Genomic DNA, 54536 nt, shown 5'->3' with positions numbered 1-54536 from the left:
GGGTGAGACCCAATCCGGTTCCAGCGTATAACCAGATGCCGCCCATGCCCGTGGCCAGATCGACCGAGGCCAATGCAGTCAAGTCGCGTTCGGCATCTGCCAGCCAAGGCCGGTCCATCGCGAAGACCCAAGATCGGCCAGCATCTTCGCTTTTCCATAGACCGTCACCATGAACGGAAACATACAGGGTTTCGGGGTTTGAAGAAGCCGCTGCGACAGCAACTACTGGAGCCTCGGGTAAACCCTGGCTTCTCGCCTCCCAGCTCTGCCCGCCGTCTTCGGATAGCGCAACGCCCCCATTAGACAGCCCCGCTACAATCCGACCGGCACGGTCGTTGTGCGTCGCAAGCGAAAGAATGCTGCCGCTTTTCGGACCGGGCAACGGTGTGGACACTCCGCCGTCGTCGCGGCGGATGAACCCGGCACCTCCAACGATGAGCGCATTGCCATCGAAAGCGATTGCGGAAGGTGTTTTGCCCGGCGCGGCGCGAGCTGTCCGGTTTACCGAAACCGAGAGCACTGCACTGGCCCCGAAGGCCGCAGCGGACGTGAGAAAGGCTCGACGCGTCGGCGTCGGCAAAAGCAATGTCATGATGTTCCAACTATCCTGAGGGGGTGCTCGATCCAGCAGTGCGCGAACCCGCGATGCTGAGTAGGACCATGAACGATCAGATTGATCGCGCATGAAGTCAGCCGCAGCTAGCCGGAACGGATTCCGGGCAGCGTCAGCTCAGGGTGGAGGATCTCGGAGGGTAAGGGTTCGGCAGTCCGGTGCGTCCGGCCATGCTTAGATAAACCGCATCTTCGGTGGTCGTCACTGCCTCAGGCAGGCCGGGCTCGCCCGATGGCAGGATGGCCGACAGGGGAGAAACGCAGATATAATCGCACGGCTGCATGTCACCGCCGCCGACAGGGCAATCTTTGCAGCTGCCCATATCGCCGTTTTCGACGGCGGTAAGGGCCATCGTCGTATTCATGCTGGCGGCATTCGCGGTATGCACGACCGAACCCGCCGCGAACACGGCGAGCATGAGGATCGTTAGAATGCGAGCATACCTTTTCATCTCATATCGAATAGCTAAAACTTGGTGACCTGTCCATACACGTTTTGTCGCACCGCCTGTAAGGGTTCAGGAAGGCATCAATTGTGGAACTGGTGTCCGGTCTTATCCGATTTTCCAAGCCGATGGGTGTGTGATTTCGCACTGAGCTACCAAACAAAGCCATCACGATAGACTGTAGGCAAGACATCAAGTCGGCGTTCAAGTCTCTCGTTTCACATCCTTTGGCGGAGATACCACGACAAACGACGCGGTAGTCTCACCTCGGTTGATCGAAAGTTCAGCTATCCAATTGTTTCTAAATCGTGTGTTGCTAATGCAGCATTTGAATCGCATTTGAGAAAAATCCAAGTCTTTGATTTTTCCCAGTTTTTATCTGTTTCTCGTAGTGTCTTTCCATCAACTTTGGGGAAAGGTTCAACATGGGAAAGTCAATTATTGCGGCGCTTGCGCTCGCCTTGTCCTGCGGCGCCGCCGGCGCCAATGCACTCCATCTCAACCCGACNGTTCAGCTATCCAATTGTTTCTAAATCGTGTGTTGCTAATGCAGCATTTGAATCGCATTTGAGAAAAATCCAAGTCTTTGATTTTTCCCAGTTTTTATCTGTTTCTCGTAGTGTCTTTCCATCAACTTTGGGGAAAGGTTCAACATGGGAAAGTCAATTATTGCGGCGCTTGCGCTCGCCTTGTCCTGCGGCGCCGCCGGCGCCAATGCACTCCATCTCAACCCGACGCAGCCCGCCAGCGCCGCAAACATGGAGACATTCGGCAGAACGACAATACCTATCGGCTATTATGACTATTGCCAGCGCTACGCCGATCGCTGTGACCGCCCGGCAGATGGCCAGATCGTCGAATTGACACGCGAACTCTGGAAGGACATCATCCAGACCAACCACGATGTGAATACAGCTGTTGCTCCTCTGCCCGACAGCGAGATTTTCGGGGTTGAAGAGCGTTGGGAGTATCCCGACAATGTAGGCGATTGCGAGGACTACGCACTGGAAAAGCGCAAACGCCTAAATCAGCGTGGAGTTCCGCTGGGCGCGCTATCCATGACTGTTGCACGGGACGCAAACGGTGGCGGACATGCCGTCCTAACCGTTGTCACAGACCGTGGGGATTTCGTTCTGGACAACGTTGAACCTCGGGTTCTGCTCTGGAAAGAAGCAGAACTCTATTTCCTCAAGCGCCAATCGCAACATGACCCCAACACATGGGTCAGTCTCGTCTCTGGTTGAATCGTGCGCTGGAGGTCGATACCCAAACACCTCCAGCGCCTACAACAAGAGCTAGCAAAAAGCTCGCGAACCCTCCGTACAATGCTTCCATCATGTTATGGCCTCCGACAAGACAAAATAGACCAAACAGGATTGCAAAGCCCGAATAGGCCGCCAAGGTCGTCGCGCTGAAAAGGCCGATACGTGCCAGCAGCTGAGAAAGTCCGATGTGATCCATCCCCAAATTATGGATGCACCATCGGCACACAGCCAATCACTTGTCGGTGATTGGCTGTGAAGGCAACGGGTCCATCTGGGTTTCCGACTGCAGGTGAGTGATGCTCACGCCAAACACGGTTACTGCGAAGCAGCACAGTGCCAATAACAGATAAATGTTCCAGCGCTTGCGCTGTCGCGCTAACGTGTACGATTCTTCGATCGAAAGTCGCAGAGATGTGTCGGTCATTTTTGTCCATTGCCTGATCTTGCCAATTTGTCGAGATCGATACACGAAGCTGCTCGTCGCTGGAAGGCACGCTGACCCGAAAGACGGCGGCGCGCTTCCAAAAGAAACTGGTTCCCAGCTCGGATGTACGACTCGCTATCGCAATCGGGTGGAAGACCGTCTTTGCCTCTAGATCTTGTCCGAGCAGGATGCCGAGTGGATGGAACTCGGTGCGGAGAAAGACGTCGTGAGCGAGCCGGGGCCACGGATTGGCATGTTTCCACTCTTGGCTGATCGCACGACGGCCTGGCCAATATTCTAGGCCGAGCGCGAAATCCCAAATGGGAGCAGAGCACGGAAATGCCCGATTCTACCCCATACTTCCGACATCGCTTCGATATACACCGATACGGATCCTTCATAAGGGCCGAAGTGGCGTCCGGCGTTTCAGTGCAAGGCATCAGAGGCATTGAAGCGTCCTTCATCGAGCAGGCACTGGTTCAGGCGCTACGGGGCTTTCTTGTCATCTCCGGCTAGGACGCTCTCGATGAGCAAGAGCCCCGCCCCGCATACGATCGCCACGTCGGCAAGATTGAAGGCTGGCCAATGATAGCTGCCAATGTAGAAATCCAGAAAATCCGTCACGGCGCCCTGCCGCAGCCGGTCGAGCAGATTGCCCAGCGCGCCCCCGACGATAAGCCCGAGGGCGGCGGCCGTGAGACGGTTGTCGGTTCGCTTGATCCAGCCCAGGAGTCCCGCGACTATGGCAAGCGTGAACGCCATCAGGATCCAAGCCGGAGCCTCGCCGAACAATCCGAAGCTCACGCCGGTGTTAAAGCCGAGCACGAGATTGAAGAAGTCGGTGACAGGGATGACCTGAGGTGGGTTCATGACATGGTTCAGGACCAACCATTTCGTCGCCTGATCAAGGAGAAATCCGCCAAGGGCGATTGGAAGGCCGAGCCTGAGCATATCGCATAGTCCCTTAAAAATTACGGCTCAGCCGATTCGGCCGAGGGCCGGGAACGTCTGGAGGAGCCAAATTGCAAAGCTGGAGAGATGGCCGGTAATCATGGCGATACCCATGACCACCATCACCCCGCCAGCGACGATTTTGAGCACCCGGCCAGTTCGGCGCATTGACAACATCCGTGTCATGAATCCGCGCATGAACAGAGCGGCCAGGATAAAGGGCAGGCCAAGGCCCAGCGAGTATACGGCCAACAGTGCCGTTCCGCTTGCAACCGTGGCGTTGGCGGCGGATAGGGCCAGGATCGAGCCCAGCACAGGTCCGATGCATGGGGTCCAGCCGAACGCGAAAGCGAGACCGAGCAAGTAGGCAGACCAAGCGCCGCCGCTGTTCGGACTGGAATGGAACCGCACGTCACGATCGAGCCAAGGCATCGGTACAAGGCCGGTTGTGAACAAGCCGAAGATGACGACGATCACACCGCCGATCAGGTTTGCTTCGTAAAGATGCGTGCGCAGGAGTCCGCCCAACGCGGTCGCACTGGCCCCGAGCAAGACGAACACGGTCGAGAAGCCGAGAACGAAGCAGAGGCTGAGGCCGAGGGTTCGGCTCGCCGCCGTTATTCCGGAATGGGCCGGAACCCCGTCGGCGCTGATCGTGCGCCCCGCGACATAGGATATATAGCCCGGTACTAGCGGCAGAACGCAGGGCGACAAAAAGGATATCACGCCTGCGGCGAAGGCTGTCGCTATTCCGATACTGGAAATCTCCATCAGACCAGCTCCAGCACCCAGACAACAACGACGGCTACATAGGTAGCGTAGGCGCCAACCAGGGTAAGAACCTGCCAGCGGCGGAAGCCGGGTTCGGACCCGCCCCAGCGGACGAACGCCGCGTAGAGCGCAGGCATAAGCGCGACAAAGACGAAACTTACCCAGACCAGCCGGAAGTTGTCGATCTGCGTCCCGACAAGCGCCAAGGGCAGAAATCCGACCGTCATGGTCATGGCGTGATCGCCGATGATGTTGGTGAGTGCCGGCGTGATCTGGCCGCTCCGCGACACCTTCCAGGACGCGAAGATCTCTGGCAGGGCGGCAACCGGCGCAGTGATGAACAGGCCGCCGATGATCGGCGAGATGCCAAACGCCTGCACTAGATTTTGGGTCGAGATGACGGTGAAATAGGCGCCGAGTGCGAGAACCCCAACGCCGGCGACCGCCATCCATATCCCCTTGCGCGACCACTCGACCTGCTCGGGCTTCTCGCGGCCGCGAAAAAATGCCTGGGCGGCATAGGCGGCATAGGCGGCCAACAGGACCCCGCCATCAATTGGCTGTAGCCCCTGCCAGGGCGCAGGAAGGATCAGGAGAGCCGCGAGCGCCAATATGCCGAGATATGGAAGAGCCTGCACGGTTGCTGCTTTCGGATCAACACGCAATAGGTGCTCGCGCAGGTGCTGTTGATGTCCCGGATCATCGGGAATGTCGCGCTTGCGCGTTGCGATATAGCCGACGGAAACGAGCGCGGGGATGCCGATGGCGGTCGAGCCGAGCATTGCCCCCAAGCCGATATCGGTCACGCCCCGCACGGCGCTGGTAACGTTGACACCGACTTCCGGGCTTGCAGTGGCGATGCCAATCAGAGAGCCGCCAGCAGCCGCCGAAAGCCCCCACTGTTTGCGCAACTTACGAAGGGGCTCCGCCAGATGATCGGAACCCCACGCCGCCGCGAAGACGGCGGCCAACAGGACAGCAGCCCATATCCAAGTGCTCATGCTCCTCCGTGACAGGTTGTCCGGATCGAGCTGATCGACAAGGCGCGGTTCGTGAAGGAGCGGTCGGGTTCGCGGCTCGATATCATGCCGGAGCGCTCCGCCGTGTCGACGAAGCTTCCCGCAAATCGCTGCGGGCGTCGCGGATGATCGACCAGGACGACTGCAGGAACAGGCCGGCGATCACGGCGGCGACGACGAGGTCCGGCCAAGCCGTTCCGGTCCAAGCCACCAGGCCTGCCGCCACGACGACGGCTGCGTTTCCGATCGCGTCGTTGCGCGAAAACAGCCAGACCGCCCGCACATTCGCGTCGCCCGTTCGGTGGGGCAGCAATGGAAGAACCGCAACCACATTGACGACGAGTGCAACCAGTGCGAACAGGCCCATCAACTCGGCCTCGGGTTGCTGCTGCACCAGCACGCGATAGGCCGTATTCACAAGGACCCCAAGGCCGAGCGCCCCAAGAAAAAGGCCTTGGATTAAGGCGGAACGGGCGCGCCAGACGATGCTCCACCCGATGGCGAGGATGCCAAGAAAAGTAATGAGGCCGTCGCCCAGGAAATCGAGTGCGTCGGCCTTTAGCGCCTGCGAACCAGAAATAAAGCCACCGAACATCTCGATGATTCCGTAGCCGACATTGAGTACGACCACGATCCACAACGCGCGTTTGTAGGCCGGTGTAATGTGCGATAGGTCCTTGGGCAGATCGTCAATGTCGCCCTCGGTGTCGGTTTCGGGCGCATCCAGACGGTCAAGCCGGTATCCGATGCCGCTGACAGCGCGCTCGACCTCCGGGAGGCGGGCCGCTGGGTCGCTTACGTGCAACGTCATGATCTGCGTGGCAGTCGAAACCTTTACCTCGTCCACCCCAACCGAGCGCACTGCCTTCTCGATCTTAGCCGCGCAGGAGGGGCAATCCATGCCGGTGACGCGGTAGCGTGCGGTCTCGGCATCGTGCGCTGATGCTGTTATTGTCATGGCTATCTTTCCTGTTCGAGAGAGGCTATATATCATCCGTGACTGATATGTCTAGTAATGTCGAAGTGCTGGAGCGGATCAAGGATACAACCTTTGCTCTGCGTACGAAGCTATTCCGGGGATTGGCCGATGCCTCGCGCTTGTCAATTCTTGATGCTTTGCGCACGCGGCCGTTGTCTGTCGGCGAGATCGTCGCGATCACGGGTCTGTCGCAGCCGAACGCGTCGAACCATCTGCGGTGTCTCAGCGAATGCGGCCTCGTCTCCGGCGAGCAGCGCGGCCGTTTTGTCCATTATCGCCTGAGCGATCAACGTCTGAATGATCTGTTTTTGCTTAGCGACGCGCTGCTGACGGAGACCGCGTGCGCCGTAGATACCTGCGGGAACTATGGCACAAGCTGATCCAAGCGGGTTATTGCTGGCGCAGCGCTCCATTTTGCGGTCCCGCCGATTTCAGGTCGCGCATGAGGCGTACCTTCCTCGGCAGCACACCGGCGCGGATCGCCGTTCCCGGCCATGCAAGTCCAGGATCGGGCCGCGGACGTGATCCGTTTCGAAGGGCCTGACGGACAGGTCGTCACATTGCCCCCGCATCAAGCAACTGCGGCGAAGACGAGGGGAAGCTCAAAGCCCTTCCCACCACTTTAAGTTTGCAGAATAAACATATATTCTGCTTGACCGTAGCCGAGGTGCAGCCATGAAAGAATTTGCCGCCGCCGACCTGACCCGCAAGACCGGCGATCTGTTTGACGCCGCGACTATCTCGCCGGTCGCGGTCACCAAGCACCACAAGCCGCGCTACGTCATCATGTCGATGGAACGCTATGAGAGCCTGACCCACGGGCAGGAGACCAAGCGAGCATTTCGTCTCGACTACCACGAGGCCGATAAGCTGAGCTAACCGATTTTTCCGCCACGCCCGGACACTGTTGCCGATGACGCTGCATGCCGATGAAAGGGGCGATCTGCCCTGATCGGGCAGAGCATCCGATTCACCCGAAATCCGTCGACCGGATCGTTCAACCACCCCGTTTTCGCATGTCACTTCATCCGAAAATGCAAGTTCGATTGGAGAATTGTGCCAATCTTATGCGCTCAGAAGCCTGCACCTGGCGCAATTGCTCCGAGGTCCTTGAGTGAGGCCGTAAGGTTGGACTTACCACCCTTGTAGCCGAATACGTAGTTTGCGGTGCCAGAAATCGAAAACAGCGGCTCATAGCTTTCCTTCGCCGTGTCAGCTTCAACAGCATCGGTCACGTTGTCGAGAATCAGGCTACGATTCTCAAATGCAACAGACAGAACGGCGTGAAACAGATTACGGCTGGTATCCTTGAGCACGACTATTTCCATGGCGCTCATTGGAACATCGAGGCGGGCCAGCAAAGCCATTTTCAGGATGGCGTAGTCTTCGCAATCGCCACTGCTGCGATCCAGAATTTCGCCGGGCGTCGACCAGTAGTCCACCCGGTCATGGTTCTGGTCGTCTGCCTTGTAGGCGACAATTCTGTTGACTGATGCTGAGACGTGGCGGAGTTGCTCGCTGACAGTTGATCCGCTCAACGCAAGTTGATCGGCAAGGTCTGCGCACATTTCGGTGCAAATGTCGTCGGGTGCGCCGGAAGCGACAGCCTTCTTGATCAGGTCGGATATGCGGGCACCACTCTTGATCTTGCCGAAGCGGATCCTGTAGGCACCGAACAAAGGCGCTTCCTGACGAATGGTCTGGCTGATCGACACCCCAGCGGGGGCCGTCATCGCAGGAATCGAGGCGGTGATGACCTGGGCCTGGTCGATCATCTTTTCATTGAGAGCCGGATTTTCCGCCAGGCCCTTATCGGCAAGTTTTGTGAGCGCCGATGGTAGTGCGAGGTCGTTGGTGGAAGCAAGGTCAAAGTCAGGATCGACATCAAGATCAAGGGGAGCGAGGCCAGCTTGGGTCAGGGCAAGGGTCGTGGTGAGGTATTCCGTGGTCAGCCAAGCTGAACCCCGGGCGACATTCCGGTTCTGCAAGAGGGGAGCGGCGGCACTGGAGCTTATAAGAACTTCAGGATTTGTTTCGAGTGTTTCGTAAGCACAAGCCTGTGCGAAAGAAGCGCAGAGCAACACGAGTGCGAATGCAGATACTTTGGAATATGATTTCGCTTTATATTTATCTTGCATCTGATTATTCTCCCCTTCATTGAGGAGAAGACTACAATGCAGAGTATAATATCCCGCAAATGGGCATGCTTAACGATTTTATACTTATTTCTCTAAAAATTTATCCAATTTCATTGCGAGACTCCATCGTTCGTGGTTGGGCATTTCCGCTTCTGCGGAGCATCTTGATTGATCGCTGGATCGCCGCGCGGTTGCGGCTGATTTTAATCTCTCAATCTGCGACTTTTCATGCTGTCATGTCGTCAGGATCAGCTTGCAGGTATCGCATCCTGCGTTCGCATGCTTTGTCCCGAAGATATTTCCTCAATCTCGTCGGAGATAGGTTCATGAAGGCACGGCTGAGCGGTAAACGCGCAGTCCTCGGGTAGAGTAACATGCGCAGAGATCAAAATGCTCCCTTCCGTCTCAAGTCAGCTGCATCAGCGCCATGCCGGAATTGTTGCCGTTGTTTCGTATCGCGGTCTCCGCCGCTGGATCCGTCATGCAGCCATTTTGGAACCGAGCTTTGGCGCCAGACGGACATATGCCAGCTCGCTTACAAGTTCGATCAAAGTCTGCGTGACAATGATCGCCGGCAGGAGTGGGGCAGCGCCGGGAACAGCGAATGCCAGCGGAAGGACGACGAGAGAATTACGCGTTGCGGCACTGAACGCGAGGGCCCGCCCGGCTGGCGCATCAAGGCAAAACAGCCTGCTCATGCCCCATCCCGCCAAGGGTGCAATAACCGCATATGCCACGTAAATCGGGACGACCCGTAACGTGTCATCAAGTGCGGGGCCGAGTTGCGGCACCACAGCGGCCACGACAACGAATAATACAAACGCTGTCGCGGGAACTGGGAGCAGCCCAAGAACCGAGGTTGCACGTGCCCCTGCGGCACTTCTGGTGGCCCAAAACTGGACGAGAGCGGCGAAGATAAGCGGGACCGCAATCAACCAGGCGAATGCGTGAACAAATGGCCCCGCTGTCACAAGAGACCCAGCCTCAGGGCCAAGGAAAAAACCCAGGTAGACGGGAAGCATCATCATCTGGATGACCAGAAGCGCGGGCGTCGCAGCTAGCAGGAGACGGGCATCGGCACGACCGAGATGCGAGAAGGTTACGACATAGTCGATGCATGGCGCGAGAAGCACCAACAGCACGCCTAGCCTTATCATCGGATCGGGCGGCAGAAACTGAACAAGGGCTCCCACCAGAACAGGAACCACAACGAAATTGGTCAGCAGCAGGACGCCAAGAAAGCGAAAGCGCGAGAAGGCCACTCGCAACTCGGCTAGGGGGACCTGGAGGAACGTCACGAATAACATGAATGCCAGCGCGGGGTTGATGCCGATTTCCAGCGCCGTCATTCCGTTGAGAGTGACCGCTGCAATCATGCCGAGGACGACAGCGCCAAAATAGATGGGGACCTGACGGTTTTCGAGGGTTTCACGCAGGAGGGTCAATCGAACTCTTTCGTTTGTCATTTTGGCTTCGGGGAAGGTCTATATGGAATTACGGGAATGGCTATCCCGGTGGCGCCATCTTTTTGTCAGACCCAAGAACGGGATGTGAGTGACGCAATCTATGCCATGCGCGCCTTGAAGTCAGCGCATCCAGCGTACAGGTGATTGGGGGCTTAGGTCTCCTCAGGGGTGGGGCATGCAACGCAGCCGCATTGATTGGTTGCAGATGTCGCGAAAGTGCTTCCACCCACAACAGTTTAGCGACGAGTGAGGAAGTATCCGATTTCCCAACGGCAGGCTGAACATCAGAGCTTGTGGGGTCCAACAGGATCGAAAGGCAACCTGTCGCCGCAAGCCGGGTCAACGTCGGAACTCTTCAAGAGCACCGCATGAAGTTCGTCGTGAAGGCGGCTTGTTTTGCGACCACAACACCAAGCCAACAGAGCCGGTCAGCTAGCCGCTTTCAACAACCTCTGGATCTTCAGCAGAGCCACATGCCGATCCTCGTGATAATCGATGATCCCGCCAAATCGCCCGTCGGCCCGAAACAGGAACACGCCGGCGGTGTGGTCCATGGTATAGTCATCCTCCCTCGGCACCTTCTCGAATGTTGCGCGGAATTCGTCCGCGGCGCGCTTGATCTCGGCAGGTGACCCCGTCAGACCGGTGATTCTTGGATCGAAGTTCGACAGGTAGTCGGCAAGAACCTGTGGAGTGTCGCGCTCCGGGTCGACACTGACCAGAAAGATATTCATCCGGTCGGCGTCAGGGCCGAGATCTTGCAGCCAGAGCGAAATATCGCTCAGCGTTGTCGGGCAAACATCGGGGCACCAGGTAAAGCCGAAAAAGACTATTGTCGGGCGGCCAATCCACTCTGATGGACTCACCGTCACGCCATGATGGTTCGTCAGGGTGAAGGACATCTTGCCGATACGCAATGGTATCAGCGCGGAGCCCGTTTGCAGGCTGTCCCGGCTCTGCCACCACCCCAGACCGAGCGTAAAGGCCAGCGCGCCGACGCCCGACGCCCCGGCAACGAGCAGCGTACGGCGTCTCAATCTTTTTTGTCCACGCAGCCTGCATCTTTCGCACCCATTCCCCGGATCGCCACGGGAACGGTCACGTCGCCTGCCTCGCGGAACGTCAGTGTAAGCGGGAACGTCTCGCCTTCCTTCAGCACCTGTGTAAGACCCATCAGCATGCCGTGATAGCCGCCTGGCTCCAATTGCACGGTGGAATCTGCTGGCACGGGAATCGCCGTAGCGTGCGGCATCGAAGCCACGCCATCCTTCACCATTGTTTCGTGCAGCATGGGCTTTCCGGACACCGGCGTCGCGATGCCGGCAAGCGCATCGTCTTTCACGCCAGTGTTGCGGATGGTGACATAGAAGGCGCTGGGCCGGGCCATTCCGATCGAAGCCCGCGACCAGGCTTCCGAGATTTCGAGTGAGCTAAGTTGAACAGTTTCACACGCCAGTACCGGGGTGGCGGATAGGCTGAGAAGGAGAGCGGTCAGAAGATATTTCATCGTATTCACAATCTTTGCCTGAGGTCGTTAAGGATTTCACTTGCTGGCGTGCCATAGCTGAATTGGCGCAGCCAGTTTCCGTCAGGTCCGATCAGGTATAGTGCTGCGCTGTGTGCCATTGTGTAACCATCCGGCGCGCCGGAACTGTCCTCGCGCTCATAGAAAATCCGGAAACTGCGGGCTGCGGCGCGGGTCTGCGCCTCGTCGCCAGCCAGACCGAGGATTGAAGGGTGAAAGGCCGCAGTATATTCAGCGAGTTCCAGGCTGCGGTCTCGTGTCGGGTCGATAGAGATGAAGAGGGGTTGTACCTTTCCTGCGTCATCTCCCAGACCCTCCATCACTTGCGCCACTTCGGCAAGCGTCGTCGGGCAGACGTCCGGGCAATTGGTGAAGCCGAAAAAGACCAGAAGATGCTTCCCCGCAAAGTCCGAGGGCATGCGCACTCTTCCCTCAGCATCAAGCAGGGAAAAGGTCGGCCGGAAAGACACTTCGGCCACCGGTGTTTCCGCGCGCTCATCAAGAAGATGCAACGCGCCGTAAGCCGGAATAGCAAGGGCCACCGCCGCCCAGAGCATCTTCTGCAGAACCTTCAATCGCATCCTTGCCGTTCCTCGCGTTCCGGCTAGTCGTATAAAGCCTCTAGTGACATGAGCTTCAAGCGGAATATCTGAACATGCTCGGTCGGGAGGCGCTCCGCTGGTTAATCACTTCTGGGAGGGTCGCAGCGGGCGGGACGCAAATAATCATGAAAAGCGGCGACGCAATGCAACATTGAACGCCTCGATAGCAAGAACCATGGCGATGACCGCCAGCGTGACACTGGCAGCCTTTTCGTATTGAAATGAGCGAACATAGGTCTGAATGTAGAAGCCGATGCCACCGGCTCCGACGATGCCGAGGATAAGCGATTCTCGTAGGTTCAGCTCGAAACGAAAGATTGTATCACGGGCGATCACCGGAGCCATTTGCGGCCAGATTGCATAGCGTAGGCGTGCAAGCGGCCCGGCGCCCGCACTTTCCAGTGCGGCGATCGGTCCGCGGGCAACCCCATCAATTGCTTCAGCATAGAACTTCGCCAGCATGCCCGTTGCATGGATGGCAATCGCGATGATGCCCGGAAGCGGGCCGAGGCCCACTGCGCCAACCATCAACATGGCGACGAGAATCAGCGGAATGGCGCGAATCAGCGCGAGAGCTGTCCGCACCGGACGGTGAACGACGGGCGGGGCCATGGTTTCCGATGCAAAGACGCCGAGCGGCCCCGACAGGAGCACAGCACCGAGTGTTCCAAGGATGGCGATGCGCAGCGTCTCGGCGCTGCCGTTGATGATCTCGGTCATCACTGACGGATCCGGTGGAAACATCCGCGCAAGGAAATCACCGATGCGCGGCCCGGCGGAGAAGAGGCGGGAAAGTTCGACGTCGGTCGTCGCGAGCGACCAGAGCACGGCCCCGGCGACGAGCCCGCCCGTCGCGAAGCCGCCCCAACCCCGGCTTTCCATCACGGCACCGCCTTCAGGCGGGGCTGTACGGCAGCATTCGCATCATCATAGAGCCGGGCTGTCGCGCCCTCGGTGAGCTCTGCCGTCGGAGTGTCGAAAACGATCCGACCGTTGCGCATGCCCACGATTCTCCGCGCGAAGCGCCGCGCAAGGTCGGGCTGGTGAGAGGAGAAGACTGTGGTCGCGCCTCGTCGACGCGCGGCTTCGGTTAGAAGCGAAAGGATCTCGGCTGCGCGTGCGGGGTCGAGGTTGCTCACCGGTTCGTCGGCAAGGATCAGGCGCGGCTCCTGCGAGAGGCAGCGTGCGATTGCGACTCGCTGCCGTTGTCCGCCGCTCAGACTGTCCACCCGTCGCTCAGACAGGTCGACAATGCCGCAATCGGCCAGCGCCGCGCGCGCAACCGCAAGATCGTCTTTCGACGGCCGCCCGAGCAGGGCACGCAGCGGCCTCATGCGGCCCAGCCTGCCGTTCAGCACGTTGCGCAGCACGCTGGCGCGTTCGACAAGAGCGAAGTCCTGAAAGATGAACCCCGTATCGGCCCGGCACGCGCGCGGCGGCGCACGGTCCGGATCGAGCGCGTCGCCCAGCACCGAGACGCGGCCGCGCCAAGCCCTCAGGCGACCATCGAGCAGCGTCAGGAGCGTCGTCTTGCCCGCCCCCGAAGGCCCGATCAGCGCGAGCGCTTCACCCGGCGGGATAGACAGCGTCACCTGATCCAGCGTCGGCAGGCCCGAGGTGACATGGGAGAAACATAGCTCCTCGATGCGGAGGGCCTCGGTCATTGCAGAAGCCCGTAGCGGCGGGCGAGTGCCCGAACACCGTCGAAAGCGGCCGCATCGGCCGGGACATAGCCGTCCGGGCCGTAGAGATGCCGCAACATGGCGCGATGTTCGAGCTCGTTCAGCCGCAGCATAGCGTTCACGAAATTTTCCTGCACCTCGGCGTCCAGTCCCGGGCGGGCAATCACCAAGTGGCTAGGGATCGGCTCGCTCTCGGCGATCCAAGTGACTTGGGACTGTTGGCTTGGCGCGAGCAGGAGATCGGCATACTGGCTGGCGCCCGCGGCATCGACCAGTCCCTCTGCCATTGCCTGCATCGCCTGCTGATATCCGCCCGCGAAGAACACTCTGCCGAAGAACGCTTCCGACTCTGCGGGTCCCGCGATCAGTCCCGCGCGCTCGAATTCAACCAGCGGGTAGAGATAGCCTGACTCCGAAATTGGATCGGCAAAGGCGATATCGCGTCCGCGCAAATCGGCCAGCGTGGTGATGCCGCTGTCGCGTCGCACGAAGACCCGTCCGGTGTAGGTGGGGGCGTCGCGATAGATCTCGGATAAGAGCGGCACCGCACCGATTTCCGCCTCGGCCAGAACAAAGGGCAGCGCTCCCATGAAGGAGATGTCCGCATCGCCGTTGCGCAGCGCCTCGACGGCGGCGGCGTGATCGATGGTCACGAAACCTTCGACCGGCACGCCGATCTCCCGTGACAGCCAACCGGTGATGGCCTTGATGTCGCCCAGTAGCTTTTCAGGGTTCTCCTGCGGAATAAAGGCCAACCGCAACGGGGCAGACTGCGCGCGAACCGGTGCCGCGAGGGCCGCGAGACTTGCACAGCACAGCGCCAGCATATGACGGCGGGAGAGCATGGAGTTCATCAGAACGCCCTTTCTTCGATGGCTTGCGCCTCGGACTGAAATGCGGCCCAGCTTGCCTCTGCGGCGGCCCAATTGTCGGCGCGGACTTCTGCGCCAACTGCAGCCAGGTGTTCTGCGAGGGAGTAGATCTCCGGGCGTGCGACAAGGTTCGCCATGGTGCCAGCATCCGCTGCAAGATCGGCGGCGACGGTATCAGTCAGGAGCAGGATGTGCTGAGTGTCCCGGCGCGGCAGAAGGGTATCGAGGGTGGAGGCAAAGGTTGTCAGCTCCGCAAAAGCCAACCGGAATGGCGTATTCTCGGTGTCGAAGTCCTCATAAGGTTCATCCGCCGCGCCAACGGTCTCAAGGTAAGCGGTGAGATCGGCGCGCTCGGACTCGCTGAGGCCAAGGCTCTTGGTCGTGTCGAACCAGTTGACAACGGCGGCCAGCGTCGGCATCGAGCCGTCGTGGAAATAGGGCGCGGTATAGACGGTCCCGAGCAGGGTCGGCGTGTCCAGCGCCCCGCCGCGCGACCCTTCATAGGCCGGGATGACCGATCCTATGTCATGTGCCTGCCGGTCCAGGAAATTGCCATCTGGCACATGACAACTGGCGCATGATTTGCCGTTCAGCCCGTCAAAAGGCTGGTTGAAGATCGCCGCGCCGCGCTGTGCCGCCTCAGGCGCGGCCTCGGTCAGGCGGCCGTCGCCGGTTAGCATCGCGTTCGGCAGAAAGTCGAACTCGGTCATGTACGCGACGAGGGCGTCCAGCATGAAGGGCGTCGGCTCGGCCCCAGCGAATTCGTTGACGATCACGTTGCGGGTGAAATCGCGAATGCTGGCAAACCGGCCGTCACGGCCATAAGGACCCGTAAACCGCAGGCCGCGCAGGCTGGGAATGTCGATCGGGTCGGCGCGGCGGTCGTTGAACATCGGATTGAAGAAGGCACCGTCCACATCCACTGCTCCGGGTTGATGGCTGGCGCCGGGAATGAAGAAACGCTGGTTGATATCCGAACGGTTGTGGCAGGTCGAGCAGGCGATGCCAATTTCACGCGCCGGGCCGCTGAATATTTCGGGGCTGTCGAACAGCATGTCGCCATAGGCGATGAGCGGCAGGTCGGTCTCATCTATGCCTTGCTCCTCGAAACCCAGTACAAGCAGGGGCAACGGATCCTGATCGAAGATGTCAGAGCCCGGAGGCAGCGTCGCGGGAAGCGTTACCGCACGGCCGCTGAGGGCGATGGTTTCCGGCACGGCGGTGAGGGTTGTGCGCGGTGCAAAATCGGCGACGCGGTAGTTCGCGGCGAGATAGTCGGAAACAACCACCCGCGCTGTCGCCATTGCGTTGAGATCGGGTTCGGTCGCTCCAGCACCCAGCACCCCGGTGGAGCCGGTGGCACTGGACAGCTCCAGCCAGGCCCGTCCGAGCGCGCGGGCCGCTTCAGGGTCGGCGGCGGCGAGATGATCCTCGATTGCGCGATAAAGCTCTCGGGCCGTGCGTACCGCCTGCTGGGCTGCAGCGGGGCTCTCGGCCGCCAACGCCGCGTCAAGCTCTTCGTCGATGCGGGCGGAGATAATACGCGTCGCGGCCTCGAAAACCGCTGCCCGATCTTCGCGCGCGATGGCAGCTGTCAGCGGCTCGGTCGGTAGGGAGCTTTGGCCTGCGAGCCAATCGAGCGCACCTTGCGTGTATTCCGATCCGCGATAGGGCTCCTCCCAGGCGCGCCCTAATTCATCCCAAGGCACGGGAGTAAGATTGCCCAGAAACAGGGTCAGCCGGTAGGCGGCAGCCTCGGGTAGCCAAGGGGTATCTCTGGCCGGGGTCGCCATGGCCGGCCCGGCGAGCAGACCGATCCCCAGCCCAAAGCCGAAGACGAGAGCTAGTAATTTGATACGCACACGCGCCTCCATCCCAATTCTTAGCTAAGGCTAACTTATACATCCTTGACCAACATATTGTCAATCGGGCAGCGATCCGGCATTGTCCTCTGATGATTGACCAAACTTCACAGTCTAGCGACGATCTCGCGCCGGACAGCCGCGCCCCCGAAGCACAAGCCAACGGGTTCGCGACCGTACGCGAGGCGCGGCGTAACGAGTTGGCCGAAGATTATGTCGAACTGATCGCCGACCTGATCCACCAGTATGGCGAGGCACGTCCGGTCGATATCGCCGAGCGGTTTGGCGTTCGCGCGCCGACCGTGACCAAAACGCTGAACCGCTTGGCGCGCGAAGGACTGATCACCCGCGAGAAGTACCGTTCAGTGTTCCTGACGGAAGCAGGTCGGACGCTGGCACAGGAATGCCGCCGTCGCCACGAAATCGTACTGCGGTTCCTGATCCGTCTCGGACTTGACCCCGAAACGGCGGAGCGTGATGCCGAGGGGATTGAACATCATGTCAGCGAGCAGACACTCGCCCTGTTCGAATCCTATGCCAATCGGCCCTAGCGGAACCTCACGTACTCTCGACCGCGCTGCGGACTTCAGCGATGAGGCCGTCCAAACTGGGTTCCGATAGTTCGCGCCCGTTTAGAAAAAAGGTGGGAGTCTGACGGATACCCACCGCTTCGACATCTGCCTTATCCTGGTTCAGAATTGCTGTAATTCCGGGAAACAACCTGTCGCTCTTGGCCCGTTCCAGATCAAGCCCGGCAGCCGCCGCGATCTGCCAGGCCAAGTCCATACGCGGTGCGCCGTGCACAGCCCATGCTGGTTGCTGCTTCAGGATGGCATTGAGCACAGGTTCAAACTTGTCCTGCATTCGTGCGGTCTCCAGGATACGCACCGCCTCGTCCGATCCTTCATGGAATACAGTGTAGCGCATGACGACGCGCACCTGCTCCGGGAACTCTTCGCGTATTGCCTGAACTGCCGGATGAAAGGCCCTGCAGGCCTCGCAGGAGGGATCAAAAAATTCAACAAGGGTGACCGGAGCCTTATCGGGGCCGAAGCTTGGCGAATAATCTCGAATCAACTGCGCCTCATCAACTGCCGGGGTTACTGCCTCGGCCTCGGTCAATTGTTGGCGCCGGGTCAGGAAGAAGGCGCCGCTACCGAAAGCGGCTAGCCCGAGAGCCGAAGCTCCGATCAAGAGAGTGCGTCTGTTCATGCGCGTCTTCCTTTCGATAGAACAAGGCAACTGAGGATCGCTCCAAAGGCGATCAGGGATAGATAGGGAATGGGCAGGCCAAGGATGGTCTGTGCCTGATCGGTGCAGGACGGCCCGGTTTTTGCACAAGGCGTGACAGCCTCTTGGATCCAGCCGGAGTAAAGGCCGGAATGCCAACCCGCCAACATCAGGCCGGCCGCTGCCAACGGCAGGCCGTAGGGTCGGGCCATGCCGTCGGCACGCCAGATCGAAAGGCCGAAGATGGGCACCAGGGGAAACATGGCAATGCGTTGGTACCAGCAAAGAGTACAGGGCATCTGTTCGAGCACTTCCCCAATGAAGAGAGCGCCAAGTGTTGCGGCCAGAGCGATTACGAACGCCGCCAGCAAGGGCATATCCTCGCCGGACAATGATTGAGGGTCAGGATTGGTCAACGACGGTGTCCTTGGATCGGTGTGAAGCGAATGTGGCGAACACGATAAACAGAGCGCCAAACGTAATCGCAATATCGGCTGTGTTAAAAGTTGGCCAGCGCCAGCCCTGAAAAGAGAGATCTATGAAATCAGTGACTGCGCCCTGTCGCAACCGATCAACCACATTGCCAAGCGCGCCACCCACTATCAGAGAAAATCCGATCTGTTCGACCGGGTGACGCGCCCGAAATGCCATGATGGCGAGGACCACGGTCAAGGTGCCGGTCAGCGCGGCCATGACCAGCGGTTTACCAGCCATGAGGTCAGAGAACAGACCAAAGCTCACCCCTTCATTAAAGCCGAGCGTCAGATCCAATCCGGGCAAAACTGCCACTGAATTACCCTGCAAGAGCAGCGACAAGGCCGCCGCCTTGGTCAGTTGATCAGCGGTTGTTGTGGCTCCGATCAATGCCCACACCCACCGAGCGTTCATGGCCTTATACCGCGACGCATGCTAACCCAACGCGGCACAGTTGCGGCATACTGCTCATAATCCCGCCCCAACGCTTGGCTAAGTATAGCCTCCTCGGAACGAACCTGTATCGAGGCTGACCAGAAAAAGATCAGCGGGGCAAGAATCGTCGGGATTGCTGGAACCGCTAGACTGATACCGGCCAGAAGCATGAATTGACCGACAAAGGTGGGATTGCGGCTGAACCGATAGAGTCCGTCCGAGACTAGGTTGCCGGTCGCTCCCTCGGTTACACCAACGCGCCACGAACTCCCCATCGACATTTGCGCCGCGAAGGCAAGCATCGCGCCGATCCCTGCTACGAACACGCCGATCAGACCAAGCGCTGCTGTAGAGCCTCGGCTCCAGAACGGATCCATCTCGCGCAAGACAGGCATCACCAACCAAAGTAGCGGCGCAACAGAAGCCAGAACAAAGGCCGCACGGAACCCCATTGCGGCCCATCGGTCACGTCCCCTGGCACGGCCAAACAGCCATACCGGCTTTCCCGCTGCCCGTGCTGCGATCGCGCTGCCCCAGAAGAAAAGGGAAAGGTAGCCAAAAAGAAGGACCAGCACGGACCAACCAAAGCTGGAAATCATGATATCAGGCCTCCTGCTCTGGATTGAAACGCAGCAGCCGCAACGCGTTCAGCGTGACGAGCACCGTCGCTCCGGTATCGGCCATAATCGCGATCCAGAGACCGGTCAGCCCCAAAACGGATGTCACGAGGAAGACCGCTTTCAGACCGAGCGCAATGGTAACGTTCTGGCGAATGTTGGCCATTGCCGCACGGGTAAGCCGGATGGTCGCCGGAATGTCGGTCACCCGGTCACGCAGGATGGCCGCATCGGCCGTTTCGAGCGCGACATCGGTCCCCGATCCCATGGCTACGCCAACGCTTGCCTGCTTGAGGGCTGGGGCGTCATTGATGCCGTCTCCGATCATCATCACGCCGCCATGTTCGCTCATGTCGCGAATGGCTTTAAGCTTGTCTTCGGGCATCATGTCGGCCTGATATTCCATGCCCAGGTTTTGCGCTATTGCCGCTGCCGTACGCGGATTGTCTCCGGTCAGGATGATGGGTGTAATACCGATGGCTCTCAGCTGGCGAACCGCTTCGGGCGCATCGGAGCGCGGTTCGTCACGCACAGCGATAATGCCGAGCGGGGTTTTCTCGCGGAAGACCACCACAGCGGTCTTGCCCTCTTCCTCAAACGTTGTGGTCTGGGCGAGGTCAGACTCGTCAATGCCGGCGTTCTCCCTGGCATATCCGGGCGAAGCCACCCAAGCGGAAGCGCCTCCCACAGTGGCGGTCACACCCTTGCCCATCAGCGCCTTTGCATCGCGTGCCGGTGGGATCACTATGCCTTCTTCCTCGGCCTTGCGCAAAATGGCGACAGCCAAGGGATGGCTAGAGCCGCCTTCTACGCCCGCCGCGACAGAGAGAAGCTCGGCCTCGGTTGTTTTTCCCAAAGTCACGACGTCTGTCACCACCGGTCGCCCATGGGTCAACGTCCCGGTCTTGTCGAAGGCCACGCGGCTCACCTTGGCAGTCGCTTCAATCACCGCGCCGCCTTTCAAGAGAAGGCCCCGCCGCGCACCGGTGGAAAGTGCCGAAGCGATGGAGGCGGGAACCGAGATCACGAGGGCACAGGGGCAGCCTATCAACAAGAGCGCCAGCCCGCGGTAAACCCAGGTATCCCAAGGCTGGCCAAAAGCCAGTGGCGGCACGAGCACGACCAGCGCCGCGACAGTGACGATTGCAGGCATGTACCAGCGGCTGAAGCGGTCGATAAACCGCTCGGTCGGCGCGCGAGCCTCCTCGGCCTCTTCCACGAGGCGAATGATGCGTGAGATGGTGTTGTCTTCGGCGGCTTTGGTTACGGTAATCCGCAGGGCGGCTTCGGTATTGATCGATCCTGCAAATACAGGATCGCCCGGACCTTTGTTCACCGGCACACTTTCACCAGTTACCGGACTGTCGTCCACCCCGGAGGTGCCTTCTGTGATCTCGCCGTCTGCCGGAATACGATCGCCGGGACGGACGAGCACGATCTGTCCTATAGCAAGACTTGCTGCCGGCACTTCGCGTGTGACGCCGTCCATTTCCAGAAGCGCCGTTTTCGGGACGAGATTGGCAAGCGCCCGTATCCCGTCGCGCGCCTTGCCTGCCGCCACGCCTTCCAGGACTTCGCCCACTGCAAAGAGGAAAACAACCAGTGCCGCCTCTTCCGCCGCATTGATGAACAGTGCGCCGATAGCGGCAACCGTCATGAGGCTTTCGATGGTGAAAGGCTGCCCCACGCGCAAAGCGACAAACGCGCGGCGGGCAATGGGGGTAACTCCGATCAGACACGCGGCGACAAAGGCCCATTTTCCCACCTCTGGCACAATCAGTTCCACTCCCCAGGCTATCATGAGAAGCAAGGCGGTAAAAATCACCAGTCTGCCCTTGGCCGTCTGGTACCACCGCTTGCCTCGATCTGCGGGATCGTCATGTACGTGTCCGGGACTGCCATGACCGGAATGATCTTTTGCCTTGCCGCCGGCCTGGGAGTGGCCGGTACAGCTTGCACTCTGATCGACAGCTTCGTCCTGCACCGCCGTCGCGACGCGCGGTTCGATACCGTAACCGAGCGCACGAACAGTTCTTTCAACCTTGTCGCGGCCGGTTTCACCTTCGTCCAGCGTCAGGCGCAGGCGTTCGGACATAATGCCGACCTCGACGCCGGTGACTCCTGGCAGCCTTGCCACGGCGTCCTTGACCTTCGTCGCACAAGACCCGCAGTCCATGCCAGATACAGTCCAGTCGCAACTGATTCCCTTTTTTGCTTCCGTTTCCGACACATTTTTTCCTTCGCTCAACAGGGGTTTCTCGGGCTTGATATCGTCAGCCACCCCTTTTAATGTCTCTAGCTACTGTAGCTTCAAGAGAAGAATTATGCTGACCATTGGAAAACTTGGGCAGGCGGCGGGGGTCAAGGTGCCGACCATCCGCTATTATGAGCAAATCGGCTTGTTGCCGGAGGCTGAGCGTAGCGCTGGAAACCAGAGACTCTACAGCCGTAAGGCGCTTGACCGTCTAACCTTCGTCCGACATGCGCGTGAACTTGGTTTTACGCTTGACGCAATCCGCGATCTGCTCAGCCTCTCTGACCATCCTGATCAGCCGTGCGCAGCAGCCGATGCGATAGCCAAAGCTCAATTGGCGGAAATAGAGAAACGCCTCGCACGTCTCGCCTCGCTGAAAGTTGAACTCAATCGCATGGTTGTGCAGTGCGCAGGTGGCAAGATTGCAGATTGCCGAGTTATTGAGGTGTTGAGCGATCATTCGCTTTGTGCGACCGATCACCGTCACTTGCAGGACGAAAAGGATCATTAATCCGTTTGGATTGTTTATCATCCATGCGGCGGCACCGCTGGTTGAAATGGGTGGCTTATTGCCTGCTGGGCTTCGATGGCGCTGGGGGGAGAGGGTCCTGTGGCCGCTGGCAGCCGCAGGACAACGGCTGGACACTCCGTTCTGAAAGGCGCTGAAAACAATGTTCTTGGGGCTGGCATGTATGCACTGCGGAAGCGAGAGAGTTCAGAAATATCCGTCGCTTAACGGTCGGCGAACAAGGTGAGGTTGAAAAGCATGAGAAAAAACAGATTGCTAGCCGTTGACGCAGCACGAGGGACGGCAATTGCCGGCGTGGTTCTTTTCCATTTCGTCTGGGATCTGGAATTCACGGGATTTGTATCGGGCGTGGCTTTCCATCCGCTGTGGCTCGCATTCGGGCGTTTGCTGGCCGGAAGCTTCATGTTCCTTACAGGAGTGAGTCTGGTTCTGGCGCATGGCACAGAGTTGAGAGCTCGGACGTTTTTCCGCCGGTTGGCCATCATTGTTGTCGCGGCCTTGGCGATAAGCGTTGTGACATGGTTCACATTCCCCAACGCATTTGTTTACTTTGGAATCCTGCATTCGATCGCGGTCGCAAGTCTCCTCGGGGTGATGTTTCTCAGGCTCCCGGCTTTGGCCAGCCTGTTTGCCGGCCTGGCGATAATGGCGCTTCCCTGGTACCTATCGCTGCCTGCTTTCGATCCCCGCTGGCTAGCCTGGATCGGCCTTTCAGCCAACCCACCTCTCAGCAATGATTTCGTTCCGGTGTTTCCCTGGGCAGGCATTACACTTCTTGGCATCAGCTTCGCCAAGGTCGTGGACATCAGTAAGAGCAGGATGGCCAGTGCGGGTGCGGATAGCACCATCTTCGCCAGGCTCGGCTGGCTGGGCCGCCACACCCTGCCGATCTATCTGCTTCACCAACCCGTGATGCTGGCGATCATCGTTCCTCTGTCGCGCCTGTTTTAGCGGGCTTTCGGTCCAGCGCCGAAGGGATCGGCAAGCGCTGCTTTCGGCCGACTAACGGGGACAGAAGTCGATGAAGTGATTTCCGACAAATATTGCGGGCCCTTCTTGGCCAGAATTTTTCGGAAAATCGGATTCATTCCACCATCCGAATAAGCAAGGCCGACATTCTGGCCATCTCTGAGCAGTTCTTTCATTCTCTCAATATCCCGCTCCGACTTCTCGGCCACTTGCTGGATCTCCGGTTCAAATGCCGGACATTGTCCAAGCGGATTAGCGGGCACATTGCCGTTGACGGGTTCGCCAAACCTGTAGCGTCCCTCGCAGAATTGAAATCGGGGAGTCTGGCGCAAAACTTCAAAGCGATCATACCCGGCCTTGAGATCCATCCAGAAATCGAAATTTGGGTCTTCTCGGCGCGCGGCAAGGTTTTCTGGCGTCATCCGAAACGGATACGACTGGACTTGAACAGCCTGTTGCCCGCCACGCAAGGCATCCCGGACAAGGGCGTAAACTTCCGCAACATGCTCGTCAGAAATAGCAAAACAACCCGAGGAAGAACATGCTCCGTGAACCATCAGGGCCGAACCGGTATAGCCCTTTGCGCGCTCCAGCCGGTTCGGATAGCCGAGATCGAAGGAAAGGTAGTATTGCGACTTCGGGTTCAATCCACCTAGACCCACAGTGTAGAAACCTTCAGGTGCCTGACGGTCACCTTCGAGTTTTTTTGGGCCCAAAACGCCCGACCATCGGCACATCGGATAAGTCTTCATCAGCGCATACTTGCCGGTCGCGTTTTGCTTCCAAACTTCCAGTTCACTCTCCTGTTTGAAGATGCGAACCAGCACCGGATCTGCGGGCTTCATGCCCATCTCCCGCATTTGCGCAATTGTCTTTTGGGGGATAGGAATATTGCCTCGGTCATCAAGCTCAAGCGTCGTCGTCACACATCCAGACGCTATCACGCCCGCCAAAAGGACACCGATCAAGCTGGGTCGAAACCCTCGTTTTGTTTGTCGCTTGGACCCGATCATCTTCAGCATCATTTCCGTTTCTTGCCTTTGGCGTCAGATCACTATCAGCCGGGCTCCGCTGGTGACCCGGCCATAGAGATCAACAACATCCTGATTGATCATGCGCACACACCCGCTCGACACAGATTTACCTATTGTCCAGTATTCCGGCGATCCATGGATGCGATAGAGCGTGTCCACACCGTCCTGGAAGATGTAGAGGGCTCGCGCGCCGAGCGGATTGTTTAGCCCGGGCGGCATGCCGCCATTGCTGGCGCTCCATTTTGCCAACTCAGGTTGTCGCGCGATCATTTCTTCGGGCGGAGTCCATTTCGGCCAAGCCTGCTTCCATTGGATCACGCCTTCACCCGACCACTCGAAACCCTGCCGGCCAAGGCCAACGCCATAACGCATGGCTTTTCCATTCTCCTGGATCAGATGAAGAAAATATGTCTTTGTGTTGACGATTACCGTTCCAACCGGATACGGGCTGGTCAAATCCACCTGCCGCCTCCAGAATTTTGATGGCACCTTGTCTATGTCTATCGCAGGCAAGGGGAACTGTTCGCCGGGCATCGGCCCGTACATTGCTCGTACATTGCTCAACTTTGGATTTGGCGAAGGTTTCTCGTCCAGCTGACCGGTCTGAGTTGCGGTTGTGCATCCGGACAAGGCCAGCACTGAAGAGCCCGCTGCTCCAACAATGAATTGACGCCGGTTCATGTGTTTTCATCTTTCACGAATGTGTGCATGGTTGACTCGCTTAATAACGTCATCGGGGAAACGAGCCGCAGAATCAGAGATGATTTGCGGCTCACAATTATCTAGATTCGAAGAATGGCGTTTCTTCTACAGCACCACAACCTGGGCGCCGACCGGCACCCGCTCAAAGAGATCTTCGACATGTTCGTTGATCATGCGAATGCAGCCATTCGAGACAGAACGCCCGATTGAAGATGGTTCTGTAGTACCATGGATGCGGTAGAGCGTGTCACGCCCATCTCGATATAAGTAGAGGGCTCGCGAGCCTAGCGGGTTGTTTGGCCCACCGGGCACACCCTTGGCAAAGCGCGCGTACTTCTTCGGGTTGCGCCTGATCATGTTTGCCGTAGGAGTCCATGACGGCCACTTGGCCTTTCGACCAACCTTTGCTTGTCCGCGGAATGCGAGACCTGCGCGACCCACTCCGACCCCGTAGCGGCGTGCCTTTCCAGCACCCATCTGCAAATAGAGAAAATGGTTGCTGGGGTCGACAACTATAGTTCCGGGCTCGTAACCGCTAAAGCGCACGGTTTGCGGCTCGAATTTCTCGTCCAGTTTATACTTTTCGTCATGGGCGTAGGCAGGAAGCCCACAGGAGGTGGCAAGGCCAGCGCCAAGGCCAAACAGCAGTCCTCTTCTCGAAATCATGTTTCACACTCACGTCGTTGAATTTTCCGATTGGCGCAATATGCGCATTTGGCTATTCAAGCGTGAGCGTCTGGTGGCCGCGGGACCACGTATCCGATATTGAAGAGAAGCAAGACTTTGAAGCTAGCATCATGCTCCTGCACCTCGTTCATACTCGCTGAAACAGTCGAGACAGCAAATACTGCAAAGTGCATCTGACAGTGCACGGAAACTTTGCTTCCGCTTTTCTCGCCCAGCGGGATTTCGTCTGAACCAAGTGCAAGTCCACTGGCCATTTCATCGCATTCGACGGCTTCACCAAAGCTTTGGCACACAGAAACCAAATCCACCTCACTGGACGGATGCGCCAGCGCCGGAAGCGCCAGCAGCAATGCTGAAATGAAGGTCAATACGCGTATCATCTGACCCTTTTCGCCTCATTGATACAATTTGTCTACATGAACCATGATTAAGTTTTCGTGAAGAATGACCCTGCGATCAGCAGCGAGCGAGACTGTGTCAAGTCGGTTGCTCCTCAACTTTTGGAACTGGGACAGCTATCTGGTTCATCCGCCACCATGCGAAAACCGTGAGGACGACCAAAGCGACAAGAAAAGCAATACTTGCAAAGCCCCAGCCTGTTTCCACGGCTTTTTCTACCTGCGCACCGAAAACGAAGCCCACCGAGACCAAGCAGGCGGTCCAAATCATGGCCGATCCTGCATTCAAAATCGTAAATCTGCCCCATGACATTGATCCGAGACCGACGGGCAACGCGCCGATGGTCCGCATACCCTTGGGGTACCTGTAAAGAAAGATGTAGGCCCAACCGTACTTTGCAAGTAAAGCTCTTGCTACAACACTCGCTCTTTGAGCAAATTGCCATCTATTTAGCCAAGCATCTCCAAATCGTCTGGCAATGAAGAACCGTACTTCGTCACCCAGGTACCCGCCGGCAAAAGTCGCGACTAAGACAATATGCAAATCTAAAATTTGTGTTTGAGCCGCATAACCCGCGAACAAAGGCAGACTACCACTTTTCAACATGCAGTATACAAAAAGCAGGACGTAGATCCACAGACCGTACTCCCGTATCAGCTCCGATATACCGTCCATGTCACTTCACCCCCTCAATCTGCTCAGAACAAACAACCAACCCACTGTGTACGGGCTACACACTCCATCAGATTTGCCCTTCACATAGATCTGCCTGCTTAATGCACGGTGGTCGTGGACATGTAATCAAAGTCGGTTGCGCAGAATGAACAGCTCCGAGTGTTCTAGATACCCTTGGACGTCATTTTATGCTGCTGCTCGAACGCGACGGACGACAGCATCCCATTCCTGACAGGCTTGCGTGTGGAGTTGTCGAGCACCTCGATGTAGTCGAACACATCCGGTCTGGCCTTAACGCGGGCCTTGTAAGTTCATCGTCTCGTCATCTCGTGTTTAAGCAAATTGAAAAAGCTCTCGGCAATGGCGTTATCATGAGAGTTTCTCCATCAGTTCACCCCCTCTGGCGGCTGAATTGCGAAAGCACCATTGCGAGGGGAAATAAGAATGTGCAACGATCCGTGGTAAAAGATATCGGTAAGCCCGACATGCTCGAATGAGGAAACCCATGAGATCAGCACTCTGTTTGATTACGGCAAGTCTATTTTTTTTTGTGGTCCCGTCGATTGCGGGTACCAGCATCTCGTTGAATGCCAGCAATGACCTCGTTGTCGAACATGCCGTGATCGTCCAGCCGACAATTGGTGTCCAGGAGACGACGGGATTTCTTACCATTTGGAACGGAACACGGGAACCAGTGAGACTCGCTTCGGTGGAGAGTGATGCCTTCGGCAAGATATCCATTCGCCGGACAGAGATGACAAAGGTGCAGGACATGCCTGACCCGGTTTACGGGAAGGTTCCCATACCGGGTCGTGCAGAGCTATTGATGAGACCAGACGGTGTATATCTCACCTTGGGCGAACCTAAGAGAAACGTCGAGACGCTCACTGAAATAGACATGGTTCTGGTGTTTGACAGTGGGCGGCGTATAGCCGTTTCTGCAACATGGATTCGAACAGACACGCAAATGGAAGACCACCATCACGGTCAAGGAGATGCATAGCGCGAACCTTGAACCAGTCGTATTCAAAAACGCAACGGGTTGCTGTAGATTCTGGGCGGCCTCGACTTACCCAGGTGGGCTAAACAACTCGCAGATTTCTGGATATTCTGGTACTGCGGACCCCAAAACACGAACTGGATTAAACCCGGCTACGGGGCGATGGTTCGATGTAAAACCTTGTGACCCAATTAACAGAATTATCTATGTGGCCAACACCGTGGACGCGGGAGCCGTTTTTGCCGCCTGTAGTAGTGTCTATTCCACAGCGTCGGTTATGCGAATGTAGCGGTAGAAGACACAGAACTCCGAAATTAGACCTTTGGCGTATCACCACATGGTTTTGAAGCGACAACTCTTCTGGAGGCTCCGCTGCAGCAGCTACTGGGGACGATTCGCATCTTTTTGAATTCCGATGCGATGGAACAAATCCGCGCCCTATGAGTTTGCCGCCCAAGGACGCCTCAGTGTGCTATGCGCGCGAAGCGGGTGCGCGGGACGGAGCAAATGCGAAGGGCAGCATTGTGAAGGAGCGGTGGTGAACAACCTATGGCTGATAACTGGCCTCGCGCTCCTACCGGGGCTCGGCAATTTTGCTGGCGCAATGGTCGCTGAGTTCGTCCGAACATCGCCACGACTTCTGAATTTGGCGCTCCATGCGTCGTCGGGCATCGTCATTGGCGTGGTAGCGATCGAGCTGATGCCCGAAGCACTCGACAATCTCGCCGGCTGGTGGATCGCCGTCGCCTTCGCGGCAGGCGGAGCGATCTATATCGGCACCGAAACGCTGATCGTGAAGATAAAGCCGTCGCGGGAGAGCGGCGGAAGCACTGAAATGTGGATGATTTATGTTGCGGTAGCTGTCGACCTCTCCGGTGATGGCTTGATGATAGGCTCCGGCACTGCGGTCGGTGCCTCGCTTGCCGTTGTGTTGGCCGCGGGGCAGGTACTGGCCGACTTTCCGGAGGGATACTCGGTCGTGGCAAACCTCAAAGAGAACGGCGTGTCGCGCAAGCGGCGGATCGCGGTCTCGTTGTCATTCCCTCTCTATTGCCTCGGGACGGCTTTGCTTGCATGGTTCCTGCTGCGAAGCGCGCCGGATGCAGCGAAATACGCCGCGCTGAGCTTCGTCGCCGGGCTCCTGTCGGTCGCAGCTGTCGAGGACATGCTCGAGGAGGCACACGAGGCCGCGAGCGACAACCGCCTCTCGGCACTGGCCTTCGTCGGCGGATTCGTTCTCTTTACCTTGGTTTCCGCCGGTCTGGAGACAGTTATGGCCAGCGGTGGCGGATCGACCGGCCAGAGCAGTTCAGTGATCGAGCAAAGCGGGACGTATGCAAATGCCCAATGACCACACCCACATCAACCCAGAATCAGGCGATCGCCGGGTTTCCATTGCAATATGGGCGAACGGAATTCTCACTGTCGCGCAGATAGCCGGGGGAATTCTTTCCGGCAGCCTTGCTCTGATCGCTGATGCGCTGCACAACTTCTCCGACATGGCCTCGTTGGTCATTGCCTTTGCCGCGCGCAAGATTTCGCGGCGCCCCCCGGACGAGCGCATGACATTCGGCTATGGTCGCATCGAGATTGTCGCGGCGCTGATAAACTACACCACGCTTATTCTTGTCGGCTTCTACCTGATCTATGAGGGCGGAATGCGGATGATCGACCCGCCCCAGGTCCAGGGCTGGACGGTCGTCATCCTGGGGGGGGTCGCACTCGCGGTCGACACGCTGACTGCGATGCTCACTTATTCGATGCAGAAGGGCAGCGTGAACATCCGCGCGCTGTTCCTGCACAACCTTTCGGATGCGCTGGCATCCGTCGCCGTCATCATCGGTGGCACACTCATCATTCTCTATGACATGCGCTGGGTCGACCCGGCGATCACCATCGGTATCGCGCTCTACATCCTCTATTTGGCCTTCACCGAGATCGGCAATCCGGTCCGGACACTGATGCTGGGCAGCCCGCCGGAGATCGACGGCGGCGATGTCGTCCAAACCGTGCGCGAAGTCGACGGCGTGGAAGATGTGCATCATGTGCATCTCTGGCAAATGCAGGAGCATGAGGCGGCACTCGACTGCCACGTAGTCGTCGCCGCGGACGGGTGGTCGCGGATCGAGGATATCAAGAACGAGATCAAGGACAGGCTGAACGATCGGTTCGGCATCGCGCATTCCACCCTTGAATTCGAGCATGAGAACCGAGCGCACGAAAATGCTGACCTCTATGGTCACGGCAATCCCGAAGAACAGGAGGAAGACCATGTTCACCGAGACCCGGACAAATCGTGACGACGTCATCGGAATCGCCTGCGAGGGCAAGCTCAGCGAAAGCGATCTCGAGCGGATGCACGCGTTGCTGCATGAGCGACTTGCATCTGTAGAAGAGCCCGGCCTCGTGGTCGATTTGACGAAGTTCGAAGGGTACACGGGCCTCGCTTCAATGCGAGAAGACTTCAAGATGGACACCGCCCATCGAAACGATTTCTCCCGCATCGCCGTCGTCGGCGACGCGGCGTGGCAGCACTGGGGAACCACCTTCGCTAAGGCCTTGACCCATGCCGAGATGCGCTGGTTCGACGCAAGCGCGCTGGACGCGGCTGCGGAATGGGCAGGCGGGGTGTGACTGGACCGCCACCCTCCTGCCGTGCCCACGACTTCCGTGAGCGCGCAGGTCGGCTTCCAACCTGTCTCCTGTCCAGGGCAGTCGCAGCCTTTCGACTCTCCTCACACGGACATATGCCAGGAGCGTGGCCCACTGTCATTTTCTGCGTTGCGGCGATCGTCGCCTCGAGCGCTCGCTCCCATACCGAGGGTACACCGATATCGCCACACGACTTCTGGACCGCATGGTCGCTGCAGCCGAGCGTCGTGGTGCCCATCGCGATCGCGGCGTTGCTCTACGGACGTGGTCTGCGCCTCGCCTGGAGCCGCGCCGGAATCGGCCGCGGCACGGCGGCGTGGCGGGCGGGGCTTTTTTCTTTCGGGATGATCGCACTCTGGGCGGGCCTCGTCTGGCCGCTCGACGCCATCGGCGAAAGCCTCTTCTCCGCCCACATGGCGCAGCACATCGTGCTGATGGGGATGGCCGCCCCGCTCCTCGTGCTGGGTCTTCCGATTCCGACGATGATCCGGGCCCTGCCGCGAGACTGGCAGCGCGGGCTGGCGCACGCTGTCCGCTGGGAGCCATGGCGCAGGTTCTGGGGATTCATCGCCCGCATTGACGTCGCAACCGTTCTGCAACTGCTCGTATTCACTTTGTGGCACATTCCGGCGGCGATCGCGCTGTCGCTCGAAAATGATTTCGTGCACTCGCTGATGCACGGCTCGATCCTTGCCGCAGGGCTCGTGTTCTGGACAGCCATCCTGCGCATGCGAAGCGACGAGTTCGGATTGGCGATCCTGGCTCTCTTTGTGAACTTCAAGTTCTCGCTCATCCTGGGTGCGCTGCTCGCCTTCTCCTCACGTGTCTTTTACGAAAGCTACCTGGATCGCGGCCTCCCTTGGGGCGTCACGCTTTTGGAGGATCAGCAACTCGCGGGCATCCTGATGATGGTTGTCCAGTCAATGATGTATCTGCTGGCCTTGGTCATCCGGGTAGCTCTTCTGCTGCGCTCGCCGGACAGCCGCGTCGCCACCACATTGACACCGCAACCCGGGGGCCTCGCCCGATGACGAGATCCGGGGTCCTCGCGGCGGCGCTGGCGAGCGCCGCCCTCACCGGCTGCCAGGGCGCGCAGTCCGCCTTCGATCCGGCGGGAGTCGAGGCGGAGCGCGTGCTCACCTTGTTCTGGATCATGCTGGCCGGCGGCGCCGCCATCTGGATCGTCGTGATCGGCATCAGCTACTATGCCGTCAAGGGCAAGTCCGGGCCCTATTCGGACCGATCCGGCATTCGGCTGATCGTCTGGGGCGGCTGCGTCTTTCCGGTCGTGGTTCTGGCGGGGCTGCTCTGGTGGGGTCTGACGATGATGCAGGAACTGCGGCGCGCAGCGGACGGACCCACCATCGCCGTCTCCGCTGAACGGTTCTGGTGGCGGGTGGCCTATGCCGTCGATGGCGAGCCCGGCGTCATCCGCAACCTGCCGCGCGGCGGCGTCCCGAGCGCGAACGAGATCTGGATCCCGCTCGGCAAGCGCACCGAGATCCTGTTGAGCAGCCCCGACGTCATCCACTCCTTCTGGGTGCCGCCGCTCGCTGGGAAGATAGACGCCATACCCGGCCGGGTGAACCGTCTGGTGCTGGAGCCCACCAGTCCCGGCGTCTTCAACGGCGCCTGCGCCGAGTACTGCGGTACGGCCCACACCTATATGGGATTCCGCGTCGTCGTTGTGCCCCAAGCGGAGTTCGAAGCCTACGTCGCGTCGCAGGCGCTCCCCGCCGCAGTGGTTGACGGTCCCGGTGCCGGATTGTTCCTGCAGAACGGCTGCGCCGCCTGCCACACCGTGCGCGGCACCCCCGCGGACGGTGCCGTCGGACCCGACCTGACCCATGTGGCGAGCCGGCGCACAATTGCTGCGGGCGTGCTTCCGACAACCGTGGAAAATTTCGCGGCGTTCATCCGTTCGACCGAGCACCTCAAGCCGGGCGTGGAGATGCCGGGTTTCGGGATGCTCCCCGACGAGGAGATCACCGCAATCGCAAAATGGCTGGGGACGCTAGAATGACCGATACTACGGACCAATCACCCACTTTCGCCGATAAGGAAGACGAAGCGGTCCGCCGCGCGCAGGAGGACCGGCTGCGCGCGGTCTGGGCGGCCCCGAAGGGCTGGCGCTACTGGTCGGCCGTCAACAACACCGAAGTCGGCATCTGGTACACGGCGCTGTCCTTCATCTTCATGCTGTTTGCCGGCGTGCTGGCGCTCATCATGCGGGCGCAACTGGCGTTGCCGGAGAACGACCTCGTCACGCCCGACTTCTACAATCAGGCGTTCACGCTGCACGGCACGGCGATGATGTTTCTCTTCGCTGTGCCCATCTTCGAGGCGGTTGCGATCATCCTGCTGCCGCAGTTGCTCGGCGCACGCGACCTGCCATTCCCGCGGCTTTCTGCGTTCGGGTTCTGGTGCTTCCTCATCGGCGGCGTTTTCGTCATGGGCTCGATCTTCTTCGGTCAGGCGCCGAGTTCGGGCTGGTTCATGTATCCGCCCCTGACAACGGAGGAGGAATTCACGCCGGGCTACGGACCCGACATCTGGCTGCTCGGCCTGTCGTTCATTGAAATCGCCTCCCTCGCCGCGGCGGTCGAACTTATCGTTGGCACTTTGAAGTGCCGTCCGCCGGGAATGCGGCTCAACCTGATGCCGCTCTACGCCTGGTATGTGCTGGTCGTCGCCGGCATGATCCTGTTCGCCTTTCCGCCCCTGATCGCAGGTGACATCCTCTTCGAACTCGAGCGTTTATTCGACTGGCCGTTCTTCGACCCCAGTCGCGGCGGCGATCCGGTTCTATGGCAGCATCTGTTCTGGATTTTTGGCCATCCGGAGGTCTACATCGTGTTCCTGCCGGCGATCGCGCTTGTCGCCATGATCGTGCCGACCTTCGCGCAAAGGCCGATCCTCGGTTATTCCTGGATCGTGCTCGCCGCGGTCGGCACCGGCTTCATCTCTTTCGGGCTGTGGGTGCATCACATGTACACAACCGGGCTGCCCTCGATCTCGCTCGGCTTCTTCTCGGCTGCGTCCGAAGCGGTGGCGATCCCGACGGGAGTGCAGATCTTCGTCTTCATTGCGACGCTTCTAACCGGACATGTAATCCACTCGGTGCCGATGCTGTTCGTGTCCGGGGCGCTCGCCAATTTCGTGATCGGCGGGCTCACCGGCGTCATGGTGGCGCTGGCGCCGTTCGACTGGCAGGCGCACGACACCTATTTCGTCGTGGCACACCTGCACTACGTCCTGATCGGCGGCATGCTGTTTCCGGTCGTCGCGGGCGTCTATTACTACTGGCCACTGGTCAGCGGCCGTAAACTTTCCGACCGGCCAGGCCGGATCGCGTTCTGGCTGATGTTCGCCGGCTTCAACCTTGCTTTCCTGCCGATGCACTACTCCGGCCTTGCCGGCATGCCCCGGCGCGTCTGGACCTATCCGGAAAGTCTCGGCGTCGGCACCGCCAACATGATCTCGAGCGTCGGCGCCTTCGTCTTCGCCAGCGGAATCCTGATCATCGTCTGGGATGTGCTGCGTCCGCGCGGCAAGGAGCCCTACGCCAAACGCAACCCGTGGAACGCAGGCACGCTGGAATGGCTGGTCGAGATGCCGGGCGAGAGCTGGGGCGTCCGTTCCATTCCGGCCGTCACCTCGCGCTATCCGATCTGGGAGCAGCCGAACTTCATCGATGACGTCGACAAGGGCAGGTTCTACCTCCCCGACGCTGCGGAGATGAAGCGCGAGACGATCATCACCTCCGTCCTCGACGGCAAGCCGCTGCAATGCCTGCGCGTACCGGGACCGAGCTTCATGCCGATGATCGCCGCGGTCTTCACCGGAGCGATGTTCATCTTCGCGACCTTCCACTGGTGGGCTGCGACGATCGTCGCGATGGGGCTGTCGACGATCTCGATCATGGTCTGGCTCTGGCGCGGCACCTCCCTGATCCCGGAGAAGCCGGAGAAGGACGTTGGCCTCGGCCTGAAGCTGCCGCTCTACAAGTCCGGGCCGCATTCCGTCGGCTGGTGGGCCATGTTCATCATGATGATGGGCGACGCAACAGCATTCCTCGGCCTGGTCTTCGGCTACTACTACTTCTTCACCATCCACGCGGATTTCCCGCCGCCGTCAACGGTCGGCCCCGGCGTGCTCTGGCCCAGCGTCGCTTTCGGCCTTTTCGCGGTCGCCTGGTCGACGGCCCTCGGCGCACGGCTTTCGAACCAGGCGGGCCGCGTCGGTCGCGCCCGGGTGCTCATGGCGGCAGGCGCGCTCGTTGCCCTCGCCGCCAGTGCGGCGCTCCTCTGGGGACCATATGTCACGGGTCTCCGCCCCACGGCACACGTCTATCCGGCGACGGTCTGGGTGATCACCATCTGGACCGCCGCGCACGGCGTCGCGGGAAGTCTCATGCTTGGATACTGCCTCGCCCGCTCGCTGGCGGGGCGGATGACGCCAGCACACGACATCGATATCTTCAATGTCGCACTTTACTGGCACTTCGTCGGGTTCACGGTGATCGTCACAGTGGGGACGCTCGCCTATCTCCCCGTTCTGATGTGAGGGCGATACATGCAGGTATTCGGCAAGACGCAAGACAACCTCTGGACCCTGGTCGCCGCGCCGACCATCTGGGGCTTCCATTTCCTGTTCAGCTATTTCCTGGCGGCTTACAGATGCGCGCCGAATGATGATGTCTTCAGGAACATCGGCGGCACGCGAATGGCGATTTCCGGAGTCACAGCCGTCTGCCTGCTGCTGATCCTGCTGATAGCTCGCCGCGCCTGGCGCGAATGGCGCGCCGACGGCGGCGGCTACAGCAACAACCAGGACACGCCCGAGGCGCGCGAGCGCTTCCTGGAATTCTCGACGCTGCTTCTCGCCGCGCTCTCCTTCGCCGCGGTGGTCTTCGAGACGCTGCCGGTCCTCGTTTTCTGGGACTGCCGGTAATGCGCGCGCGACCGCCCGGGAGGGTACCATGCATCTGAACGTCGTCATCACCTGGAAGAGGCTCGCCGGCCTCGCCGTGCTTGGCGTGACGGGCGCGCTGATGGTCGGCTGGATAGGCCTAGTTTCGATCGCTGCCTCGGCCGGGCATTGGTCGGTGACACAATGGTTCCTCGGCTGGACGATGGAGAATGCTGTCAGAACACAGTCGATGCTGATCTCGAAGCCCGAGGAGATCGACCTCGACAACCCGATGCTGGTGCGTCGCGCGGCCGGGCATTACGCGACCGGCTGCGCGTCCTGCCACGGCGCCCCCGGCGTGCCGCAATCACCGGTGGTCGAGGAGATGGTGCCCTCGCCGCCGCGGCTCGAAGAAAAGGTTGCCGAATGGAGCGACGAGGAACTGTTCTGGATCGTCAAGAACGGCATCAAGTACTCGGGGATGCCGGCCTGGCCGGCGCAGGACCGCAAGGACGAGGTTTGGGCGCAGGTGGCGTTTCTTCGAGCGCTTCCCGAAATGTCCCGGGCCGAATATGCGGACCTCGCGCTGGGCGGCGGCTTGGCTGACGACGAACTCGAAGCGGGCGGTGAAACCATGCCCGCACTCGATGGCATCGTCGACAATGCGCTCACCGATTGCGCCCGCTGTCACGGTCGCGACGGGCTGGGCCGCGGAGAGGGCGAAGCCCGCCACGCCTTTCCGGTGATTGCCGGCCAACCCGCGCCCTATCTCTACGCGACCCTGCTCGCCTTTGCGCGCGGCGACCGCCAGAGCGGGTTCATGGAACCGCCCGCCACCCGCTACGAGACCGAGGTGCTCGCCCAACTCGCGCGCTATTTTGCGGCGCAGCCGGCGCCCCCTGGTTCCAGCGACGAAGGCGTGGCTGCTCGCGGCCCGTCAGGTTTCGACACGAGCGACGAGGCGCCCGCATCCGCCCCTCCGGCGGTCGCGGCGGATGCGGTCGAAACCCTGGTTTCGCCCACCGAAACACGGCAGGACGAGGCAGGGGTGCTCGAGGGCGAAGACGATGCAGGGACAAGCGCGGTGCCGATGGCAGCAGCTGCGGGGCCTCCGGCCAGCCGGGATGAACTTCTGGAGCTCGGGCGACGCATCGCACTGGAGGGCATCGCGTCGCGCAAAATTCCCGCTTGCCGGAGCTGCCACGGCGGCACCGGCCGCGCCCGGAACCCGTATTATCCCTATCTCTCCGGCCAGCCGGAATGGTACCTCTCGGAGCACCTTCATCTCTGGAAGGAAGGAACGCGCGGCGGCACTCAATACACGCACGTCATGGCCGAGATCGCCGAGAACATGACGCAAGAACAGATACAAGCCGTCTCCGCTTGGTACGCGGCGCAAATCTCCGTAAGTCGATAGACCCGCCATGGTGCCGCGATCGAGGATCCGCTCGACAATCCAGGCGTTCTCTGTTCCCACCGATTCCATTGTCGCACCACCAGACTCCCAACGCGTACCGGCCCACGGCAGAATTTGATTCAGCGGCACCTCCGCCTGCTCGGAAACATTCTGATCATCGAGAAGTTTGGCTTCAGCGGAAAAGCCCCAATGCACGGATAGATAAGGTGGCGTGGTGCCTATCAGCTCCAGCCGCCGCCTATCGTCCGATAGAAAATATGCGAACCAATCTGAGTCATGCGCTGCATGGAGGCGGCCCAGGAAGGGTTCACGTAGGTTGCATTATAGTGAGTGGACGAAGCGACCTCGGCAAGAAAAATCTTGCCAGCAGATACCGCCATCGCGACGTCTTTTGCGAGCCGAAAAGCTCTTCGGTCTACAATTAGATCGGCTATACCGTCACAGGCGAAAGAGAACTGACATCTGTTGAACCAGCTCTTGTTTTGGTACACTACTCCGCAAATGCTGCCGGGATATTTGGGGTTGCGCACTCTATTTAGAATAACTTGGGCGACAGCTGCTTGACCCTTCACCTCTTCACCGCGCGCTTCAAAGTAAATACCGGTCGCCAAGCATTTTTGTTCAGTAGCCGAGAAGACCGATGCTGGGAGTGGCTGACTCAACCAATCATGGTCACCTTCCGCCACCGGCGGAACAAAACGACCTCTGTCTGTTTCGCCTCCCAGCACTGCATCAAAAGGACCCTCTGGAGAATGGTAAGCGTCCGTCGGGGCGTAGGCCGTAGCAAGAACATCAGCGGAATCATTGGTGACGAGGGCAGCGAGAACAGGCGGGACACCGGCCAAACGGTCATCTTCGGGATTATGACGTGCCGAAGCGTCTCTCATTGTAAGATACTCGAAGCCTTGCCTAAGTTCCCCGAACTCCGGTTCAAACGCCGATAGCAGCGGCACGAAGCCAGATTGGGTGATCGATATCCCGGCTGATAGCCCGGTCGTTTTCCTGCGCGGCAGCCTCGAAGTTTTCGTCAAAACCGCCGATGTCGCAGAACCAATCTCGTGGGCACCCCGCAGCTTGATCCGGGCGCCTTTTTTGCCATAGTCCTCGCTACCGTCGAGGAATACAAAACGATCTGCGTTCTGGGTTGTTCGGGATTCCAGGGGCCTTTCCATTTGCGTACCCCTTGATTCGTAGAGGTGTGGCGGAGACGCAAAACCGAAAGCTATCCACGACACGAAAAACAAAGCCAAAGCGGAGTGCTTAGGGCACACGGCTGTTCGCATCTTTGCTTCTCCAAACCTGGTTCGTTGCGCGAAGAGGATGCTTTGTTAACCTTAACTAATTATTAAAGCCAATCCCTCGTCGGCGTCACAATGTCTCAGCAAAGCAGCAATCTGGCGGCAACCACCCCATCTATTCATTCCTCTATGAGAGAACGGCCGCGCAAATTGGACCTGCCCGGAATGTGTGGAGAGGCTTTCATTCTGTGATGGCCATTTCGGCCTCGAATGAGGTTGGCGATTTGAATCCCAATGCGGAATGTCGCCGACCTGGATTGTAGAAGCCTTCGATATGTTGGCCAAAGGCCAGTACCGCAGCTCTTTCGGGTCTGGAAGCTGGTTCGCCAAATCAGCTCGTTCTTGATCGTCTTGAACACTGTTTCCACCATCGCGTTGTAGTAGCAATCGCCCTTGCCGCTCATCGACGGGATAATCCGCTTCGCCTACAGAAGCCACTGGTAGTCGTGCAAGCAATATTGGTTACCGCGCTCGGTGTGCTGGACCAGGTCGGGTAGCGGATTGCGCAGGGCAATGGCGCGCAGCAGCGCATTAAGAGCCAAGTCCTTCTTCAACCGGTCGCTCATGCCCCGCCGACAATGCGCCTGTAGTAGAGATCGAGCACGATCGCCAGATAGAGCCAGCCCTCGGCCGTCCAGACATAACTGATGTCGGCGCCCACTTCTAATGGAGCCCTTGGGATCGAAGTCCTGTTCGAAGAGATTAGCGGCGACCGGGCCACCGTGATGGCTGTCAGTCGTTTTCTTGTAGCGACGATTTTGCAGAACCTCTAGGAAATTGTCGCGCATCAGTCGGGCCACACGATGACGCCGGACATCGAAACCTTCTTCCCAGAGTTCGGCATGCATGCACGGTGCATCGTAGGTCTCGCTGGAGGTCGAGAACTGCGCACGGATATGCGCCAACAGTACCAAGTCCTCACCCTGTCGGCGGCTGGCGGGACGGCCATTCCCACTCAAGTTGCCGCCAAGGACATTGCTTAGGCGATGCAGGGGGAATTCCTTTATCGCCTGATCGATGAGGCGGAACCTTGTTGACGTCCCTCCTTGGTGAAAAAAGTTGCTGCCCGCCTCAGGATCTCGCGTTTTTAGCGGAGAAGCTTATTTTCATGGCGAAACCGTGCCAGTTCCTTGGTGGTATCTTCGTGTGGGCCGGCCAGCAGATCTGCTTCCTGATATTGCCGCTTCCATCGCGTCAGACTGGATAATCCGCCCCCAAATCGTCCATCACCTCACCGGAGCGTGGGGCGGCTGCTTTCCGTCAGCCGCACCGATTCCTGCTTGAACTCATCGGTGAATGTCCGTCTCTCGCGTTTTCCCATTGGGTCCTTCTGTCGCGTCCAGCGATATCAGAAAGTCCCACCATTTTTACCGGACAAGTCAACAAAGATTCAGCTATCCAATTGTTTCTAAATCGTGTGTTGCTAATGCAGCATTTGAATCGCATTTGAGAAAAATCCAAGTCTTTGATTTTTCCCAGTTTTTATCTGTTTCTCGTAGTGTCTTTCCATCAACTTTGGGGAAAGGTTCAACATGGGAAAGTCAATTATTGCGGCGCTTGCGCTCGCCTTGTCCTGCGGCGCCGCCGGCGCCAATGCACTCCATCTCAACCCGACGCAGCCCGCCAGCGCCGCAAACATGGAGACATTCGGCAGAACGACAATACCTATCGGCTATTATGACTATTGCCAGCGCTACGCCGATCGCTGTGACCGCCCGGCAGATGGCCAGATCGTCGAATTGACACGCGAACTCTGGAAGGACATCATCCAGACCAACCACGATGTGAATACAGCTGTTGCTCCTCTGCCCGACAGCGAGATTTTCGGGGTTGAAGAGCGTTGGGAGTATCCCGACAATGTAGGCGATTGCGAGGACTACGCACTGGAAAAGCGCAAACGCCTAAATCAGCGTGGAGTTCCGCTGGGCGCGCTATCCATGACTGTTGCACGGGACGCAAACGGTGGCGGACATGCCGTCCTAACCGTTGTCACAGACCGTGGGGATTTCGTTCTGGACAACGTTGAACCTCGGGTTCTGCTCTGGAAAGAAGCAGAACTCTATTTCCTCAAGCGCCAATCGCAACATGACCCCAACACATGGGTCAGTCTCGTCTCTGGTTGAATCGTGCGCTGGAGGGTTCTGTCGCAAACCGTAATTCTGATCGCGACAGGACGCTTCCGGGTCGGCTATCAAGCGGCCAGGATTTCGAATTGCTCAGCTATTGAGGGGCGCGAATTATAGGTAACCTCGCCTGTCGCTTGCGCATCATATGAACCATTTCGATGCCGTCGAGTATGATCCGGGCGCTCGCTATCGACTTGAAGCCGAGCATCGAGCGGACCCGGCGTTTGCTGCGCCGATGGTCCTGTTCTATCCGGTTGTTGAGGTACTTGCCCTTGCGTATGCGATTTGGTCTCGATGAACGTCGCGTCCTGTCGCAAAGGCGGTCTTCAAAATGGTTCATATGATGCGCAAGCGACAAGGCAGATATTCCTACAACCCCAGCCCATCGCTTGCTGAGCAATTCCACGCTCTGGCCGATGCCTTCTGACCTCATATCCGAAACGGTTCTTTCTCCGCCATATCAAAAATTTGCAACAGAACCTGCTCCACGGCGCGAATATGCTCATGCAGGTTCGAACTGCGGAGGCAAATGGCGAACTTCGCGATCGATTGCGAGCACCTTTTCGACAGCCTGAAGCGAACATGCCACCGCTATTCAAACCAAAACCGCCCCTCCTGCGTGCCGCGTAACCCCAGTGAAATTACCGGTCTCGGCAGCGGTTGTGCCAGCCATGCCGGTGCCGACTTCGCATACCGCAATCCGGGCAGATGCCGATCGGTTTCGCAGCAGCGGAAACAATCCAATTTTCTTCATCTTGAAGGGTGATACCCAGAACTCTGACCCCTGGACCGGGCGACCATTTTGATTTCGTTTGCATCACCGCAGATAGCGACCGCGACGCTAACACTCTGTTAACCACAGACTTTGAGGAAGAACCGTTTGAAGTGTAAATCGACACGAGTGGCGGCAGCTTGCTAGCCGACCCCGCAGTGGGTTGATCGACGGAGATCCGGGGCCGGACCAGGAGGCCATCACCAGAGAGCAGGAACGGACCGCCTCCGGTGGACCGTGTTCAAGCAACCATGATCCTGTTGGATTCAGAATCCGTCGAAGGCCTCGGATAGGCTGGAAGTTTGCCGTCGTCGCGCCGGTGGCGAATGCTGCCGAAATCGCGGATATCGTGACGCTGTTGCTGTTGCCGGTCTTTCGGGCTCCGAAGGACATTTCGGCACACACCTATCCATTTAAAACTCGATAGCGAACGGCATCAATCACGTATAATGACGCATCATTAAAAACGTTTATCGAATCGTCAATTTAAACGCGTCTTGAATCAACGTTAAATACGCGTATATAAACGACAGCAAAAACGTGTAATGATACGGCCAATTGGCCTATCGAGATGCCGCATTGTAAAGTCGCACAAGAAGAACGAGGTCGTGAGAACCTAGAATGGCTACACCAAATGAAAAGTTGGCTGACGCCTTGCAAGCCCTCAAAACATTGCAGGATGGCGGGCGTCGAATATTCAAGTCCGACGAGTTCAGCCGACTACACCGAGAGCGCCTTACACGGAGCGGATTTCTCCAAGAGGTCATCCGCGGCTGGCAAATGTCAACGGGACCCCAGTCCCAGGACGGCGACACAACCCTTTGGTACGCTTCATTCTGGGAGTTCTGTTCCCTCTACTGCAACGACCGCTTTGGACAGGAATGGCATCTGTCACCGGAACAATCGATGCTACTCCACGCAGATGCAACGGCGATTCCGCCCCAGGTGATTGTCAACAGTCCAAAGGCAACGGGAAACAACCTATCACTGCTTTTTGGCACATCAATGTACGATCTCAAGACCAAGAAAATGCCACCGCGTGTTGATCTCGTCGAGAAAAACGGATTGAGGTTCTATACTGCGGACGCCGCCCTGGTGAAAGTTGCTGAAGCGTTTTTCCAAAGATCACCTATCGAAGCCCAGGTCGTGCTGAAATCCGTGCGCGACGTGTCGGGAGTCCTCGGTAGATTGCTCGACGGAGGGCATTCGGCCGTGGCCGGCCGACTGGCCGGGGCATTTCGGCGCGTAGGAAAAGACGAGTTCGCCGACGATATCTTGAAAACGATGAAAGGCGCGATGTACGACGTTAGAGAGACCGACCCGTTCGATCAAAACCAGCAAGTCTCCACCTTAGCCGTTGGTGGATCTCCCATTGTGGCCCGTCTCAATGCTATCTGGGAAAGCCAGCGTCAGGCGGTCCTTGATGTTTTTCCTGCTGCCCCCGGGCTTCCCTCGGACACCACCGAATTCATGAAATCGGTCGAGGATATATACAAGAACGACGCATACCACTCGCTTTCGATCGAAGGGTACAGCGTTACTCCGGAACTCATTGATCGCGTGCGCGCTGGTACGTGGGATCCGGACGTGAATCAGCAGGATAGGCAAAACCGCGACGCCTTGGCAGCACGCGGTTACTGGCAGGCGTTTCAGAGCGTAAAGGAATCTGTTGCGGAGATTCTCCGCGGTGCACCGGCGGGAGCCGTTGTCCGTAAGCAACATAGGGATTGGTACCGCGAACTGTTCGGCCCCTCCGTAGCCGCAGGTATCCTGAAACCCAGCGCCCTCGCGGGCTATCGAAACCACCCTGTATATCTCCGCGGATCATGGCATGTACCACCGCGTTCCGAAGCGGTTCCGGATGGAATGGAGACCCTGTTCGGCCTACTGGAGAAGGAAAGCGAACCAGCGGTTAGGGCAGTCCTTGGCCACTGGTTGATAGGCTATGTTCATCCCTATCCTGACGGCAACGGACGGATGGCGCGCTTCCTAATGAACGCCATGTTCGCCTCTGGTGGGTTTCCATGGACAGTGGTTAGGGTTGAAGATCGGTCAACTTATTTGGCTGGCCTTGAACAGGCGAGCGTCCACATGAACGTCAAACCGTTCGCGGAGTTCATCGCGGAGCGCACCTCTTGGTCGACGAGTAAGGCAGTCTAAAATCATCGGGTTCAGGACGTGGTACACAGAAGCGGCTGAGTTGACGTATCGACTGCTGGATTTTGGTTGCATCGCCTTGATGGGATACGAACGAACAAACCACATCTCATTTTGTCAACGTATCGAGAAACCGGCCTTTACGACGCGAGCTATATTCTGGCCGTTGCGCCGAGCTTCGCGCTATCCTGCGTTGTCCGTTCCTCCTATACATTACAGACTTTGCGCGAACGAATCAGTGCGTATTCCAATGATGACGGACGGTGATTCCGATGCGAAGCCGGACAGTTCGCGGTGGCCTTGGGCCGGCCGGTTGTTTGACCGGAACGGGCTCTCAGGTCAAGCCACGGTTGTATCGGCGGCGTTGACAGAGCAGCGTTTTCTCATGCTCTCACCGCTGTGTTCGATGCGGTATGCGTTTCAGCGGTCGGCGCGTGTCAGAAAGATCATTCTTTCGGTGTCGCTAGCTTCGAGGGATAGGACGGTCTTACTCGAATCAAGCATCCGTGCTTCCATCGCGGGGAAAGCCTGGGCAAGAGCAGGGATCGAGACACCGTCGATTTATTCGATAAACATCGCGGCGTCTGAAGAGGAGTCAGACTAGGTCGGAGATTTGATTTGGCGGGACAAATTGCAAGGGTTCGACGCGCTCGCAGCCGGGGAAAGAACGGGCGAGAAAGATTTTTTAAATTCGCTTTCCGGGTTTTTCGCCCCGCCGCGATTAATAGGCTGAGCGCTTCTGATGACCGCTCGCGAACCGCTGCTGCGCTGAGCAAGGGGGTGAGATGGCTCGACCGTTGAAAACTGAATCGGATGGAGTACTCTATGCGCGTCCGCCGAGTGTAGAAACCCAGATCGACCAAGCGGTCCAGCTTTCAGCCACCGATCTGCGGCGGCGTCTGCTGATTACTGATCGGAACGATCCCGGCCATCTGCGCTCCGAATGCCTTGTTCATCTCGTTCGGGAGGGACGACGTTCCGGCAACCAGGCGCTGATGACCGCGGTCTTACCCATATTGCTCGGCAGATGTGAAGCCAACCTTCGGGTTACGGTCGCGGATGGCGCAATACCGGACGCCGCAAACCTTCGACAGGAAATCCTCGACGACCTGACGGAGCTGTTCGTGATGGACGGGTCGGGTGACTTTCCCGACGAACTGGATTTCTACGAATGCAAGTTCAACAAGGCATTCAGAGCACTGCGTATCGATGCCATCAGGCGTGCCGAGCGGCGGAACAAGCGTTCCATAGAAGTTGCCGAAATGCCGGAGCTTGAAGTAAAAAGCATGCCCGATGCCTTCGAGGATGCGTTTGCCAGGGTGTCGGACGCATTCAGGGTTTTGCCTACGCAGGAATGGGATGCCGATCGCGAGCCAATCCTGCAGGCAATCGAAGCGCTACCACCAGGCGAGCGAGATGCCGTCGTGCTTGTCCATGTCCTCGGCTACAAGGAAGAATCCGACAATCCCGAAGAAGAGACGGCTGCAACAAGATGCAATTGTACGGGACGAACCATTCGCAACCGGCTGACACGGGCCGCCGCGAAGCTTTCCCGTTTCAAGGAGGACCTATGAGCCAGACCCTTAACGCAAGCCCGCGCGCATTGCGGGAGGCCTTCTACGCACTATCCGCGGCCCAGGAAATCCCCGATGCCAGGCTGCTGGATGATCTCGTTCGCCAGCATCCTCAATATGGCGCGGAGCTCACCGAATTCGCCATCGCTCTTGCCGTCGACGCATTGCGCGGCAATCGCGCTGTTGAAGCAACGGAAACGGCAATTGACCCGACGATCGTGAGCCCCGCCGTCAGCAGGGCGATGAGCCACTTCCAGAACCGGCTTCATGCAGTTACGACCGGCGGACCAAAGGCGGTGAGCGAGCCCGCAACCGTCCCCGACGCGCCCAACCCGTTCAGCGGTTTATCGCGTGGTGAGTTTCGTGGCCTTGCCACGCGACTGAACGCAAATGCCGTTTTCGTCGGCAAGTTACGCGATCGCCAGATCGATCCGGACACCATCCCGCCCGGCATCCGAGCACGGGTCGCCGACGAGCTGAAAGCGCCGCTGGACGTGGTCGTTGCTCATTTCGCGGGAAGGCAGCCGATGCCAACAGGTCAGTTTTTCAAAGCCGATGGCAAGCCAACCACCGGCGCGCAGCAGAGCTTTGATGAGGCTGTCAAGAATTCGGGCCTGACGCCGGAGCAGCAAGCCTATCTGTTAGGACTTTGAACGCATGGACCATTTCGAACCGATCAGGACCACGGCGGCGACACTCCACGGCGAGTTGCTTGCGGAGGGCAAAGATCCGTTCGATCTGCTTGCGTTTGTTCAAGCGGCAGTTTCGCACCGCGATCTGGAACTCGTTTGGCTCCCGCGAGGCGACCCGGCACTGAAGGGCGCAAAAGCGCTGTTCGACGATCAAGGGGGAACAATTTGCTGCGAGGACGAAGGTGACCCGATAACGCGCGCGCTGCTTGTTGCGCACGAACTCGGACATGCCGAGCTTCATGCCGGCTCGGCGACCTGCGCGACATCGGATATCGATCCTTCCCGGAGCACCGAGGCCGCCCCTGTCGGACTTCAACGCGTCGAAGATTACGGTGCAAAAGAGCGACGCGAACTACAGGCAAATGTCTACGCCCGAGAACTTCTGCTGCCACGCGCATTCGCGCACAAATTACATGCCGTAGACAATTTGGCGGCCGCGGCAATCGCGGATCGAACGAAGCTCCCTGTCGCGCTGGTCCGGCAACAGGTGCTCGATGCCTTGCTTCTGCCAACAGTGGCCGATGAGACCGAGCAGGAACAAGTGGAGGTCGAGTCGCCGGCACGAAAGCCCGACCCGTCTCAAGATCGCGCGGCGGTGCATCGCGAAAAGCCCTTCCAGTTGCAGGCGGGACCGGGAACCGGCAAGACCCGAACGCTCGTCAAGCGCGCACTGTCGTTGCTGGCAGAGGGCATTGATCCGGCGGCAATCCTCATCCTGACATTTTCCAACCGTGCTGCGGGAGAATTGTCCAAGCGGTTGACTGCGGTAGCACCCGATGCTGCGCCGAAACTTTGGATCGGCACGTTTCACGCGTTCGGGCTCGATCTTGTGCGCCGTTATCACGACAAGCTGGGGCTTGCGCCGAACCCGTCGCTGTTCGATCGCAGTGATGCGATCGAGGTACTTGAAGACATTCTGCCGACGCTTCCCCTCGTCCACTACCGGAACCTCTGGGACCCCGCGATGGTCTTGCGTGACATCGTCGGAGCAATTTCCCGCGCCAAGGATGAAATCGTCGGTCCACAACGCTATCGCGAACTTGCAAAGGCGATGGAAGCGGATGCTGGTGGCGACGAGGATGCAAAGATTGCTGCCGCGAAATGCCTCGAAATTGCGGATGTCTACGATCTATACGAGGCGGCCGTGCGCAGGCACGGCGGCGTGGATTTCGGCGATCTAATCATGCGTCCGACGCAGTTGCTGGAGGCGGATGAGGCCGTTCGCATCGGCGTTCAGCTTCGTCATCGTCACGTCCTCGTCGATGAATATCAGGATGTGAACCGCGCAAGCGCGCGTCTCTTGAAGATGATCGCCGGAGACGGTGAACGCCTTTGGGTCGTTGGTGATGCGCGGCAATCCATCTACCGTTTTCGGGGCGCTTCGTCGGAAAATATGGTCCGGTTCGCCACGGACTACCCCGGTGCGGTAATCGATCAACTCGGCGTCAACTACCGCTCGACCGAACAGATCGTGCGCAGTTTCGTCGCCGTTGCCCCGCACATGGGCGCCTCACGGGGCATGCTGCCCCTCGCATTGGAGGCTAACCGGGGTCAAGGCCCTGGCCGCCCCGAACTGCGGCGCTTCGAGACCTTGGATGACGAAGCGGAAGGGGTAGCAGCCAGCATTCGTCAGCTTGAAAAAGAGGGTGTGAAACTTCGCGATCAAGCTGTTCTATGTCGAACCAACGGCCGGCTGAATGAGATCGCATCGGCGCTTGAGGCGCGCGGCATTCCCGTCCTTCATCTCGGAAGTTTGTTCGAGCGGGAGGAGGTTCGTGACCTGTTGGCGCTGCTGAGTCTGGCCGTCGATCCGTTCGGCGACGCATTGGTGCGCGTCGGCGCCATGACTCGGTATGGTCTAAGGCTGCAGGATTCGCACTGTCTCAGCCGCCATCTGCGATCACTTGGCAAGCCCGCGCTGGCGGGCCTCGCGGAGGCGATTAACGCTCCAGGGTTATCAGCCTCAGGGCGCGTTGGGATTGCCCGGTTGGCCACCGATTTGGCACCACTTCGCTCGAACATGAGTGCCTGGGAGTTTCTGACCGTCTATCTTCTCGATCGTACCGATCTGGCAAGGCAGCTGGGCGAGGCCACCTCCGTAACCGAACGAATGCGCGCGGTGGCGGTGTGGCAGTTCCTCAATTTCGTACGGGAGCAAAGCCCCGTGGGGGCTGGCCTCCCGATTCAGCGAACGCTCGACCGCGTCCGCCAGCTTGTTCTGTTGGCGGAAGAGCGAGATTTGCGACAGGTTCCTGCCGCAGCACTGCATCTGGACGCGGTTCGTCTGATGACCGTTCATGGCAGCAAGGGCCTCGAATTCGAAGGTGTACATGTGCCGGGACTGACGGTTGCAAGTTTCCCGAGTTCGAACCGCGGCCAACGTTGCCCACCGCCCAATGGCATGATCGACAGCGTCGGAAGTATTTTGCCCGCTGACGAGGCCAAGCGCGCCCATGAGGACGAGGAGCAATGTCTTTTTTTTGTGGCTTTGTCGCGCGCTCGAACTCATCTCCGTCTCTATCATGCGCGAAAGCAACGAAATGGAAACGGCCGATCGCCCTCGCCGTTTTTGGACTGGCTTCCTGCTACGCTCATAATGAACGTGGTAAATCCGCCCCTACTTGCGCTTCCTCCAGATGCGCCAAAGCCCGAGCCAATCGCAATCTCCTGGCCATCGAACTGGGTGTTGACGGACAGTCGTCTCGGCTCATACGAAAAGTGTCCGCGGCGGTTCTTTTATACGCACGTTCTGGGCCTGGGTGGCGCTCGGAAACCCACGGCGTTTTCCCGTACCCACGATTGTCTCTATGAATTGCTGCGCTGGCTTGCCGAGACTCGACGTGCCGGAGAGCCAAGTCTTGCCGAAGCGGAAACGGCATTCGAGGCGATCTGGAAGGAACGAGGGCCGGTCGATCACGCCTTCGCCGATGACTACCGGAAACTTGCATCGAGATTGATCGGTGCATTGCTGAAAGCCGGCGCTGGCCATCGCTTCGGCGACGCGCAACCCCTCGCCATCGACTTTCCAAATGACGGTCGTGTGCTGGTCGAGCCGGACGAAGTGGCCGAATTGCCCGATGGCACAATCGTCATCCGTCGTGTTCGCACCGGATACAGACGCAGTGACGAGTACGACCGGCTCGAATACACCCTCTACCATCTTGCTGCCCGTAGCCAGTTCGGTGGCCGGGCTGTCGTTCACGCGTTGCATTTGACCGATGAAACCCAAGAGCGAGTCGAGATCAGCACGACCAAGATTAGCAATCGGCAAAAAAAGAGCGAGACGATGCTGGCCGGCATCGCCGCGGGTGCATTTCCCACGGAGACCGATGCGATAACCTGCCCCCGGTGTCCACATTTCTTCATTTGCGCCGCGACGCCGCCGGGTCCGCTGAAGCTCGATTAAAAAATTTCGTTCTGGCTTTCCGGGTTCCTCCTCTGCTGGCGATCAAGGAGGTAAGGGACGAAGCCAGGCAATAGGGCCTCGCACTTCGATCCCCGGAGTGCAGACATGAAATTCATCGACGTTTTTTACCAGGGCGAAGGCATCGGCGAGATCGCGCATATCGAGATCGAACCCGACACGGCGTTCGCCGCCCTCAAGACCATCCTCATCGAGAAGCACGGGGCAACCCACGGCGCATTGCTGTTCCTCGAAGATGAGGACGAGCCGCTCGACGAATCCATCCTCGTCAAGGACCGCGCCAGCCCTAAGGGGCTCAAGGTCCACGTCCACCATTGCCGTCATGTCGAGGTGACGGTCACGTTCAATGGTGAGTCGGTCGAGCGCCGCTTTCCGCCGAGCGCCACGGTCGCACGGGTCAAGCGCTGGGCGGCCGAAAAGAAGTTCGGCATGTCCGAGGACGAAGCCGGTGAACACGTGCTGCAGATCGCAAGCACGCATGATCGCCCGGCGCCCGGAACGCATATCGGGTCGTTGACCGAAAGCAAGATCTGCAATCTCGCCTTCGATCTCGTCCCCGACGAACGTGTTAACGGTGCGGCGGAGGGCTTCGCATGATCGGCCCCGATCAGCGAGCCTTCGAGGCGGACGTGGCGAAGGCCACGTTCCGGCTCGGCCAGGCAGAAGGCCGCTGGCGGCACATTGCCGTAACCTGGCCGTTCGCCTTCATTGTCGTGAACGCCAAGGATGGTCGGGAATATGTACTCCGGCTGAACTGCGCCGGCTATCCGCAGAGCCCGCCGACGGGCGGCCCCTGGGATATGAGCACCAACCAAGTCCTTGCATTCGATCTCTGGCCGCGCGGCCCGAGTGGCCGCGTGTCCGCAGTCTTCCGCACAGACTGGAAGGGCGGCACTGCCCTTTACCTGCCCTGTGATCGCGAAAGCTTCGTCGGTCATGACAACTGGCGTTCCGAAATGCCCTCGAAAATCTGGCGCCCCGCCGATGGAATCGTGCAATATCTGGAGCTTGTTCATGAACTACTTCACTCGCGCGACTATACGCCGCCTCTTCGCCCCGCGGCATGAGCTTTCCTGCTCCTGGTTCCTGTGGCTCCGCCTGAAGGCAAGGCTGCGCGAGCGCGGGCGTGATCGCAGCCGCGAGAGTGGCGCCTTCCTCCTCGGGTATCGCGAGGGCGGAGCAGCCCACATCGTCGATTTCGTGCTCTACGACGATCTCGATCTACATTCGCTCGACACCGGCATCGTCCGTTTCAATGGCCGGTATTTCAGTGACCTCTGGGCGATTTGCAAGGCGCGCGGCCTCACGGTCGTGGCCGATGTCCATGTCCATCCACTAGGTTCCGGGCAGAGCAATTCCGATCGCGATCATCCCATGATCTCGCGTGCCGGCCATCTCGCCCTGATCCTCCCGGACTTTGCGATTGGCGCTCAGCCGCGATCCGGTATCGGCATCTATCGTTATCTCGGAAGCAAGCAATGGCAGGTGGTGCCAACTTCGGAGCGCCGCAGCTTTTTCCATATCGGATTGTTTTAACAAGGGACGCATCATGACCACACAGATTTCGGCAGACTCCCTTCACCGGCTGGTTAAACATGCGATCGACAGTGGCACAGCCGCCAGCGTCGAGGAAGCGAAGGCCCTGTTTCAAGGTTACAGGCTGGCCGTTGAGATCGATCATGCCACAGCCTCCGACCCGGTACAGCAGGCCGCGTTGCTGACGACCGTCGCACTTGGTCTGCGGGTATTCCTGGGCGGGGTTTCGGTTGGCGGACCGCTGGACACGCCGTTGTCGCCGGCAATGCCCTTCGGGCGGACGGTGGCCGATGCTGTGAAGGCACTGGGCGGAACATCTGGCGCCATCGCAGACGGCACACCGACGATCGTAATCGGTGGAGCTGCTCGTGAGCGGCGTAAAGGATTTTGCATCCGGACAGCGACGGCTGGCTGGCGTGGCGGCATCTTGCCGATCCACTCCGAGCTTCGTCCGACCGGCGGCACCTCTATGCCGTTAGCCGGAATGCTTGCAGCGGGCTTGGCAGTGAACGAAGCATTTCTGTACGCCAGTGGCGGTTCGTCCGCGGTCGGACGGCGCCCGGTTGGGCTTTCGCTATGGCGCCCCGGTTCGGACGTGGACTGGCTACAATCGGATGGAAGCGAACCGGCATTGACCTACCTGCCATCTCGTCTGTGGTTGATCGGCCTCGGCCATCTGGGCCAGGCCTATCTGTGGGGTCTTGGCCTCCTGCCCTATAAGGACCCCTCAGAGGTAAAACTTGTCCTTCAGGATGTCGACGTGATTACCGAGTCGACGACGAGCACTTCCATCCTTACCGACGTCACCATGGTCGGCCAGAAGAAGACGCGGGTGACGGCGACATGGGCGGAGCAACGGGGCTTCACAACCTCTCTGCAGGAACGTTTGTTCGCGGCAGATTTCAAGCGTCAGCCGGATGAACCGGCGGTGGCGCTTTGTGGGGTCGATAACGGCCTCGGCCGGAGAGCCCTGGATCAGGTTGGATTCGATTTGATTGTTGAAGCCGGGCTCGGCCGTGGCTATCGGGATTTCCGCACTATGCGGCTCCACGTGTTGCCTGGTCGCCGCCCCGCCGCGGAGATCTGGAAGCAAAACGGCAAGACCGAAAAGGTCGAGGACCGGCCCGCCTATGCCAAGCTTATGGCGGACGGTGTGCTCGACCGCTGTGGAATGACGCTGCTTGCGGGAAAAGCCATCGGTGCGCCGTTTGTGGGCTGCATCGCTGCCACGTTGGCATTGTCAGAGGTGCTACGGCTCCTCCATGGCGGACCGATGCATCAATTGATCGATGTTGATCTTCTCAGCCTTGATCATCGCGTTGTTTTACAGCATCAGAACGACTTTTCGAGATGCAATCCGGGTTTTGCCATGGTTGCATCCTGATTCCGCGTTCAATCCAAAAATCCAAATCAACCGCGCGAGACGCATGCTGCCACCCACCGTCAATCTTGCGATCTCTCGCTCGGTTCTGGCATTTTTGCAGCCTCGTTGATAGGTTGTATCTACGGTGCTTTGCAATGGGGGATTCTACGGTGAACGCACGACAGCCGGGCAAGGACAAGCTTGAACATGAGGGAGCAGAACTAGGCCGAATTCACGCGCTGGCGAATAATCGAAAGGCGCTCGGCTACTGGCTGGGATTTCTGAAGGGAATCTTGGCGAGCAACGACGTCGAAACTGCCGAATTCGAACCGCTAAGTGTGGAGGCAGAGAATTTCCTTAGATTGCTCCATGATCCTGATGCGTACGAACTCATCGAAGACCTCCGCATTTGGAAAAATGAGCCCAGGGAAGTGTACGAGATCATTCAGAGCGTCGTGGATGTACGTTCTCGTGACTTTGTCGTTGAGAGTGAAAAGGACGAAATCAACTAGCTTTACGGATTTTGTGCCGGGATCGCCTGTGACAATTACATAACGCCCGAGGAGGCCGAACGGTTACTGTCGAGGATAGACGAGTATCCGCGCATTCAAGCGGATCGGCGGGTGCGTAATGTGAGGAATGCCGTGAAGCGCTCCATAGCGGACGGGCGGATTACGCCAGACGAATCTGACGACATTTGCACATGGATCACTCATCTGGTCGGCGATAGTGCCACTGACACCGGGATCGCTACATTCGGCAATGTAGGCGTCATCGAGGGTGCCCTAAATGATCACAACGACGTCGTCTTCGATCAACGGATGTTCGTTCTAACAGGGAAATTCACGCTCGGCCCACGTAAGGCAATCCAAGGAATGATTTCCGACCGCGGCGGTGAGTTCAAAGGTAACGTTTGCCGGAACACGCACTATCTGTGCGTCGCAGCAGAAGCCTCCCGCGATTGGAAACATAGCCACGAAGGCTTGAAGATCATCCGGGCGATTGAATTGCGGGCGGAGGGCCGTGGCCCTCAGGTGGTGCATGAGGGCACGTTGGCTCAGGCGTTTGCGCGGTAGCCAACGCGCTTGGCTCGCCCCTACTCTTCGTTACTGTCCTGCTCGGCCGGCAAAACTGCTACCAAATCGGCCTTCCGGCTAAGCAGCCCGGCGTCCTCGAGCGCCTCGATGTCGGGGAGGTCGCGCAGCGTTTCCATGCCGAAGGCGGAGAGGAAGTGCTTCGTCGTCACATAGGTATAGGGCGCCCCCGGCCTGGGGCTGCGGGGGCCAGAGGCGAGGAAGTTGGCGTTGCGCAGCACGCCGATCGTGTCGCGGCTGACCTCTTTGCCAAAGATCCTGCTGAGCTCCCCGCGTGTCAACGGCTGGAAATATCCAACCGCCATCAGCACCATCGCCTCGAACTCCGACAGCGCCGCGGCGGCCGAGCGCGTCGGCGCGGTGGATGCCCGAATGGTGTCGGCGAAACGGGTACGGGTTCGATGCTGCCAGCCGCCGGCGACGGACACGAGCTCATAGGGCCGCTCGCGCAGTTCGTCTTGGAGGTCGTCGATCAGCAGGTCGATGCTGCAGTCTTTTCCGACCACCCGCGCCAGCGTATCGCGGGTCACCGGTTCGGCCGAGGCAAAGATCACCGCCTCGACTCGCATCATCCATTCTCGCCAACGCAATTCCGCCGGCAGATCCACCAACTCCCTATCAAACAGCCGTTCGGCTGCAACATTCGTCCTTTTTCGGGTTTTCTTTGCTACGCCGGCTCCGGTCATCGTCACAATCCAAAAATTCGGAACGACGATCGGCCGGATAGCTCGCGCACGGCGCCAAAACTCTCCAATCGCTCGAAAAGCCGGGTCGCCGCCCAGCGGGAGAGGTTGGCGCCGGGCGCCGACGCCGGCACGGCGTCTTCCTCGAGCAGTGTTGCGATGACCGCGCCGGCACCCTTGGTCCGCACCTTCGGCGCCACGGTCACAAGGGTGTCCGCCCTCCGGGCGATCTCACTCGCCGAGCGCAGGGCGCTGCCCGTCGCCTCGACCAGCGCAAGGCAGACGGCGCGCGGGAAACCGGGCTCGCCCGGGCGGACGCGTCCCCGGCCCCCAAGCGTCCGGAAGGCCGGCCTGTAGCGCTCGCCCATCAGCAGCGGCACGGGACGCTCCCATTTCAGCATCGCGGCGATCAGCATGTCGGCCAGCGCCCAGACAAGCGGCCCGGCGTCGGGGCGCGCGGCAACAATTGCCGACACCAGATCCGCCACCGCAAACGGCGCTGGCCGACCGGACTGGAACGCGGCATCGGCGTCGTCGAGCGCGGCGGCCAATCCATCGTCCCACGACAGCCCGAGCAGTTCGGCCAGTTCGGCGACGGTTTTCGATGAAAACCCCGGTTTGCGAGTCGCGAGCCTTTTGTAGGTCAGAAACACCCTTCCGGCCGGGCCGGGATCGTCACCAGCCGCGGTCAGCAGCACGGCGTCGCGCAGTGCCTTTTCGTCCTCGTTGCGGCCCATCAGCCGCACCGCCGCCGCGGCGCATTTCAGGGCCTGACGGGAGCGCCAGCAGCCGCTCCAGACCGGTTCGGCCCGGACGAGATCATCCAGCGACTTCAGAGCGATGCCGGCGGCGAAGGCGGCGTCCGCTTCCGTGGGCTCGCGGCCGCGCGGCAAGGCCCAGGCCGGTAAATTCGCCAGCGGCAGTTTGGTCCGAGCAGGGGCGACGGCGAGCGAATCCATGCCGGCGACACTACAACGTGTGTGCAGTTTAAGCCATCATATTCAGCACAAACCGCACTACCTGTCCTCAGGTGAATATGAATGATAATGTTGCATTATCGTTCGTTATGTTCCTTATAGAGTGAATGACCGATGTCGCTCGTTTTTCACCGGCGGACAGCCCCTTTTGAGCGTCAGATCGACGAGAATTCGCGTTCATTGAGCGGACCGGGTTTGCGGCCAATTCCCGGACTGCTGGCCGAGGATGGCCTCTGTCGTC

The 54536-nt window shown here is 59.0% G+C and carries 56 protein-coding genes and 4 pseudogenes (1 of these 60 running past the window's edge); 28 read left to right on the top strand and 32 right to left on the bottom strand.

Translation table 11 applies throughout. The features are described 5' to 3' along the window. Positions 1-592, bottom strand: partial view of a hypothetical protein gene (locus tag SPHINGO391_RS00730; RefSeq protein ID WP_210385728.1) — the 5' portion only. The gene continues 347 nt to the left of window position 1, outside the view; the window shows 592 of its 939 coding nt (coding positions 1-592); its start codon is at positions 590-592; its stop codon lies beyond the left edge, outside the window. 133 nt (positions 593-725) lie between these two features. After that, positions 726-1031 (bottom strand): hypothetical protein, encoded by a 306-nt coding sequence (locus SPHINGO391_RS00725; RefSeq protein ID WP_152007142.1) that lies wholly within the window; start codon positions 1029-1031, stop codon positions 726-728. Positions 1032-1711: 680 nt separating this feature from the next. Here SPHINGO391_RS00725 and SPHINGO391_RS00720 point away from each other — a divergent pair. Beyond that, complete coding sequence (locus tag SPHINGO391_RS00720) at positions 1712-2302, top strand: transglutaminase-like cysteine peptidase (RefSeq protein ID WP_152007112.1); 591 nt, start codon at positions 1712-1714, stop codon at positions 2300-2302. Positions 2303-2555: 253 nt separating this feature from the next. On the opposite strand, the gene SPHINGO391_RS00715 is transcribed toward SPHINGO391_RS00720, so the two are convergent. From SPHINGO391_RS00715 to SPHINGO391_RS00695, 5 genes are all read right to left on the bottom strand, one after another. Beyond that, a complete protein-coding gene (locus SPHINGO391_RS00715) occupies positions 2556-2747 on the bottom strand; it encodes a hypothetical protein (RefSeq protein WP_152007141.1) in 192 nt (63 codons plus the stop codon). Positions 2748-3233: 486 nt separating this feature from the next. Then, positions 3234-3698: a signal peptidase II gene (gene lspA, locus SPHINGO391_RS00710; protein WP_152007140.1), complete on the bottom strand. Its 465-nt coding sequence runs from the start codon at positions 3696-3698 to the stop codon at positions 3234-3236. A gap of 27 nt (positions 3699-3725) precedes the next feature. Continuing rightward, positions 3726-4469 carry a cytochrome c biogenesis protein CcdA gene (locus SPHINGO391_RS00705; RefSeq protein WP_152007139.1) on the bottom strand — a complete coding sequence of 248 codons (744 nt, stop codon included), beginning with the start codon at positions 4467-4469 and terminating at the stop codon, positions 3726-3728. Next, entirely contained in the window at positions 4469-5470 is a 1002-nt protein-coding gene (locus SPHINGO391_RS00700) for a sodium:calcium exchanger (protein WP_152007138.1), read from the bottom strand. The genes SPHINGO391_RS00705 and SPHINGO391_RS00700 overlap by 1 nt, the downstream gene beginning before the upstream one ends. A gap of 82 nt (positions 5471-5552) precedes the next feature. After that, positions 5553-6446 carry a cation transporter gene (locus SPHINGO391_RS00695; protein WP_152007137.1) on the bottom strand — a complete coding sequence of 298 codons (894 nt, stop codon included), beginning with the start codon at positions 6444-6446 and terminating at the stop codon, positions 5553-5555. A 47-nt stretch (positions 6447-6493) separates the two neighbouring features. On the opposite strand from SPHINGO391_RS00695, the gene SPHINGO391_RS00690 reads away from it, so the two are divergent. Then, positions 6494-6847 carry a metalloregulator ArsR/SmtB family transcription factor gene (locus tag SPHINGO391_RS00690; protein ID WP_152007161.1) on the top strand — a complete coding sequence of 118 codons (354 nt, stop codon included), beginning with the start codon at positions 6494-6496 and terminating at the stop codon, positions 6845-6847. 295 nt (positions 6848-7142) lie between these two features. Next, on the top strand, positions 7143-7346 hold the full coding sequence (locus SPHINGO391_RS00685) for a type II toxin-antitoxin system prevent-host-death family antitoxin (protein ID WP_152007136.1): 204 nt from the start codon (positions 7143-7145) through the stop codon (positions 7344-7346). 194 nt (positions 7347-7540) lie between these two features. On the opposite strand, the gene SPHINGO391_RS00680 is transcribed toward SPHINGO391_RS00685, so the two are convergent. The 9 genes from SPHINGO391_RS00680 to SPHINGO391_RS00640 all read right to left on the bottom strand — a co-directional run bounded on the left by SPHINGO391_RS00680 (position 7541) and on the right by SPHINGO391_RS00640 (position 16626). Then, on the bottom strand, positions 7541-8605 hold the full coding sequence (locus SPHINGO391_RS00680) for a transglutaminase-like cysteine peptidase (RefSeq protein ID WP_152007135.1): 1065 nt from the start codon (positions 8603-8605) through the stop codon (positions 7541-7543). A gap of 479 nt (positions 8606-9084) precedes the next feature. After that, positions 9085-10071, bottom strand: coding sequence for an arsenic resistance protein (locus SPHINGO391_RS00675; protein ID WP_210385727.1), 987 nt, complete (start codon positions 10069-10071; stop codon positions 9085-9087). A gap of 428 nt (positions 10072-10499) precedes the next feature. Then, on the bottom strand, positions 10500-11108 hold the full coding sequence (locus tag SPHINGO391_RS00670) for an SCO family protein (RefSeq protein WP_024706451.1): 609 nt from the start codon (positions 11106-11108) through the stop codon (positions 10500-10502). Then, positions 11105-11578, bottom strand: coding sequence for a copper chaperone PCu(A)C (locus tag SPHINGO391_RS00665; protein ID WP_152007134.1), 474 nt, complete (start codon positions 11576-11578; stop codon positions 11105-11107). The genes SPHINGO391_RS00670 and SPHINGO391_RS00665 overlap by 4 nt, the downstream gene beginning before the upstream one ends. Positions 11579-11583: 5 nt before the next feature. Beyond that, positions 11584-12171, bottom strand: a complete 588-nt coding sequence (locus tag SPHINGO391_RS00660) for an SCO family protein (RefSeq protein WP_200866634.1) — start codon at positions 12169-12171, stop codon at positions 11584-11586. 150 nt (positions 12172-12321) lie between these two features. After that, a complete protein-coding gene (gene phnE, locus SPHINGO391_RS00655; RefSeq protein WP_152007133.1) occupies positions 12322-13080 on the bottom strand; it encodes a phosphonate ABC transporter, permease protein PhnE in 759 nt (252 codons plus the stop codon). Continuing rightward, a complete protein-coding gene (locus tag SPHINGO391_RS00650) occupies positions 13080-13862 on the bottom strand; it encodes an ATP-binding cassette domain-containing protein (protein ID WP_152007132.1) in 783 nt (260 codons plus the stop codon). The genes phnE and SPHINGO391_RS00650 overlap by 1 nt, the downstream gene beginning before the upstream one ends. Further along, the gene (locus SPHINGO391_RS00645; RefSeq protein WP_152007131.1) at positions 13859-14734 is read right to left on the bottom strand and encodes a phosphate/phosphite/phosphonate ABC transporter substrate-binding protein; all 876 of its coding nucleotides are present in this window, start codon (positions 14732-14734) and stop codon (positions 13859-13861) included. The genes SPHINGO391_RS00650 and SPHINGO391_RS00645 overlap by 4 nt, the downstream gene beginning before the upstream one ends. Beyond that, on the bottom strand, positions 14734-16626 hold the full coding sequence (locus SPHINGO391_RS00640; RefSeq protein WP_051423966.1) for a cytochrome c peroxidase: 1893 nt from the start codon (positions 16624-16626) through the stop codon (positions 14734-14736). The genes SPHINGO391_RS00645 and SPHINGO391_RS00640 overlap by 1 nt, the downstream gene beginning before the upstream one ends. An 80-nt stretch (positions 16627-16706) precedes the next feature. Between SPHINGO391_RS00640 and mntR the strand changes: the two genes are divergently transcribed. Further along, complete coding sequence (gene mntR, locus SPHINGO391_RS00635) at positions 16707-17165, top strand: manganese-binding transcriptional regulator MntR (protein ID WP_024706458.1); 459 nt, start codon at positions 16707-16709, stop codon at positions 17163-17165. 7 nt (positions 17166-17172) lie between these two features. Here the strand turns inward: mntR and SPHINGO391_RS00630 are convergent, their stop codons facing one another. The 5 genes from SPHINGO391_RS00630 to SPHINGO391_RS00610 are packed head-to-tail and all read right to left on the bottom strand — an operon-like array spanning position 17173 to position 21546. After that, a complete protein-coding gene (locus SPHINGO391_RS00630) occupies positions 17173-17826 on the bottom strand; it encodes a thioredoxin domain-containing protein (RefSeq protein ID WP_152007130.1) in 654 nt (217 codons plus the stop codon). After that, on the bottom strand, positions 17823-18260 hold the full coding sequence (locus tag SPHINGO391_RS00625) for a disulfide bond formation protein B (protein ID WP_244615061.1): 438 nt from the start codon (positions 18258-18260) through the stop codon (positions 17823-17825). The genes SPHINGO391_RS00630 and SPHINGO391_RS00625 overlap by 4 nt, the downstream gene beginning before the upstream one ends. Further along, a complete protein-coding gene (gene lspA / locus SPHINGO391_RS00620; protein ID WP_152007129.1) occupies positions 18247-18732 on the bottom strand; it encodes a signal peptidase II in 486 nt (161 codons plus the stop codon). Before lspA (SPHINGO391_RS00620) ends, SPHINGO391_RS00625 begins: the two co-directional genes overlap by 14 nt. Continuing rightward, complete coding sequence (locus SPHINGO391_RS00615) at positions 18729-19352, bottom strand: methyltransferase (protein ID WP_035521235.1); 624 nt, start codon at positions 19350-19352, stop codon at positions 18729-18731. Before SPHINGO391_RS00615 ends, lspA (SPHINGO391_RS00620) begins: the two co-directional genes overlap by 4 nt. Before the next feature lie 4 nt (positions 19353-19356). After that, complete coding sequence (locus SPHINGO391_RS00610; RefSeq protein ID WP_152007158.1) at positions 19357-21546, bottom strand: heavy metal translocating P-type ATPase; 2190 nt, start codon at positions 21544-21546, stop codon at positions 19357-19359. Between the two features lie 148 nt (positions 21547-21694). On the opposite strand from SPHINGO391_RS00610, the gene SPHINGO391_RS00605 reads away from it, so the two are divergent. After that, on the top strand, positions 21695-22135 hold the full coding sequence (locus SPHINGO391_RS00605; protein WP_152007128.1) for a helix-turn-helix domain-containing protein: 441 nt from the start codon (positions 21695-21697) through the stop codon (positions 22133-22135). Between the two features lie 255 nt (positions 22136-22390). Next, positions 22391-23104, top strand: coding sequence for a heparan-alpha-glucosaminide N-acetyltransferase (locus tag SPHINGO391_RS00600; RefSeq protein ID WP_152007127.1), 714 nt, complete (start codon positions 22391-22393; stop codon positions 23102-23104). Here the strand turns inward: SPHINGO391_RS00600 and SPHINGO391_RS00595 are convergent. From SPHINGO391_RS00595 to SPHINGO391_RS25150, 6 genes and pseudogenes are all read right to left on the bottom strand, one after another. After that, positions 23101-24147 (bottom strand): murein L,D-transpeptidase family protein, encoded by a 1047-nt coding sequence (locus tag SPHINGO391_RS00595; RefSeq protein WP_343200281.1) that lies wholly within the window; start codon positions 24145-24147, stop codon positions 23101-23103. The genes SPHINGO391_RS00600 and SPHINGO391_RS00595 overlap by 4 nt on opposite strands. Before the next feature lie 21 nt (positions 24148-24168). After that, positions 24169-24837, bottom strand: coding sequence for a L,D-transpeptidase (locus SPHINGO391_RS00590; protein ID WP_244615060.1), 669 nt, complete (start codon positions 24835-24837; stop codon positions 24169-24171). Positions 24838-24963: 126 nt separating this feature from the next. Further along, positions 24964-25524 (bottom strand): L,D-transpeptidase, encoded by a 561-nt coding sequence (locus tag SPHINGO391_RS00585; RefSeq protein ID WP_152007126.1) that lies wholly within the window; start codon positions 25522-25524, stop codon positions 24964-24966. A gap of 56 nt (positions 25525-25580) precedes the next feature. Next, positions 25581-25925 carry a hypothetical protein gene (locus SPHINGO391_RS00580; RefSeq protein ID WP_152007125.1) on the bottom strand — a complete coding sequence of 115 codons (345 nt, stop codon included), beginning with the start codon at positions 25923-25925 and terminating at the stop codon, positions 25581-25583. Between the two features lie 97 nt (positions 25926-26022). Next, positions 26023-26619 (bottom strand): DedA family protein, encoded by a 597-nt coding sequence (locus SPHINGO391_RS00575; protein WP_152007124.1) that lies wholly within the window; start codon positions 26617-26619, stop codon positions 26023-26025. Positions 26620-26783: 164 nt separating this feature from the next. Beyond that, a pseudogene (locus tag SPHINGO391_RS25150) lies at positions 26784-26999 on the bottom strand (IS3 family transposase); the annotation flags it as partial. 125 nt (positions 27000-27124) lie between these two features. Between SPHINGO391_RS25150 and SPHINGO391_RS00565 the strand changes: the two are divergent. The 9 genes from SPHINGO391_RS00565 (at position 27125) to SPHINGO391_RS00525 (ending at position 36599) form a co-directional block, all read left to right on the top strand. After that, entirely contained in the window at positions 27125-27622 is a 498-nt protein-coding gene (locus SPHINGO391_RS00565; protein ID WP_193217138.1) for a copper chaperone PCu(A)C, read from the top strand. 535 nt (positions 27623-28157) lie between these two features. Then, positions 28158-28970 carry a peptidoglycan-binding protein gene (locus tag SPHINGO391_RS00560; RefSeq protein WP_152007121.1) on the top strand — a complete coding sequence of 271 codons (813 nt, stop codon included), beginning with the start codon at positions 28158-28160 and terminating at the stop codon, positions 28968-28970. Next, complete coding sequence (locus SPHINGO391_RS00555; RefSeq protein ID WP_152007120.1) at positions 28960-29919, top strand: cation diffusion facilitator family transporter; 960 nt, start codon at positions 28960-28962, stop codon at positions 29917-29919. The genes SPHINGO391_RS00560 and SPHINGO391_RS00555 overlap by 11 nt, the downstream gene beginning before the upstream one ends. Beyond that, the gene (locus SPHINGO391_RS00550; RefSeq protein WP_152007119.1) at positions 29891-30253 is read left to right on the top strand and encodes an STAS/SEC14 domain-containing protein; all 363 of its coding nucleotides are present in this window, start codon (positions 29891-29893) and stop codon (positions 30251-30253) included. The genes SPHINGO391_RS00555 and SPHINGO391_RS00550 overlap by 29 nt, the downstream gene beginning before the upstream one ends. Positions 30254-30501: 248 nt before the next feature. Next, the gene (locus tag SPHINGO391_RS00545) at positions 30502-31302 is read left to right on the top strand and encodes a cytochrome c oxidase assembly protein (protein WP_193217137.1); all 801 of its coding nucleotides are present in this window, start codon (positions 30502-30504) and stop codon (positions 31300-31302) included. Beyond that, the gene (coxB, locus tag SPHINGO391_RS00540) at positions 31299-32294 is read left to right on the top strand and encodes a cytochrome c oxidase subunit II (protein ID WP_152007117.1); all 996 of its coding nucleotides are present in this window, start codon (positions 31299-31301) and stop codon (positions 32292-32294) included. Before SPHINGO391_RS00545 ends, coxB begins: the two co-directional genes overlap by 4 nt. Continuing rightward, complete coding sequence (gene ctaD / locus SPHINGO391_RS00535) at positions 32291-34837, top strand: cytochrome c oxidase subunit I (RefSeq protein ID WP_152007116.1); 2547 nt, start codon at positions 32291-32293, stop codon at positions 34835-34837. The genes coxB and ctaD overlap by 4 nt, the downstream gene beginning before the upstream one ends. A 9-nt stretch (positions 34838-34846) precedes the next feature. After that, positions 34847-35224: a hypothetical protein gene (locus SPHINGO391_RS00530; RefSeq protein WP_152007115.1), complete on the top strand. Its 378-nt coding sequence runs from the start codon at positions 34847-34849 to the stop codon at positions 35222-35224. A gap of 28 nt (positions 35225-35252) precedes the next feature. Continuing rightward, a complete protein-coding gene (locus SPHINGO391_RS00525; protein WP_152007114.1) occupies positions 35253-36599 on the top strand; it encodes a c-type cytochrome in 1347 nt (448 codons plus the stop codon). Positions 36600-36820: 221 nt separating this feature from the next. Here SPHINGO391_RS00525 and SPHINGO391_RS00520 read toward each other — a convergent pair whose 3' ends face one another. Continuing rightward, a complete protein-coding gene (locus SPHINGO391_RS00520; RefSeq protein ID WP_244615059.1) occupies positions 36821-37771 on the bottom strand; it encodes a cell wall hydrolase in 951 nt (316 codons plus the stop codon). 307 nt (positions 37772-38078) lie between these two features. Further along, a pseudogene (locus SPHINGO391_RS00515) lies at positions 38079-39218 on the bottom strand (IS3 family transposase). A gap of 211 nt (positions 39219-39429) precedes the next feature. On the opposite strand from SPHINGO391_RS00515, the gene SPHINGO391_RS00510 reads away from it, so the two are divergent. Further along, complete coding sequence (locus SPHINGO391_RS00510; protein ID WP_152007112.1) at positions 39430-40020, top strand: transglutaminase-like cysteine peptidase; 591 nt, start codon at positions 39430-39432, stop codon at positions 40018-40020. Between the two features lie 68 nt (positions 40021-40088). Here the strand turns inward: SPHINGO391_RS00510 and SPHINGO391_RS00505 are convergent. Further along, positions 40089-40348 (bottom strand): annotated as a pseudogene (locus SPHINGO391_RS00505) (DDE-type integrase/transposase/recombinase); the annotation flags it as partial. Between the two features lie 3 nt (positions 40349-40351). Here SPHINGO391_RS00505 and SPHINGO391_RS00500 point away from each other — a divergent pair. From SPHINGO391_RS00500 to SPHINGO391_RS00450, 12 genes and pseudogenes are all read left to right on the top strand, one after another. Then, positions 40352-40450 (top strand): annotated as a pseudogene (locus SPHINGO391_RS00500) (IS6 family transposase); the annotation flags it as partial. 102 nt (positions 40451-40552) lie between these two features. Further along, positions 40553-40789, top strand: a complete 237-nt coding sequence (locus tag SPHINGO391_RS25055; RefSeq protein ID WP_210385726.1) for a hypothetical protein — start codon at positions 40553-40555, stop codon at positions 40787-40789. 627 nt (positions 40790-41416) lie between these two features. Beyond that, on the top strand, positions 41417-42955 hold the full coding sequence (locus SPHINGO391_RS00495) for a Fic family protein (RefSeq protein ID WP_152007111.1): 1539 nt from the start codon (positions 41417-41419) through the stop codon (positions 42953-42955). A gap of 782 nt (positions 42956-43737) precedes the next feature. Continuing rightward, positions 43738-44526 carry a hypothetical protein gene (locus SPHINGO391_RS00490; RefSeq protein ID WP_152007110.1) on the top strand — a complete coding sequence of 263 codons (789 nt, stop codon included), beginning with the start codon at positions 43738-43740 and terminating at the stop codon, positions 44524-44526. Further along, positions 44523-45179, top strand: a complete 657-nt coding sequence (locus SPHINGO391_RS00485) for a hypothetical protein (RefSeq protein ID WP_152007109.1) — start codon at positions 44523-44525, stop codon at positions 45177-45179. The genes SPHINGO391_RS00490 and SPHINGO391_RS00485 overlap by 4 nt, the downstream gene beginning before the upstream one ends. A 4-nt stretch (positions 45180-45183) precedes the next feature. Next, positions 45184-48624 (top strand): ATP-dependent helicase, encoded by a 3441-nt coding sequence (locus SPHINGO391_RS00480; protein ID WP_152007108.1) that lies wholly within the window; start codon positions 45184-45186, stop codon positions 48622-48624. A gap of 105 nt (positions 48625-48729) precedes the next feature. Continuing rightward, positions 48730-49239 (top strand): hypothetical protein, encoded by a 510-nt coding sequence (locus tag SPHINGO391_RS00475; RefSeq protein WP_152007107.1) that lies wholly within the window; start codon positions 48730-48732, stop codon positions 49237-49239. Beyond that, positions 49236-49709 carry a hypothetical protein gene (locus SPHINGO391_RS00470; protein WP_152007106.1) on the top strand — a complete coding sequence of 158 codons (474 nt, stop codon included), beginning with the start codon at positions 49236-49238 and terminating at the stop codon, positions 49707-49709. Before SPHINGO391_RS00475 ends, SPHINGO391_RS00470 begins: the two co-directional genes overlap by 4 nt. Continuing rightward, the gene (locus SPHINGO391_RS00465; protein WP_152007105.1) at positions 49657-50178 is read left to right on the top strand and encodes a hypothetical protein; all 522 of its coding nucleotides are present in this window, start codon (positions 49657-49659) and stop codon (positions 50176-50178) included. The genes SPHINGO391_RS00470 and SPHINGO391_RS00465 overlap by 53 nt, the downstream gene beginning before the upstream one ends. Positions 50179-50191: 13 nt before the next feature. Further along, entirely contained in the window at positions 50192-51562 is a 1371-nt protein-coding gene (locus SPHINGO391_RS00460; RefSeq protein WP_152007104.1) for a thiamine biosynthesis protein ThiF, read from the top strand. Between the two features lie 149 nt (positions 51563-51711). After that, a complete protein-coding gene (locus tag SPHINGO391_RS00455) occupies positions 51712-52053 on the top strand; it encodes a hypothetical protein (RefSeq protein ID WP_193217136.1) in 342 nt (113 codons plus the stop codon). Positions 52054-52185: 132 nt separating this feature from the next. Further along, entirely contained in the window at positions 52186-52617 is a 432-nt protein-coding gene (locus SPHINGO391_RS00450; protein WP_193217135.1) for a BRCT domain-containing protein, read from the top strand. A gap of 20 nt (positions 52618-52637) precedes the next feature. On the opposite strand, the gene SPHINGO391_RS00445 is transcribed toward SPHINGO391_RS00450, so the two are convergent. After that, positions 52638-53321, bottom strand: coding sequence for an SMC-Scp complex subunit ScpB (locus tag SPHINGO391_RS00445; protein ID WP_152007103.1), 684 nt, complete (start codon positions 53319-53321; stop codon positions 52638-52640). Positions 53322-53323: 2 nt separating this feature from the next. Beyond that, positions 53324-54277, bottom strand: coding sequence for a DUF1403 family protein (locus tag SPHINGO391_RS00440; RefSeq protein WP_152007102.1), 954 nt, complete (start codon positions 54275-54277; stop codon positions 53324-53326). Positions 54278-54536 lie beyond the last annotated feature (259 nt).

Source organism: Hoeflea sp. EC-HK425 (assembly GCF_902498795.1).
GTDB lineage: Bacteria > Pseudomonadota > Alphaproteobacteria > Rhizobiales > Rhizobiaceae > Hoeflea > Hoeflea alexandrii.
Note: the sequence above shows the minus strand (reverse complement) of the source record. Positions and strands in the feature narration are given on the sequence as shown.

What these genes read in the sequence shown, in the direction of transcription:
- SPHINGO391_RS00725 (WP_152007142.1), bottom strand. Translation starts at nt 1,031, where the DNA reads ATGCTCGCCGTGTTCGCGGCGGGTTCGGTCGTGCATACCGCGAATGCC.
- SPHINGO391_RS00720 (WP_152007112.1), top strand. Translation starts at nt 1,712, where the DNA reads ATGGGAAAGTCAATTATTGCGGCGCTTGCGCTCGCCTTGTCCTGCGGC.
- SPHINGO391_RS00715 (WP_152007141.1), bottom strand. Translation starts at nt 2,747, where the DNA reads ATGACCGACACATCTCTGCGACTTTCGATCGAAGAATCGTACACGTTA.
- lspA (WP_152007140.1), bottom strand. Translation starts at nt 3,698, where the DNA reads ATGCTCAGGCTCGGCCTTCCAATCGCCCTTGGCGGATTTCTCCTTGAT.
- SPHINGO391_RS00705 (WP_152007139.1), bottom strand. Translation starts at nt 4,469, where the DNA reads ATGGAGATTTCCAGTATCGGAATAGCGACAGCCTTCGCCGCAGGCGTG.
- SPHINGO391_RS00700 (WP_152007138.1), bottom strand. Translation starts at nt 5,470, where the DNA reads ATGAGCACTTGGATATGGGCTGCTGTCCTGTTGGCCGCCGTCTTCGCG.
- SPHINGO391_RS00695 (WP_152007137.1), bottom strand. Translation starts at nt 6,446, where the DNA reads ATGACAATAACAGCATCAGCGCACGATGCCGAGACCGCACGCTACCGC.
- SPHINGO391_RS00690 (WP_152007161.1), top strand. Translation starts at nt 6,494, where the DNA reads ATGTCTAGTAATGTCGAAGTGCTGGAGCGGATCAAGGATACAACCTTT.
- SPHINGO391_RS00685 (WP_152007136.1), top strand. Translation starts at nt 7,143, where the DNA reads ATGAAAGAATTTGCCGCCGCCGACCTGACCCGCAAGACCGGCGATCTG.
- SPHINGO391_RS00680 (WP_152007135.1), bottom strand. Translation starts at nt 8,605, where the DNA reads ATGCAAGATAAATATAAAGCGAAATCATATTCCAAAGTATCTGCATTC.
- SPHINGO391_RS00675 (WP_210385727.1), bottom strand. Translation starts at nt 10,071, where the DNA reads ATGACAAACGAAAGAGTTCGATTGACCCTCCTGCGTGAAACCCTCGAA.
- SPHINGO391_RS00665 (WP_152007134.1), bottom strand. Translation starts at nt 11,578, where the DNA reads ATGAAATATCTTCTGACCGCTCTCCTTCTCAGCCTATCCGCCACCCCG.
- phnE (WP_152007133.1), bottom strand. Translation starts at nt 13,080, where the DNA reads ATGGAAAGCCGGGGTTGGGGCGGCTTCGCGACGGGCGGGCTCGTCGCC.
- SPHINGO391_RS00650 (WP_152007132.1), bottom strand. Translation starts at nt 13,862, where the DNA reads ATGACCGAGGCCCTCCGCATCGAGGAGCTATGTTTCTCCCATGTCACC.
- SPHINGO391_RS00645 (WP_152007131.1), bottom strand. Translation starts at nt 14,734, where the DNA reads ATGAACTCCATGCTCTCCCGCCGTCATATGCTGGCGCTGTGCTGTGCA.
- SPHINGO391_RS00640 (WP_051423966.1), bottom strand. Translation starts at nt 16,626, where the DNA reads ATGGAGGCGCGTGTGCGTATCAAATTACTAGCTCTCGTCTTCGGCTTT.
- mntR (WP_024706458.1), top strand. Translation starts at nt 16,707, where the DNA reads ATGATTGACCAAACTTCACAGTCTAGCGACGATCTCGCGCCGGACAGC.
- SPHINGO391_RS00630 (WP_152007130.1), bottom strand. Translation starts at nt 17,826, where the DNA reads ATGAACAGACGCACTCTCTTGATCGGAGCTTCGGCTCTCGGGCTAGCC.
- lspA (WP_152007129.1), bottom strand. Translation starts at nt 18,732, where the DNA reads ATGAACGCTCGGTGGGTGTGGGCATTGATCGGAGCCACAACAACCGCT.
- SPHINGO391_RS00615 (WP_035521235.1), bottom strand. Translation starts at nt 19,352, where the DNA reads ATGATTTCCAGCTTTGGTTGGTCCGTGCTGGTCCTTCTTTTTGGCTAC.
- SPHINGO391_RS00610 (WP_152007158.1), bottom strand. Translation starts at nt 21,546, where the DNA reads ATGGACTGCGGGTCTTGTGCGACGAAGGTCAAGGACGCCGTGGCAAGG.
- SPHINGO391_RS00605 (WP_152007128.1), top strand. Translation starts at nt 21,695, where the DNA reads ATGCTGACCATTGGAAAACTTGGGCAGGCGGCGGGGGTCAAGGTGCCG.
- SPHINGO391_RS00600 (WP_152007127.1), top strand. Translation starts at nt 22,391, where the DNA reads ATGAGAAAAAACAGATTGCTAGCCGTTGACGCAGCACGAGGGACGGCA.
- SPHINGO391_RS00595 (WP_343200281.1), bottom strand. Translation starts at nt 24,147, where the DNA reads ATGATGCTGAAGATGATCGGGTCCAAGCGACAAACAAAACGAGGGTTT.
- SPHINGO391_RS00590 (WP_244615060.1), bottom strand. Translation starts at nt 24,837, where the DNA reads ATGAACCGGCGTCAATTCATTGTTGGAGCAGCGGGCTCTTCAGTGCTG.
- SPHINGO391_RS00585 (WP_152007126.1), bottom strand. Translation starts at nt 25,524, where the DNA reads ATGATTTCGAGAAGAGGACTGCTGTTTGGCCTTGGCGCTGGCCTTGCC.
- SPHINGO391_RS00580 (WP_152007125.1), bottom strand. Translation starts at nt 25,925, where the DNA reads ATGATACGCGTATTGACCTTCATTTCAGCATTGCTGCTGGCGCTTCCG.
- SPHINGO391_RS00575 (WP_152007124.1), bottom strand. Translation starts at nt 26,619, where the DNA reads ATGGACGGTATATCGGAGCTGATACGGGAGTACGGTCTGTGGATCTAC.
- SPHINGO391_RS00565 (WP_193217138.1), top strand. Translation starts at nt 27,125, where the DNA reads ATGAGATCAGCACTCTGTTTGATTACGGCAAGTCTATTTTTTTTTGTG.
- SPHINGO391_RS00555 (WP_152007120.1), top strand. Translation starts at nt 28,960, where the DNA reads ATGCCCAATGACCACACCCACATCAACCCAGAATCAGGCGATCGCCGG.
- SPHINGO391_RS00550 (WP_152007119.1), top strand. Translation starts at nt 29,891, where the DNA reads ATGTTCACCGAGACCCGGACAAATCGTGACGACGTCATCGGAATCGCC.
- coxB (WP_152007117.1), top strand. Translation starts at nt 31,299, where the DNA reads ATGACGAGATCCGGGGTCCTCGCGGCGGCGCTGGCGAGCGCCGCCCTC.
- ctaD (WP_152007116.1), top strand. Translation starts at nt 32,291, where the DNA reads ATGACCGATACTACGGACCAATCACCCACTTTCGCCGATAAGGAAGAC.
- SPHINGO391_RS00530 (WP_152007115.1), top strand. Translation starts at nt 34,847, where the DNA reads ATGCAGGTATTCGGCAAGACGCAAGACAACCTCTGGACCCTGGTCGCC.
- SPHINGO391_RS00525 (WP_152007114.1), top strand. Translation starts at nt 35,253, where the DNA reads ATGCATCTGAACGTCGTCATCACCTGGAAGAGGCTCGCCGGCCTCGCC.
- SPHINGO391_RS00520 (WP_244615059.1), bottom strand. Translation starts at nt 37,771, where the DNA reads ATGGAAAGGCCCCTGGAATCCCGAACAACCCAGAACGCAGATCGTTTT.
- SPHINGO391_RS00510 (WP_152007112.1), top strand. Translation starts at nt 39,430, where the DNA reads ATGGGAAAGTCAATTATTGCGGCGCTTGCGCTCGCCTTGTCCTGCGGC.
- SPHINGO391_RS25055 (WP_210385726.1), top strand. Translation starts at nt 40,553, where the DNA reads ATGGCGAACTTCGCGATCGATTGCGAGCACCTTTTCGACAGCCTGAAG.
- SPHINGO391_RS00495 (WP_152007111.1), top strand. Translation starts at nt 41,417, where the DNA reads ATGGCTACACCAAATGAAAAGTTGGCTGACGCCTTGCAAGCCCTCAAA.
- SPHINGO391_RS00490 (WP_152007110.1), top strand. Translation starts at nt 43,738, where the DNA reads ATGGCTCGACCGTTGAAAACTGAATCGGATGGAGTACTCTATGCGCGT.
- SPHINGO391_RS00485 (WP_152007109.1), top strand. Translation starts at nt 44,523, where the DNA reads ATGAGCCAGACCCTTAACGCAAGCCCGCGCGCATTGCGGGAGGCCTTC.
- SPHINGO391_RS00480 (WP_152007108.1), top strand. Translation starts at nt 45,184, where the DNA reads ATGGACCATTTCGAACCGATCAGGACCACGGCGGCGACACTCCACGGC.
- SPHINGO391_RS00475 (WP_152007107.1), top strand. Translation starts at nt 48,730, where the DNA reads ATGAAATTCATCGACGTTTTTTACCAGGGCGAAGGCATCGGCGAGATC.
- SPHINGO391_RS00470 (WP_152007106.1), top strand. Translation starts at nt 49,236, where the DNA reads ATGATCGGCCCCGATCAGCGAGCCTTCGAGGCGGACGTGGCGAAGGCC.
- SPHINGO391_RS00465 (WP_152007105.1), top strand. Translation starts at nt 49,657, where the DNA reads ATGAACTACTTCACTCGCGCGACTATACGCCGCCTCTTCGCCCCGCGG.
- SPHINGO391_RS00460 (WP_152007104.1), top strand. Translation starts at nt 50,192, where the DNA reads ATGACCACACAGATTTCGGCAGACTCCCTTCACCGGCTGGTTAAACAT.
- SPHINGO391_RS00445 (WP_152007103.1), bottom strand. Translation starts at nt 53,321, where the DNA reads ATGACCGGAGCCGGCGTAGCAAAGAAAACCCGAAAAAGGACGAATGTT.
- SPHINGO391_RS00440 (WP_152007102.1), bottom strand. Translation starts at nt 54,277, where the DNA reads ATGGATTCGCTCGCCGTCGCCCCTGCTCGGACCAAACTGCCGCTGGCG.